36 protein-coding genes, 1 pseudogene and 1 riboswitch (1 of these 38 running past the window's edge) are annotated in these 47,569 nt (G+C 49.5%); of the genes and pseudogenes, 16 read left to right on the forward strand and 21 right to left on the reverse strand.

All coding sequences use genetic code 11. The annotated features are described in order from the left end of the window. From DP091_RS08755 to DP091_RS08795, 9 genes are all read left to right on the forward strand, one after another. Positions 1-1,713, forward strand: partial view of a family 16 glycosylhydrolase gene (locus DP091_RS08755; RefSeq protein ID WP_113057961.1) — the 3' portion only. 921 nt of this gene lie to the left of the window's left edge; the window shows 1,713 of its 2,634 coding nt (coding positions 922-2,634); its start codon lies off the left edge, out of view; it ends in the stop codon at positions 1,711-1,713. A 568-nt stretch (positions 1,714-2,281) separates the two neighbouring features. Next, positions 2,282-3,733: an AcpB/EbpR/MafR family transcriptional regulator gene (locus tag DP091_RS08760; RefSeq protein WP_113057962.1), complete on the forward strand. Its 1,452-nt coding sequence runs from the start codon at positions 2,282-2,284 to the stop codon at positions 3,731-3,733. 136 nt (positions 3,734-3,869) lie between these two features. After that, entirely contained in the window at positions 3,870-4,580 is a 711-nt protein-coding gene (gene deoD, locus DP091_RS08765) for a purine-nucleoside phosphorylase (RefSeq protein WP_113057963.1), read from the forward strand. Positions 4,581-4,654: 74 nt separating this feature from the next. Continuing rightward, positions 4,655-5,254, forward strand: a complete 600-nt coding sequence (locus tag DP091_RS08770; protein WP_015738050.1) for an ECF transporter S component — start codon at positions 4,655-4,657, stop codon at positions 5,252-5,254. A 44-nt stretch (positions 5,255-5,298) separates the two neighbouring features. After that, the gene (locus DP091_RS08775) at positions 5,299-6,048 is read left to right on the forward strand and encodes an energy-coupling factor transporter transmembrane component T (protein WP_113057964.1); all 750 of its coding nucleotides are present in this window, start codon (positions 5,299-5,301) and stop codon (positions 6,046-6,048) included. Beyond that, complete coding sequence (locus DP091_RS08780) at positions 6,045-6,905, forward strand: energy-coupling factor ABC transporter ATP-binding protein (protein WP_113057965.1); 861 nt, start codon at positions 6,045-6,047, stop codon at positions 6,903-6,905. The genes DP091_RS08775 and DP091_RS08780 overlap by 4 nt, the downstream gene beginning before the upstream one ends. Continuing rightward, positions 6,902-7,708, forward strand: a complete 807-nt coding sequence (locus DP091_RS08785; protein WP_113057966.1) for an energy-coupling factor ABC transporter ATP-binding protein — start codon at positions 6,902-6,904, stop codon at positions 7,706-7,708. Before DP091_RS08780 ends, DP091_RS08785 begins: the two co-directional genes overlap by 4 nt. 21 nt (positions 7,709-7,729) lie before the next feature. Beyond that, on the forward strand, positions 7,730-8,677 hold the full coding sequence (locus DP091_RS08790) for a nucleoside hydrolase (protein WP_113057967.1): 948 nt from the start codon (positions 7,730-7,732) through the stop codon (positions 8,675-8,677). Between the two features lie 25 nt (positions 8,678-8,702). Then, complete coding sequence (locus DP091_RS08795) at positions 8,703-9,638, forward strand: nucleoside hydrolase (RefSeq protein WP_113057968.1); 936 nt, start codon at positions 8,703-8,705, stop codon at positions 9,636-9,638. 41 nt (positions 9,639-9,679) lie between these two features. Here the strand turns inward: DP091_RS08795 and DP091_RS08800 are convergent, their stop codons facing one another. Then, positions 9,680-10,279 carry a uracil-DNA glycosylase gene (locus DP091_RS08800; RefSeq protein ID WP_113057969.1) on the reverse strand — a complete coding sequence of 200 codons (600 nt, stop codon included), beginning with the start codon at positions 10,277-10,279 and terminating at the stop codon, positions 9,680-9,682. A gap of 282 nt (positions 10,280-10,561) precedes the next feature. Here DP091_RS08800 and DP091_RS08805 point away from each other — a divergent pair, with 282 nt between their 5' ends. The 4 genes from DP091_RS08805 to DP091_RS08820 are packed head-to-tail and all read left to right on the forward strand — an operon-like array spanning position 10,562 to position 13,868. Then, on the forward strand, positions 10,562-11,479 hold the full coding sequence (locus tag DP091_RS08805) for an ATP-binding cassette domain-containing protein (RefSeq protein ID WP_113057970.1): 918 nt from the start codon (positions 10,562-10,564) through the stop codon (positions 11,477-11,479). Next, on the forward strand, positions 11,472-12,251 hold the full coding sequence (locus DP091_RS08810) for an ABC transporter permease (protein ID WP_113057971.1): 780 nt from the start codon (positions 11,472-11,474) through the stop codon (positions 12,249-12,251). The genes DP091_RS08805 and DP091_RS08810 overlap by 8 nt, the downstream gene beginning before the upstream one ends. 10 nt (positions 12,252-12,261) lie before the next feature. After that, complete coding sequence (locus DP091_RS08815; protein WP_113057972.1) at positions 12,262-12,939, forward strand: response regulator transcription factor; 678 nt, start codon at positions 12,262-12,264, stop codon at positions 12,937-12,939. Positions 12,940-12,959: 20 nt separating this feature from the next. Then, positions 12,960-13,868: a sensor histidine kinase gene (locus DP091_RS08820; RefSeq protein ID WP_113057973.1), complete on the forward strand. Its 909-nt coding sequence runs from the start codon at positions 12,960-12,962 to the stop codon at positions 13,866-13,868. 1 nt (position 13,869) lies between these two features. On the opposite strand, the gene DP091_RS08825 is transcribed toward DP091_RS08820, so the two are convergent. The 13 genes and pseudogenes from DP091_RS08825 to DP091_RS08885 all read right to left on the reverse strand — a co-directional run bounded on the left by DP091_RS08825 (position 13,870) and on the right by DP091_RS08885 (position 29,728). Next, entirely contained in the window at positions 13,870-14,646 is a 777-nt protein-coding gene (locus tag DP091_RS08825) for an AAC(3) family N-acetyltransferase (protein WP_113057974.1), read from the reverse strand. 157 nt (positions 14,647-14,803) lie between these two features. Continuing rightward, the gene (locus DP091_RS08830) at positions 14,804-17,659 is read right to left on the reverse strand and encodes an isopeptide-forming domain-containing fimbrial protein (protein ID WP_181469755.1); all 2,856 of its coding nucleotides are present in this window, start codon (positions 17,657-17,659) and stop codon (positions 14,804-14,806) included. 1,133 nt (positions 17,660-18,792) lie between these two features. Further along, a riboswitch (cyclic di-GMP riboswitch) is annotated at positions 18,793-18,884 on the reverse strand. 329 nt (positions 18,885-19,213) lie between these two features. Beyond that, entirely contained in the window at positions 19,214-20,515 is a 1,302-nt protein-coding gene (locus DP091_RS08835; RefSeq protein ID WP_113057976.1) for a glycosyltransferase family 2 protein, read from the reverse strand. Then, entirely contained in the window at positions 20,508-20,651 is a 144-nt protein-coding gene (locus tag DP091_RS31295) for a hypothetical protein (RefSeq protein ID WP_181469756.1), read from the reverse strand. Before DP091_RS31295 ends, DP091_RS08835 begins: the two co-directional genes overlap by 8 nt. 43 nt (positions 20,652-20,694) lie before the next feature. Then, positions 20,695-21,570 carry a GGDEF domain-containing protein gene (locus DP091_RS08840; RefSeq protein WP_113057977.1) on the reverse strand — a complete coding sequence of 292 codons (876 nt, stop codon included), beginning with the start codon at positions 21,568-21,570 and terminating at the stop codon, positions 20,695-20,697. After that, the gene (locus tag DP091_RS08845) at positions 21,560-22,657 is read right to left on the reverse strand and encodes a glycosyl hydrolase (RefSeq protein WP_258394449.1); all 1,098 of its coding nucleotides are present in this window, start codon (positions 22,655-22,657) and stop codon (positions 21,560-21,562) included. The genes DP091_RS08840 and DP091_RS08845 overlap by 11 nt, the downstream gene beginning before the upstream one ends. A gap of 217 nt (positions 22,658-22,874) precedes the next feature. After that, positions 22,875-23,780 (reverse strand): methyl-accepting chemotaxis protein, encoded by a 906-nt coding sequence (locus DP091_RS08850; RefSeq protein WP_113057979.1) that lies wholly within the window; start codon positions 23,778-23,780, stop codon positions 22,875-22,877. A 321-nt stretch (positions 23,781-24,101) separates the two neighbouring features. Further along, positions 24,102-25,598, reverse strand: a complete 1,497-nt coding sequence (locus DP091_RS08855) for a serine hydrolase domain-containing protein (RefSeq protein WP_113057980.1) — start codon at positions 25,596-25,598, stop codon at positions 24,102-24,104. 51 nt (positions 25,599-25,649) lie between these two features. Then, complete coding sequence (locus DP091_RS08860) at positions 25,650-26,756, reverse strand: HAMP domain-containing sensor histidine kinase (RefSeq protein WP_113057981.1); 1,107 nt, start codon at positions 26,754-26,756, stop codon at positions 25,650-25,652. Continuing rightward, positions 26,744-27,415 (reverse strand): response regulator transcription factor, encoded by a 672-nt coding sequence (locus tag DP091_RS08865; RefSeq protein ID WP_113057982.1) that lies wholly within the window; start codon positions 27,413-27,415, stop codon positions 26,744-26,746. Before DP091_RS08865 ends, DP091_RS08860 begins: the two co-directional genes overlap by 13 nt. Positions 27,416-27,554: 139 nt before the next feature. Next, positions 27,555-28,007 carry an SRPBCC domain-containing protein gene (locus DP091_RS08870; RefSeq protein WP_113057983.1) on the reverse strand — a complete coding sequence of 151 codons (453 nt, stop codon included), beginning with the start codon at positions 28,005-28,007 and terminating at the stop codon, positions 27,555-27,557. Continuing rightward, positions 28,004-28,117: pseudogene (locus DP091_RS31760) on the reverse strand (polyketide cyclase); the annotation flags it as partial. The gene DP091_RS08870 and the pseudogene DP091_RS31760, both read right to left, overlap by 4 nt. A gap of 690 nt (positions 28,118-28,807) precedes the next feature. Beyond that, entirely contained in the window at positions 28,808-29,728 is a 921-nt protein-coding gene (locus DP091_RS08885) for an alpha/beta hydrolase family protein (protein ID WP_113057985.1), read from the reverse strand. Positions 29,729-29,887: 159 nt separating this feature from the next. Here DP091_RS08885 and DP091_RS08890 point away from each other — a divergent pair, with 159 nt between their 5' ends. The 3 genes from DP091_RS08890 to DP091_RS08900 all read left to right on the forward strand — a co-directional run bounded on the left by DP091_RS08890 (position 29,888) and on the right by DP091_RS08900 (position 32,492). After that, positions 29,888-30,358 (forward strand): MarR family winged helix-turn-helix transcriptional regulator, encoded by a 471-nt coding sequence (locus DP091_RS08890; RefSeq protein ID WP_113057986.1) that lies wholly within the window; start codon positions 29,888-29,890, stop codon positions 30,356-30,358. Positions 30,359-30,617: 259 nt separating this feature from the next. Further along, positions 30,618-31,436 carry a helix-turn-helix transcriptional regulator gene (locus DP091_RS08895; protein ID WP_113057987.1) on the forward strand — a complete coding sequence of 273 codons (819 nt, stop codon included), beginning with the start codon at positions 30,618-30,620 and terminating at the stop codon, positions 31,434-31,436. 102 nt (positions 31,437-31,538) lie between these two features. Beyond that, positions 31,539-32,492: an aldo/keto reductase gene (locus DP091_RS08900; protein ID WP_113058005.1), complete on the forward strand. Its 954-nt coding sequence runs from the start codon at positions 31,539-31,541 to the stop codon at positions 32,490-32,492. A 348-nt stretch (positions 32,493-32,840) separates the two neighbouring features. Here DP091_RS08900 and srtB read toward each other — a convergent pair whose 3' ends face one another. The 7 genes from srtB to DP091_RS08940 form a co-directional block, all read right to left on the reverse strand. After that, positions 32,841-33,620 carry a class B sortase gene (gene srtB, locus DP091_RS08910; protein WP_113057989.1) on the reverse strand — a complete coding sequence of 260 codons (780 nt, stop codon included), beginning with the start codon at positions 33,618-33,620 and terminating at the stop codon, positions 32,841-32,843. Between the two features lie 21 nt (positions 33,621-33,641). Further along, entirely contained in the window at positions 33,642-40,067 is a 6,426-nt protein-coding gene (locus DP091_RS32250) for a DUF7601 domain-containing protein (RefSeq protein ID WP_113058006.1), read from the reverse strand. Between the two features lie 541 nt (positions 40,068-40,608). Beyond that, positions 40,609-42,903: a preprotein translocase subunit SecA gene (locus DP091_RS08920; RefSeq protein WP_113057990.1), complete on the reverse strand. Its 2,295-nt coding sequence runs from the start codon at positions 42,901-42,903 to the stop codon at positions 40,609-40,611. Between the two features lie 25 nt (positions 42,904-42,928). Next, positions 42,929-43,645 carry an ABC transporter permease subunit gene (locus DP091_RS08925; protein ID WP_113057991.1) on the reverse strand — a complete coding sequence of 239 codons (717 nt, stop codon included), beginning with the start codon at positions 43,643-43,645 and terminating at the stop codon, positions 42,929-42,931. Continuing rightward, entirely contained in the window at positions 43,642-44,487 is an 846-nt protein-coding gene (locus DP091_RS08930) for an ABC transporter ATP-binding protein (protein ID WP_113057992.1), read from the reverse strand. Before DP091_RS08930 ends, DP091_RS08925 begins: the two co-directional genes overlap by 4 nt. A 138-nt stretch (positions 44,488-44,625) precedes the next feature. Next, on the reverse strand, positions 44,626-45,444 hold the full coding sequence (locus DP091_RS08935; protein ID WP_258394445.1) for a LytTR family transcriptional regulator DNA-binding domain-containing protein: 819 nt from the start codon (positions 45,442-45,444) through the stop codon (positions 44,626-44,628). Positions 45,445-45,747: 303 nt separating this feature from the next. Next, a partial coding sequence (locus DP091_RS08940; protein WP_181469758.1) for an S-layer homology domain-containing protein occupies positions 45,748-47,569 on the reverse strand: 1,822 nt, incomplete at its 5' end.

Consider the following 47,569-nt stretch of genomic DNA (forward strand, 5'->3'; position numbering starts at 1 on the left):
ATCGGCACCGAGCTTGGCAATTTCGTATACCAGATTAACATCAACGGGCAATGGGTGGATCTTGACCATTCGAGCCAGAGCGGATTTGTATATGCCGCTAATGGCTACAATAACATGTCCGATGCCAACCAGTGGGGATATTGGGCCGACCATATTTATGGCCTATGGTTCCAGCCGATCCAGGAGGATATGCAAATCCGTATCGGCTATCCGCTAAATGGGCAGGCAGGTGGCAGTGTGGGCAGCAATTTTGTCAACTATACCTTGATCGGCAACCCGGATGCTCCGCGCCCGGATGTAACCGACCAGGAGGATATTCCGATTGGAACGCCAAGCGACTCTGCCATCGAGGGCATGAATCTCATCTGGCAGGATGAGTTTAACGGGACGACGCTCGATAACAGCAAATGGAATTATGAAACAGGGTATTATCTTAATGATGATCCGAATACCTGGGGTTGGGGCAACTCGGAGCTGCAGCACTATACCAATCGTGCGCAAAATGTTTTTGTACAGGACGGAAAGCTTAATATCAAGGCCTTGAACGAGCCAAAATCCTTTCCGCAGGATCCAAATCGATATGCACAATACTCCTCCGGGAAGATAAACACCAAGGATCATTTTTCCCTCAAATACGGTAGAGTCGACTTCCGTGCCAAGCTGCCTACCGGCAACGGCATCTGGCCTGCGCTCTGGATGCTTCCGCAGGATCATGTGTACGGAACATGGGCAGCCTCCGGCGAAATCGATGTGATGGAAGCAAGGGGACGCTTGCCTGGAGCGACGAGCGGCGCCGTACACTTTGGGGGTCAATGGCCGACGAACCGGCATCTTTCCGGTGAGTATCACTTCCCTGAAGGGCAAACTTTTGCCAATGACTATCATGTCTATTCGGTCGTCTGGGAAGAGGACAATATTAAATGGTATGTGGATGGCAAGTTCTTCTTTAAGGTAACCCGCGATCAATGGTATTCCGCAGCCGCGCCGAACAATCCGAACGCCCCATTCGATCAGCCGTTCTACCTCATTATGAACCTGGCGATCGGCGGTACCTTTGACGGCGGTCGGACCCCGGATCCGTCCGATATCCCTGCAACGATGCAGGTGGACTATGTCCGTGTTTATAAAGAAGGGCAAGGCGGTGGCCTGAATCCAGGAAACGTGTCCGTTACCGGCGTAACGGTGAATCCGACCACGGCACAGGTGGAAGTCGGGCAGAGTGTTCAACTAAACGCCAGCGTGGCGCCGTCCAATGCAACGAATAAGCAGGTCACGTGGTCGGTTGCGAGCAGCGGCATTGCATCCGTGAGTGCAAGCGGTCTCGTGACCGGGCTCGCTCCGGGCACGACAACCGTCACGGCGACAACCGCTGACGGCAATAAAACGACCAGCGCCTCGATTACCGTTGTACCGGCACCATCCACCGTGATCGTCATCGGTGATGAGGCGAAGGGCCTGAAGAAGATCGGCGATGACCTGCTGTTCTATGTCAATGGCGCGACCTTTGCCGATTTACATTATAAGATCAATAACGGCGGGCAATTAAACGTAGCCATGGCCCCAACGGGGAATGGCAACTATTCCTACCCTGTCAACAACTTGAAGCATGGGGATACCGTCGAGTACTTCTTTACCTATAACCCGGGGCAAGGAGCACTGGACACCCCTTGGCTGACGTATGTTCATGGGGTAACGCAAGGAACGCCGGAGTAAACCCGGTACGATTTGACAGACATGTCGCTGTCGGTAAACCGGTCCCTGCTCCGGGTTGCAATCGCACGCTTCCAATTAAATCAGGGCAAACAGAAAGGCCGTCGACATCATCGACGGCCTTTTTCAGATCAGCTACCGTTGGTTCTCGGTTAGCCGATGCACTTATTTTTTTTGCATATAGCTCAATATTACGAATGTACACTCTCTTTACTCACCTGACTGGAACGCAAGATGTTCATAGCGTATCTAGCTGTAGACTGTGGGAACAACACTTCCCTGAATCATTTGGTCAACAATCGTTTTACGCCATCATGCGTTACGTTTCTGATATACCGATTGATTAAAACCCCAAAGCCCATTACGATTACTTATAAGGATACTTGGCCCGAGGCATAGCTATCCTCAAAATAGAAAAAGCACATGGACTGTAAGCCGCGTGAAACGGGATGCCTTCCGAACGTTTTGTGCGGCTGTTTATAAATACGAACATTCCGTCCCATACTTAGGTTTATCAACAGGTGAGACGAATGTCGCTAACCGACTCGTTAGTAAGGGGGAACGCAGACACATGGAAAAGGAATTCATACTGACGCACAAGCTGTTGACCCTGCTCGATTCCGAGTATCGTTGGTTCACCCTTGCCGAGATTGAAGAGCAGCTTGGGGTATCGGACAAAACGATCCGTAAAATTATCGATGAAACCAAGCAGGAGCTCCCTCCTTCCATTCATTTCGAGATTTCGCGTGGAAAAGGCGTCATTCTCCATTATGATAAACGGAATGTCGCGATTGGCGAGGTCATCTCTTCCATGTACAGACAGAGAACCTTCTACCAGCTGCTCGATGTGCTATTCGCCGAGGGAGGGCGCTACTCGCTGGAAGAGCTGGCCGACAAGCTGTATATGAGTTCGTCCTCGCTGAAAAAGCTGATCATCCGGCTGAACAATCATGAATTGAAGCCATACCATTTGCGCATTGCGTATTCCATGCCAGAGGTCAAAGGCAGTGAAATCAGTATCCGTTATTTTTACTGGAAAATGTTTTACGATGCCTATGAATTCTCCGGCTGGCCATTTGCCGACATCGACCAAGCCCAGATCCATGAGTACATCACGGCAATCGAGTCGGAGAATGACATCGTGTATTTCCTTAACGCTAAGCGCAGCTTGTCGTTTCTGGCGGCAATCATGATTACCCGAGTGCTGCAGGGCAAATACGCGGATGTTCAGAGCGGGTCATATGACTGGGAGAACCGCATGCTTCACGCCTCTGTTGCCGCATTGGCCAGAGCGCTGGAGCAGCGATACGCCATTCATTTGCCGCTGGACGAAATCCGGTTTCTGCAGGCCATGTTCAGCCTGGGCCAATACAATTATTATGATGAAGCGAAAGTCAGCGCGATGATATCGAGGGAGAAAGCAAATCTCGTGCAAATCGGGGATGAAAAATATCAAATCATCAATCATTTCCTCATGCTGGCGCTTGCCGCGTTCCCTGCGATCGATATGAACGACCGGTTCATCTGGGAAATCGGGGATTTCTTCGAGAAGCTCCGGCTGGAAAATGCGCTTCCCGATCTAATCGCCATCTCGGCAAGCAGCCTGACGGAATATGTCCAAAGGGATTGCCGCCCCATGTATCAAAGCGTAAAGAGCTGCATGCAGGAATGGAGCCAGCGTTACCCCGGCATGCGGTATAACGACTATCATCTGACGAAGCTGACGCTGTTGATCAGCTCCAGTTTGCGCTATAACAGCAAAAAGGCTTTCCTGCTGATCGGCGAGGAATTCTCCATCCGCCATTACGTCGCCAAGCTCATCAAGAACGAAATCGGTGACGAGCTGATCATCAACACCTCCATTATGGAGGGGCTTACCGATGAAATGATTCAGAAACACCGCATCGACTTTGTCATCAGCACGTTTCCCGTTGAGCTAAATACAGTGCCCGTGGTCATTATCTCAACGATACCGACCAAACGGGATATGGAAAATATCCGCAAGGAATTAATGCAACCATGAGACCTCATGGTTGCATTTTTCCGTTAAGCTCCGTAACTTTCTGGTCTTGGTTATCCCTCCGATTCTGACTATGATGAAGGCAGATCAAGAATAAAGCGCTTTCTTAAAAGGGAGGCCAGTAAGCAGGAGGAGCAAGATGAGCATACATTTGGGAGCACAACAGGGAGAAATCGCGGAACGCGTGCTGCTGCCCGGCGATCCGCTGCGGGCGAAGTTTGTGGCAGAGCACTTTTTGGAGGAGGTATATTGTTACAACGAAGTGAGAGGCATGTACGGCTACACCGGCCTTTATAAAGGCGTTTCCGTTTCTGTCCAAGGTACGGGAATGGGCAACCCGACCATGAGCATATATGCCACTGAGCTGATTCAGGATTACGGGGTCAAAAAGCTGATCCGCATCGGTACTTGCGGCGCCATGCAAAAAGAGCTTCAGGTCCGCGACATCGTTCTGGCCCAAGCCGTATCCTCGGACAGCAATCTGATGGAAAAAATATTTCATGGCTGCAATTACGCGCCAACCGCCGATTACGGCATGTTAAGCAAAGCCCACCAACTGGCTCAGGAGAAACGGGTCAATGTCTTTGTCGGCAATATCTATAATTCCGATGAATTCTACAGGGAAACATTAGACCGTCTTCATAAATTCATGGATTTCGGCGTGCTCGCGGTCGAGATGGAAAGCGCCGCCCTGTACACGCTGGCTGCGAAATACGGCGTCAGGGCCCTGTCCATATTGACGGTAGGCAGTCATCTGCTGACCAATGAACGCTCGTCCCATCTAGACAGCGAGAAGTCCTTCCACGACATGGTCGAGGTCGCGCTTCATACCATTTTAGCGGACGAATAGTCTGCCGCAGGATTTGCTTGCATAACAAAAACGCTCGGATATTTTAACAAACTTTGCTCTAGGGGGAAAAATCAATGGGAATCAAACGCGGATTTAAATATGATTTTTCGTTGTTGGCCATTTTGTTGATCCCGATCGGGATCGCCATCAATTTTGTCGGGGCGCAAATCATTCTGCTGCTCAAGCTGCCGATATACCTGAACACCATCGGGACGATTCTGACGGCCATGATTGCCGGTCCTTGGGTCGGTATGATTACGGGGGCCAGCACCAATCTTGTTGTCGGCATAACGAACCCTGTCTCGTTCGCATTTACGCCTGTACAAATGGCCGTCGGTCTGGTGGTCGGACTCCTCTCCATGAGAGGCATGTATACGAAGCTGTGGAAAGTGATCTTGTCTTCATTCGCTGTCGTACTGACCGTTCTGATCGTGGCTTCTCCGATCCAGGTGTTGATGTTCGGCGGAGCGACCGGAAACTCTTCGGATGCCGTGGTTGCTACATTCCTGGCCTCCGGTCAGCAGATTTGGACAGCGGTATTCTCAACTAAAATCCTGGTGGAAAGCGTCGACAAAATCATCAGCAACGTCATTGCCTTTGTCATCGTGATGAAGATGTCCCCAAGATACTTGTCCAAGCTCAATTACGGTGCCGCTTTTATCAAAAAGAAATGACGTATAGTCCATAATGGATACGCTTTCACGGAGGAGGGGTTTTTGTGAATAACGAACGGTCCCTGTTAAGCCGTCTTTATCCAACAACCAAGTTTATGATTACCATCGCTTTATGTTTGGCCGCATTTATCGTGCCCGGCTACGGGTTCAGCTACGCTATTCTGCCGATTTGCATGGTGCTGGCCTACTTCGCCGGCAGCTTTAAGGAGTTTTCCAATCTGGCGATCAAGGCACTGCTGATGATTGTTGTGTTCATCTTTATCCTGCAGAGCTTCTTCTACCCTGGCAAAGACATTCTGTGGAGCTGGAGCATCTTCTCCATCAAGCGGGAGGGACTGGAGTTCGCCCTGTTCCTGACATCCAAAATCGTGGCGGTGGCCTCGGCCTTCATTCTGTTCTTCCGCATCACCAGGGTCAAGGATTTAGTCCATTCCCTGGAACAGATCGGCCTGCCGTCCAAAGTAACTTATGTCATCTTGTCGACCTTGCAGCTCATTCCGGAGATGAAAAAGCTGACCCATGTCATCATGGATGCCCAAAAAACACGAGGCGTTGAAACCGAAGGCAAGCTGCTTGTCCGCATGAAGGCCTTCCTGCCCACCCTTAGTCCACTCATCCTCGGATCCGTGGCCAGCACGGAGGAGCGGGTACTAACTCTGGAGTCGAGAGCCTTCTCCGCCAATGTCAAAAAGAGCAGCATCTACAAACTGGAGAAAACAAAGCATGACCGGCTGGTTCGAATGCTGCTGGTCGTCCTGCTTGCTATCTTAATCGTCTGGAGAGTTGCGCTATGAGTATCATTACGATCAAGAATCTATCCTACCAATATCCGATCAGTGAGTCCGATGCACTCAAGAACGTGAACGTAACGATCGAAAGAGGCAAGCTGTATGCGCTGATCGGGGCCAACGGAGGCGGAAAAACGACCCTGTGCAACGTCATCCGCGGGTTTATCCCCCACTTCTATAAGGGAGATCTGCGCGGCGAGGTGCTGATCGAAGGCAAGGATATCCGCGAATGGGAAATGGGCGAGCTCTCCCGAAAAATCGGCTATGTGTTCCAGAATCCTTTTACACAGATCAGCGGCGTGAAGGATAACGTCTTTGAAGAAATTGCCTTTGGCCTGGAAAACCTGGGCATGGAGCCCGGACTCATCCGGGAGAAGGTGGATCAGGTCATCAAGATGCTGGAGATCGATTATTTGCGGGACAAAAACCCGTTCGAGCTCTCCGGCGGTCAGAAGCAGCGGGTTGCGCTCGCTTCCATCATCGTCATGGAGCCAGATGTGCTCGTTATTGACGAGCCGACCTCGCAGCTTGATCCGAAGGGAACGGAAGATGTGTTCAAGATTATCGAGCTGATGAAGAAGAAGGGAAAAACCATTATTCTCGTCGAGCACAAAATTGAGTTGATTGCCGAATATGCCGACGATGTCATCCTGCTGAACGAGGGTGAAGTGGCCATGCAAGGCAGCTCGAAGGAGATTCTTACCGATGAACGCGCACTCGCATTCGGAGCTGCACTTCCCCAATATTCGCTGTTCGGCCTGGACATGCGCAAACGGGGAATGGATCTTGGCAGCATCCCGTTAACCGAAAAAGAAGCCATGGATGCCGTGAACATATGGAAGAAGAAGGGGGTTAACGCATGAGCTTTCTGACTTTGACGAACGTTTCCTATGCCTACCCAAACGGCTACAAAGCGGTGGACGGCGTTAACATGTCGTTCCGAAAGGGCGAATCCGTTGCCATTGTCGGTCAGAACGGGGCGGGTAAAACGACCACCGTCAAGATGATGAACGGGCTGCTCAAGCCTTCCGAGGGGGATGTCGTCATTGACGGCTGGAATACTCGGGATTATACCACTGCGCAAATATCGCGGAAGGTCGGCTACGTGTTCCAGAACCCGGACGACCAGATCTTTCATAACGACGTGTACAGCGAGATTGAATTCGGTCCCCGCAAGCTGGGCCTACCGGAAGAACAGGTCAAAGCAAACGTCATGAAAGCGGCGGAGCTGGCAGGCGTCGTCCCGTTTCTTAAGGACAATCCGTACAACCTGCCCTACTCCATGCGTAAATTCGTAACGATTGCCTCCGTTATTGCCATGGATTCCAGCGTCATCATTCTGGATGAGCCGACGGCAGGCCAGGATCTTCCGGCTATGGCGCGGCTCGCCCATCTGATCGAGACATTAAACCAGGAAGGTAAAACCATCATTACGATCACGCATGATATGGAATTTGTCGTGAACAACTTCCAGCGGGTCATCGTCATGGCGAACCGTCAGGTCATAGCGGATGACGACAAACGAGCCATCTTCTGGAATCTGGATGTGCTGGAGCAGGCGATGCTGAAGCAGCCGCATATCAGCAGGCTCAGCCACTCCCTGGATATCGGCCATAACATCCTGGCAATACCGGAGCTTGCGGACGAGCTTGCCAAGCATAAGTGAGGGAATAAGGGAGTGACAACGATGGAGCAGGTTAAACACATCCTCTTGGATGTGGATACCGGCGTGGATGATGCCCTGGCGCTCATCTTTGCCGTCAAGTCCAATAAGCTGCATATAGAAGGCATTACAACGGTATTCGGCAACGTAGATGTGAAGCAGGCGACGGAAAATACGCTCCGAGTGCTGCAATTGGCGCAGCCCGGCTACGAAATTCCCGTTGCCATGGGAGCGGATGCCCCTTTATTTCGCCCTCGCCGGGAGAACGTCACCGCCATCCATGGAGCCAACGGCCTGGCCGGATATGAACTGCCAAAGGCACGCCAATCGCCGGTGAACGAGAGGGCATCCGACTTCATCGTGCGGAAGGTGCGGGAACAGGCGCATGACATTACGCTTGTCTTCACCGGCAGGTTAACCAATTTAGCGGTGGCGCTCGCCAAGGACCCGTCGATCGCGCAGAAAGCCAAGCTGGTGCTGATGGGAGGCGCCATCAAGGTGCCGGGCAATACAACGCCCGTATCCGAAGCCAACATCCACGGCGACCCCGAAGCGGCGCATCGGGTGTTCGAGTCCGGAATTCCGATTACGATGGTAGGCCTGGACGTGACCGGAAAGGCGAAGTTCGGCGAGGCTCATTATCAACAGCTCATGAGCGGCTTCACGGAGGAACAGGCGGAGTTAAAAGCTTTCATGCATCACATCTTCACCTTCAGCTTTGAGGCAAGCGACCGCTTGAACGAAGGCAGATACCGGCTGATGCATGATCCGCTGGCGCTGGCTGTCGTCGAGGATGCTTCCCTGGTGGAGACGGAGGATTATTACGTCTATATCGAGACAAAAGGACAGATTTCCTCCGGTGCAACGCTGGTAGACTTCAGACGTCCGCAGTCACGGACCAATGCCTCCGTCTGCATGCAGGTCCGTGAAGAGGCATTTCTGCAGCATTATATTCGAACGGTGCTGTCATAACCGTCAAGAGGAAGGAGCATGATTGATGCATCGAATCGTATTGGATGTGGATACGGGCGTTGACGACGCGTTAGCAATTGCCTACGCTGTCCGGTCTTCGGCTCTCGATATCCTTGGAATAACGACTTGCTTCGGAAACGTACCGGTGGAGCATGCGACCCGGAATACGCTCCATGTATTGGAGCGGCTTGGCGCAGCCGGGATTCCTGTCGCCATGGGGGAAGCCGCCCCCTTGTTCCATCCCTCGATGAAGTCGTATCCCGTCCAGTTTCATGGCGAGAATGGACTCGGCAACTTGGCATTCCCCGATCCGGCAGCTAAGCCGGTCTCCACGTCTGCCGCGGCCTTTATGGTGGATCAGATCCGGCGATATCCGAAGCAGGTAACGCTGATCTGCGTCGGCCCGTTGACCAATCTGGCCGCAGCCATTCTGCAGGCGCCGGAGATATCGTCGCTGGTACGTCAGATTATCGTGATGGGCGGAGCCGTGGGCGTCGCGGGCAATCGCGGGATGCATGCGGAAGCGAATGTATACTCCGATCCGGAAGCGGCCCAGCTCGTCTTCCAATCGGGAGCTCCGATTACGCTGGTCGGGCTGGACGTGACTATGCAGACCGAGCTCAGTCTGAAGGATATTCAGCGTTGGAGAGACCTGGATTCGGATCTGACCCGCTTCTTGGCCGACATGACTTCCTACTATATAGGAGGCTACCGGGAAGCCTATGGCGATCGGACAGGCTGTGCCCTGCATGATCCACTCGCGGTAGCCGTGGCGATCGACCCGAGCCTGATCGAGGTTCAGCCGATGGTACTCCAGGTCGATCTGGAAGGCATCCACTCCTATGGCAGAACCGTTGCCGATCTGCGTCCGCGTTGTACCGACCAGCCGAATGTTAATGTATGTATCGGCGTCGACGCCAAGCGGTTTCAGGAGCATTTTATGGCGACCTTGATGAAATAAGCTAAGCATAAGGAGTGAACGCCAAGTGCGTTCGCTCCTCTTTAGGTTTCCCTCCCTGCTCTCTCCTCCCACTTCTCCCTTAACCCTTTCAAGTCCTCGACAAAGAACCTTAGCAAGTTGGGCCTTCTTCTTACCGCCAGCGGATGATAGGTAAAGCTAATGGGGATGCCCTGGAACTCATTCCAGCTCCCCCGCAGCTCCTTGACGGTGGCGTTCTCCATCTCGGGGAATAATCCTTCGACTACGACATTCCCGAAGCCAAATAGTACGAACGGCTGCTTCTGAAGGAGCTGCGCTTGCAGATGCGGCAGGCATGCCGCTCGGGTTGCAGGCTTATCGTAAGCACGGGTTGGCCGGCGTTTCAGCAAATAGGTGACGTAAACCGAGTTTATATCCATGCCTGCTTCCCTCATGCCGAGTTGGAGGGTTTCCCGGGTCCCGCACAAGAACGGATTTCCTTCCCGGTCCTCCCTGGCTCCCGGGTTATCCAGGATCATCATCAGCGTGCCTTGCGGATTACCTTCCCCCCAGATGACGCGATTCCGCTGTTTGCACAATTCGCAGCGTTCACAATGCTGCATATCTTCGGGCGCTTGCTCTTCTGGCAAGATGACGCAGGGATGATTCATTTCCGTAGACATGTAATTCCTTCCTTTCTGTCGCACGCCATGATTCCATTATGCCCACCTGTCACCTAATGTAAAAAATCCCCTCGCGTATATCCGATCAACCGTATTGTGTTAGAGCCACATTCCCCCATCTCACTTATTCCCTTTCCGATGAATGGCCCTGTTATGACCCCTGTTCGCCCTCGTACGGGCATGCCCGCGTCCATTCTTTACACTTTCTTTATACTTTTCTGGTCCAAATATTTATACCTGCTGCTTATCCTAAACTCATCAACATCGAAAGGATGATCACGGATGTCGGATACCATTCTGAAAGCAGCAAACATATCCAAAATATACGGCAAACACAAAGCCCTTGATAAAGTATCAATCGAGATTAAGCGCGGGATGATCTACGGCTTGATCGGGGAGAATGGTGCGGGAAAATCAACGTTTATGCGCATCATCATGGGACTCATCACCATTAACGAGGGCAGCATTGAACTGTTTGGAGCAACAGGCAATCAGGGATTGCAGCGTGCACGAAGAAAAATGGGGCAATCCATTGAAACGCCGGCACTTTATCCGGAATTAACGGCTCGGGAGAATCTGCAAGTCCAAGCGGCAAACGGCGGCGTAAGCGAGCGCGAGATCGACGATTTGCTTCGCTTGATGAACCTGGGGAATACCGGCAAGAAGAGAGCCAAGAACTTCTCCTTAGGCATGCGCCAACGGCTGGCGATTGCTTCCACCCTGATTACAAACCCCGAATTCTTGATTCTGGACGAGCCGACGAACGGTCTCGATCCGTCCGGAATGGTTGAAATGCGCGAAATCATTCAGCGGTTGGTGACCGAACGCGGGATGACCGTCTTGCTATCCAGTCATTTGCTGGATGAGCTTTCACAGGTGGCTACGCATTACGGGATATTGCATGACGGAAAGCTTATCCGTGAATTTTCACGAGAGGAGCTGGCAAACGAAACTCGCCAATACATTGAACTGGAGACAACGGAAGTCCATTCCGCCGTCGTGGTGTTGGACGATCTAGGGATCCGGGACTATGAAGTCATCAACGGAACCGAAATTAATATCTACGAACGCCTCGATGACGTTGCCGCCATCAACCGCTCGCTGGTTTTGGCTGACGTGAACGTTTTGCGGATCGGAACAACCCGACAAAAACTCGAGGATTATTTCTTGCAATTAACAGGAGGTGCCCCCCATGCTTAATCTGCTAACCGCCGAAAAAATCAAATTGCGCCGAAGCAAAAAACTATGGATCGTCCTGGGCATTTTATCTTTGCTTCCGATCTTCCAGGTCGCAAATAGCCTAACGGCCGTGCATTATGGCAACGAGCTCGTCCAGCCCGTTGATACCGTCATTAATGGAGCGACAGGCATTCTGATGATCGAGAAGAATGGATTAACGATATTACTCGTCATTGGCGCTTTTATTAGTTTCTTGATTGGGGAAGAATTTCAGAATGGGACGATTCGAAATGCGCTTTCTTTAGGACGCAGCCGCACGCATTATTATTTATCAAAATTGGTGGTAGCCGCGCTCCTCTCGCTCGTTGGTGTCATCATATTGACCGCGCTTGGCATGGTCAGCTTTTCCATCGCATTTGGTTTCGGCGAAGTTGCCGGAATTAACCATTACTTCAGCTATGCGATCCAAGCGTTTCTCACGCTGTACGCATTAATTCTGTCTAACGTATCGATCTATATGATGATTAGCTTCTTAACCAAAAATAGCGGCATCTCGCTGATTTGGACTTTTATCTATACGATTGCGACTGGCTTTGGCGCACCCATTTTCCTGCAAACCGAGCATTTCAAGCAGCTCACCTACTGGTTTTCGGTATCCTTCTTGTTCTATTCCGATTTCGCCAAATCGGCGGATATCGGCAAGTTCCCTGAGATGATATTGGTCAGTCTCATCACGATCGTGTTATCATCAGCTATAGGAATTCTTCGGTTTAGACGAACTGACATAAAGTAGGTCGATATGTATGCCAGTGATATTAATCATTGAAGACGATACAGCCATTCATTCACTCATCAAGGAAGCCTTGGAGCTGCATGGTTTTCAAACGCAAAGCGCCTATTCCGGAACGGAGGGGAAGTTGCTGTTCGAGCACCATCAGGTTGATCTGGATCTGGTTCTCCTGGATTTGATGCTGCCGGGGATGGATGGAGAAGAACTTCTGGAGCACATTCGGCAAAATTCAAATACGCCCGTAATTGTGATCTCCGCAAAAAATGACCAGCATTCGAAATTGGAGCTGTTGACGCACGGGGCCGATGATTACATCACGAAGCCTTTTGATGTGAAGGAACTGCTTGCACGAATTTACATCCAATTGCGCCATGCAGCCAAAGCTTCAGCCGGCCCTATGGATGAAATCCGTTACAAGAATATCAGCGTAAACTTAGACACGCGTGAAGTGACAATCAACGAACAGGCGGTTCATCTTACCGGACGAGAGTACGCCATACTTCTGTTATTCTTAGAGCACCCGCAAAAAGTATTCAGCCGCGCCAACATCTACGAAAGTGTGTGGAACGAGCCATTTTGGGGCAGCGATAAAACGATTAACATGCATATCAGCAATTTACGGAACAAGCTGAATCGAGATGACACGAATTACATTAAGACCGTATGGGGCATCGGTTTCAAATTCGATTAAGAGGAAGGGACGTGAATGGGATGTGGGGATGGATCTTTGTCTTCCTGGCCTTTGCGTTTCTTCTTTATATTTACTTCTTCAAGCGGGAACTGCGGAAATTAAAACATGCGGTCCAAGAGATTCCAACGAACGCCAGCTATGGCTCCAGACTATATGTAGATTTTCGCCAAAAGGCAATCATGGAGCTGGTCGATGAATTGAATCAGATGATCGATGCATTTGAAGAAAAAAATCGTGAGGCTAAGCGGATGGAAGAGAATGTGAAGCTATCCATCGCAGGGCTCTCTCATGATTTACGGACGCCCCTCACATCCATCCACGGCTATGTTCAGCTTTTCCATGCAGCCACAGATGAGACAAAGAAGGCGCAATATCTTAAGATTATCGAACATTCTGTACGGCGTCTGATAGAAATGACCGACCACTTTTACGACCTGGCACGCATTGAAATGAATCAAAAGGAAATAGCATGGTCTTCGCTCTCTCTCTCCAACCTGGTTGAAGAAATCTTCTTGTCCTTCTATGAACAATTTGAGGAAAAGCAGATTAATCTCCAATTTCCCGAACCAACCCTTGACCGTCATATCATTGCAGACCCGTTATTGATGACGCGCGTCATCCAAAATATTGTTCAAAATATCCTTCGTTATGCCAACAGTCAAGCTGTGATCCGTTACCGGGATGAGGGCAACGATCTAATACTTAGCGTTACAAACGATATCAAACCCGACAGCAAAGTTGCCATTGAGAAGGTATTTACGCGTTTCTATACCGAGGTCGTCAGCAGAACGAACACGGAATCCAGCGGGATCGGCCTTTATCTGTCTAAACAGTTAGTTGAGAAAATGAACGGGAAAATGGATGCAGCGTTGCAGGACGGCTGGTTTATTCTTAACATCCGTCTTCCCATCCATCGAAGTCAAATCTGATCTAAACCTTATTCATTGTATGGTCCAAGGGATAATTGTCCGAGAACAAATCCGGATTGTCCTTAAGCATTTCCGTAATGACATCCGCCACCACGGCCGTATCGCATACCCGGACAACGGCATCGCCAAGATGCCCCTTATGCATCGCACCCCGACTTTCCAGGACCTCATCGACCTTCCAAAAATGCTCCGACCACGACAACCCGCAATGTCTTCGGGAAGGCACCGGGATTTCCGTTCCATCCGGTAAAACCGTGTACAGATTCTCATGATCATCCGTTAACCTGCCTGGAATGTCCACCCACTCTTCGACTCCATGAATAAAGGTGTTGCGTTTTAAATCGACCCCAACTAACAAGATGGTCGCCCTTCGGTCGAGCAGTTTCCCCCAGGAAGAACCTCTAGCGCATGGCGTATCGAAACGATGATCGTCGTTTGCGAACGCTTTGGCATCCTGACCCAATGCCGCCACGGAATGAGTAGGGTGCAGCGAACGCACCACACCAGGCCGTTTGCGGAAAAGCTCGGGCAAGATCCCGACACAAGAAGGTGACTGATCCACGTAAAATTTCGGATTATCCGCATTGATATAAGACCACGTATGAGTGGGTAACACCAGCAGCCCCTCCTTCATATAGGCTGTCAACGCATCCAGAACCGTGTCTGCGCCACCCTCGACCGGCCCCATACTCTTCATCGAAGAGTGGACCAACAGTGTCCCTTTGCCGTCAATGCCCAGATGTTCTAATTGCTTCTTTAAGCTCTCCATTGTGTGCATGTTTCTTCCCCTCCTTCGGCCCATTATATCAAAGCTGGCCTCAGATGGGATAAGGTTCAGCCACAAGATGCGGTTCTTCGCCCCCTCATTGTTATTAAAATAACAACAGAACAGCCTCTAAGTGTACGCTTAGAGGCTGTTGTTCGAACTTATATCTTTATGCTTTTTTTCTTCTTAGCAGGAACAGTCCTGCAAACAGCATGATGCACCCTGCAAGCAAATAGCTGTACATATTCGTAGCTGTATCCGGCAACTTATTGCCTGTGCCCTTGCTGTCTCCGGATTCTGCAGACGCCGATTCATTTGAACTACCGGATGGACCCGGTTTATCAGATTCACCTAATACATCCGTTTCATCGGACCCACTTAACCCTCCGGGTTGACTGGAGTCCGGGGACCCAACATCCGACTCTTCCTCTTCCGTATTGTTCGGCTTATCCGAAGAAGAGCCATCATTCGTATCTCCTGGGTTACCTGGATTACTTCCACTTTCAACACCAATGATAATGTCTTCATATGGATGATAAGGCTCCACCAAGTTATCTCCCGTTACTTCACCTACGTTGCGGATCGTCTGCCCGGCTTGTCCTGCTGCCACTTCGGCACGGAACACAATCGTATGCCATGCGGTATCTGTAATGTTGCCGAACTGTCCGCTGACGATGCCATCCACGTACGAGCCTTTATCGGTATCCTGAGCATCTGTTACCGATTCACCGTCCACCTTCAAGCTGCCTGTTACGTACTTCAGTTCACTCGGCAGCTCATCCGAGATCTTCAGATTCTTCACAGTATTCGGGGTGGTGTTGCGTGTACGGATCGTGTACTCGATCACATCCCCGACTTGAATCGTACCGCCGTTCAGATCCTTCACTTCTTTTCCGGATTCCAAGACAGGAGCCGGATCCACAGACGTCGGATCGTTAATCGTGATCTCTTCACTTGGGCGGCTCGGAACATTCAGGTTGCTTCCGCTCACTTCACCCACGTTCTCGATAACGCCCTCGTGTTCTCCCTTGATAATCTTCGCCTGGAACTCCAGCGTATACCAAGCTGTATCCGTTACGGTTCCGAAGCTTCCTTTAACCGTACCGTTCTCGTATTCGCCTTTGTCGCCATCGGCGTTATCCGTTACCGAAACACCGTTTACTTTCAATGTACCTGCTACATACTCCAGTTCTGCAGGCAGCTTGTCCGAAATTACCATGCTCGTTATTTGGCTGCCGGAAACCGTGTTTCGGGCCCGGATCGTATACTCGATCGTATCCACGACCTCGATGTTCCCACCATTCAGGTCCTTTGCAGTCTTTTCAGATTCAACGACCGGAGAGCGCGGCGTTACATCACCTGAACCGCCTCCACCGCCGTTACCCTGATCGACTGGAGGGGTAACTGGTGGATCTACCGGATCGACTGGAGGATCCGTTGGATCCGCCGGATCTGTTGGATCTGTTGGATCTACTGGATCCGTTGGATCTACTGGATCTGTTGGATCTACTGGATCTGGATCGACTGGCGGTTCTGGCTCAACGACAATTTTCTCTGTCGGCTCGCCTGGCTGAACAATATTGTCACCTTCTACTAGCGCGGTATTTTGGATCGTCTGACCGCCTTGTCCCGGTTGAATAACGGCCTGGAACTCCAGCGTATGCCAGTCTGTGCCCTTAACATTGCCAAATGAGCCATATACTTCGCCCGTTACAGAATAACCAGCATCGTTGTCGTTCTCATCGGTAACCGTTACACCTTCCACTTTTAAGCTGTTCGGCACGTATTTCAGGCCTGCCGGCAGTGTATCCGTAATCGTCAGATTTTCCAGATACGTATCGTTGACCACACCTCTTACTCGAATCGTATAGTTGATGGTGTCCCCGACTTCATACGTTGCCTTGCTTACCGTGTTCACGGCAAACTTCTCGGTTTCAATCTGCGGATTCCTTGGGTAGACTTCCACTTCTACTCGAGGCCTGTCCGGCGTAGTGATATTGTCACCTCCAGCAGTCGCAATATTGATAATATCCTTACCCGCTTGTCCAGGCTGTACGACCGCTTTGAATTGGATCGTATGCCTCTCCGTATCGGTCACATCTCCAAATTGCCCCGTCACTTTTCCATTGGCATAATGGCCTTCGTCGTCCCCTTCCGCATCTGTTACAAATACTCCGTCCACAGTCAGACTGCCCGCGGCATACTCCAGCTCCGCTGGAACCACATCAGAGATGGTGAGATTGTGGACCACACTGTCTGCGATTGTATTCTGAGTCTGAATGGTATACATAAGCGTATCTCCGATTTCAGCATGCTGCGCGTCCAAGTTGCCTGGTGCTTTTTCCGCAATGGTTACCGTTTTGTTGGACGCTAGCAATGGATTCTTATTAACGGTGAAATCGGTATCTGCCGTAACCGGATCTAAGCCATCACTTTTTACAGTTGCAACATTGTTAATCGTATTGCCCGCTTGATTATCCAGAATTCTAGCTTCAAACGTAACCGTACGGTCGTCCGTATCCGATACATGTCCGAAATTCACCGAAACTTTTCGGTTGCTATATTCAGGAACTGCTTGGTGACTAGCGCGCAGCGTTCCTTCCACAAGCTCTAAACCTGTTGGGATATCGTCCTCGATGGTTACGTTCTTCGCTACGGTTCCGTCAACTGTGTTCTTAGCGACAATCGAATACTCAACCGTGTCACCAACTTCATGGTAAGTCTTATTTGCTTTATTTTTTACACTTTTGCTAACGACTAACTCAGGGGGAATGACCTCTAAGGCTACTCCCCAAAAATGCGGGCTGTATCCGTCCGTGCTACCCGCAGAATTTACAGGTTCTGCAGTGAATACTTGGTCTAAACGATCAATCCCTGCCGGGAAATAAGACGAGCTGGTAAAATCATAATTAAAAATATCCGTGTTAGCTGGGGTCCGGTTTGGATTTCTTGCACTAATATTTTGTCCGTTTTTAGTAATGCTTCCGTTCCAAAAGTTATTCTCCGCCCTAGCACTATCACTCATGAAAGAATTATTAACGATTTGGTTATTTTTATATGCAATAATTCGATATTGGTCATTGTTTATATTTTGATTTCCACCATATACACTGGCAACCATACTTCCTTTTAAACTGCCGGTTTGCTTTGTTAGAAAAGGCTGGTCTGACAAAGTAGTAGGGTTGTTGGTTCTAGAACCAAAATAATAATTTAACTTTGTCATCATTGGTGGCAGACTTTCATTTTTTTCAACAAATACGATATCCCAGTTTGCTAAGGCATCTTGGCCCCAAGGAATGGACAATGGGTTTTGCAATATCAGGTTTTTCCCCCAGTAGTGCCCGGGACCTTCTTGTTTGACAAAATCCGTAATATCATACACGCCATTAACGGCCTTATCAAAAAAGATTTTCCCACCTCTTGGCCCCTGGATGTAAGTTCCTGGCTGTCCGCCTGTTGATATCTGTATATTGTTAGGGATAACATACAGAAAAGCCGCTTCCATATCTCCATTAGGTACGTATTCCATTGAAGTACTGCTAAAGGTCGACGAATCATTATCCGCATCAATATATCTGCCTTTTATTTTGGGGTCTTGCGAAACGTCATAGCCATTAACGTTACTTCCGCCAACAGCTTGAAGATGGTAGAACCCGATTTTATCGAAAACGGTAATTACATTTTGTCCATTAAAAGAGTATACCGGGACCTGACTTGAATATATGTCTCCTGCAGCCGCTTTGACAATACGAGACATGGAAGGCAGTACGCCACTCGAAATGAGAAGGGCTACCATGAGGCATGTTAGTATGTAATGAATCCTCTTTCTCGATTTTCTTAAACTCAAGTTTTTTTCCTCCTCTATCCCTTGGTCTCTATTGGCGAAACCAAGGAGAATCCTCCAGCCATGATAATGAAACATCAAAAATTAAAGCACAGGACACTAACACATTTGCTATTTTCTTCTCCAAAAATATGCATTCCCCCTTGTAAGGAATATTACAGCTTCGATATGTATACAAGAGCTTTACAGATCTTGTGCTTTAGGGGAGTATCTGAGTTCGTAACACCTACTACTCTTTAATACTTTGAAAAACACAAAAAAGCCCTCGTCACAAATTTACACACATTGAAAAATGGACGGAGGCTTCCGTCGTATTCGGCAGCTGGCTGGCATTGTGTTTATGCTCCACACATTAGCCCCTATAGCTTTGCGTCGCCACCTTTCGGTGGGTTTGCTATTGTCGTACGATGTATTATTTTATCGATAAAATGTTCAAATTCAGTGTACTTTTTATTCCTATTTGTGTCTATAATCCTTACGGCCTGAACATATACCCCTTTAAAGTCAAAACGGTATGAGAACTGAGTCACTTTATGATCCGAATTTTTCCCGAAATGGAAGCCAATCAGTTATAAAGAACCTTATACCATTCTGGGGAAATTAGGACTAAAGGTTCAACTGATAGGTTCTCGCCTTGAATGAAATCGAACCGATGTAACCATATCAAAAGGGCCCCCTGGCTTTCGAGGCCACGTTATCTTCGCCGATGCACTACCAAGCACGGATCCTTTCCCTTTATCCAAATCGCTGCGTTTTGTACCACTTGGCTTTTCTCCCTGTCACTTTGTCTACGACAAACGAATAGAGCGCGCGCAGGGAAATGAGCAGAAATAGCTGAGCATACGTGAAATACGATAGGCAGGACAGAATGAAATTTTGGGTTGTGCTTTGCCCGACATCGGTTGCCAGCGCCAGATTGATCTGCAGCACAAATAGGTAATACATCAATCCCCAGGCCACCATCAGGTAGACGTATACATCATCGGCAAACTGGAACGGTGACACCACATCCGGATTGAACAGCGCAATCACCCAGTAGGCCAAGTTGACAACGATGATGATATCCGACACGATAATGGATAATAAAAACCAGAAATAACTCGCCGCGTAGTACAGCACTTGCAGCTTGATCCGCCAGCTTGACCGATTAAACAAATGATGGATGTTCTCGATCACGACCGAAAAATTCCCCTTGGCCCATCGTTCCCGCTGCTTCAAGTACACGCTGAGCTGCTCCGGCTCCTGCTGATAAGCTTCCGCCTGGGGAGCCAGGGCGATCAGCTGCCCCCTTGTCATGATCTCGAACGAGATGGCCGTATCCTCTGTAATGGCCTCCGTATCCCAGCCGCCGATCTCGCGCATCAGCTCCGTTTTCACAATAAAATTCGTTCCCGGAATCGTCCCCAGCTTAAACAGCTCCCACAATCCGGTATGATAGATTCGCTGCGCGGTCACCAGCTCGAGATTAATGCATTTGGAGAGGAAATTCTGCCCGCGGTTTCTGGCCTTGTTCCGTCCAAATACCGCTCCGTAGGTTTCAGGGTCTTCCATTGCCTTTTCGATCAAGAAGTACAAGGCGTTCCGCTCCGGTGCCGCATCCGCGTCAAAGATACAAATCCACTCGTTCTTCGCATACTCCAGCGCATCATTAAGCGCTCCCGACTTGCCGCCCGTTCCTGTACGTTCAAAGATCATAAAGTCCCGGTCGCGATACGCTTCCTTGCTTCTCAAAGCCTTCAATTTACCGGCAGTCTCATCACTGCAGTTATCGGCAATGACAATGAGCTGCACCTTATCCTTCGGGTAATTGAGCCGCAAAATATTTTCCGCCGTTGCCGCGATCACCAATTCTTCATTGTGCGCAGGCACCATGACGGTTACCTTAGGGAAATGCTCCATCTCATCCACATCAGGAATGGTCCATTCCCTGCGGCTCTGCCTGAAAATAAACCGGACCGCTCCCCCCATAATCAGGATCGACTCCAACACGGCAGCCCAAATGCTAACAATACAAAACATTAATAATAAGTCAGCCACGAATCTTCCTCCGGTCGTATTTTCGATGTACGCGAACTCGAAGGGCCATCGTTGCAATGAACAGCCCCAGCACCGCAAGGGTAAACATCAGGCTGACGATTTTGCAAAGCGGAATAAACCATTCGCTGTAAGACATTTCTTCCTCCTCCTGCCGCTTAACTAAATATATTGACCATGATTTATATATACTCTCCGATCAAATCGGTCTCCGTATTGCGTTCGAGTGCGGCAATGACGGCATCCGCATCTTCATATTTGCTGAACTGCTCCTTAGCAAACACCAGCGCTCCTGTACGGATTACCAGCTTCAGCTCCCCGCCTTTCCGGTCCTGGAACGGCATGTCCATCAGCGCGTGCTTGATCCGGTCCGTCAGTGCCTTTAGATACTCCTGGTTCGTCATGGGAAGCAGCACGACAAATCGTCCCTCGTCAAGGCCAAACTTGTAATCCTCGTAACGAATATGATTCCGTATCCCTTCCGATAAGGAAGCGAGCAGCTGAGCGTAGCCTTGGGAACCGAGGGATTCCCGCACCATCGGCAGAAATTCGATTTTAAACATGGCCAGGCAGAAGTTATACGTATCCGAATAACGATTGGCCAAGTTGGACTGCTTGATCAACGTTTCTTTAAAGGCTTCCTTATTGCCCAGCGAGGTTGCCAAGTCCAATTCCGGGTTCCTTCGCTGCAGCTCCTCAAGCCGCTCCATCAGCCGTTTATTGCGAATCAATCCGGATTTGATGAATGTGGCCGCGGCCACGTTGGCCGGCAGCAGCCATAGCCAGGAGATGGACAGCACATCGACCTCGGCATACGTCGTAAGCCATACAAAATAAGCAACGATATAAACAAAAATACTAACGACCGAGACCCCGGGAGGGACCAAGAAACCGAGTAGCAGAGCCGCAAGGCATCCGATACTGAATCCCAGTTCAAGCAGCGTAAAAGATGAGTCTCTAAAGACATTAATATAGAGCAACAGCTCCTGCAGGAGCGCTAAACCGATCAGCAGTACGTATCCCCAGACCATGCGCTGGATCAATTTTTTATTTTCCATGTCCACCTCGTTGAAAAGCAAATTCGCCTAATAAAGGAAGCAAGTTATCAAAAATATGCGTATCTTTCCCGAATACATATCCTCCGGGATAATGGGCGTCCTTTCCCTTGAAGGTTTGCATCCGCTTGTACAGTTTTGCTGCAAATGGCCTGTCTCCCCTTTGAAGCGCAAAGTTGATCGCAAGGCCATATACCGACGGAGACTCGTAATTTACCGCGGCCTTTCGGTCGGCCCGTGTATACTGTCCAGCCAATTTCCCCGCCTGCTCGAACTCCTCCTTCAGGAAATGGTGCAGCGGCGCTTGGTCCCTTCCCGTTTCCCCGGCATACATCGCAATCAGCAGCTGATCAATTAAATTCACCTTGGCTTCATAGGTATACTCCCTGGTCACTACATTAAAGGACTTGGGATAGAACACACCGTCGTCCGGCATGTTCCGAAGCAGGGAATGATATCGAATGTACGTGTCCTCATCCAGTAGTCCTTCGTTCTGGAGCCCTTTGAGTGCCGGGAGATCCACATAGGCCAGACTCAGCGTATCGGGCATTTCCAGCCTGGTGAAATCGTAGAAATCCACCAGATACCCGTTGTTTTGGGACCTGTTTAGCAAGGTTTCAGAAAGCTCCCCCGCCGTCTCCTTCCATTCGGAATGGCCCTTCCATATCCGGGCACCTTCCAGCAGAGCCCCGATAATCCGTAAATCGTCGCCAAGCGCGTTCGTGCTGACTTGGGCCTTACCTTCGGGATTAAGTTTCCACGCAATATAATGGCGATCCGCGATAAAATAGCGGGTTAATATGTCATAACTCCTCTCAAACTCGGCAAGATCACGGCTTTCCAGCGCTGCCTGCATCCAAAACCCAAGAGATTCGGAGAGCGCCTCTCGTCCTGCTGCCAAATCAGGATTGACCGACTGGGCATCCTGTAAATAGGTGGCCAGCGTGCCATTCGGGTTGGTCATGTTCATCGTAATAAAACGTTTCGTTGATATATCCCCCTTAGCTTGGATCAAATATCCCCCGATTCCCAAGGCGGTGCTTAACAATATAGCAAGCCCTATCCACAAGGCTTTGTGTCCACTTCGCATGTTCAAACCGCCCAACCTCCATTCACTCAGGAGTAAACTCTTATGTCAAAAAGCATCTGCACCTAGGGTTCTAACCCCCTCGCGAATTGTATCATTCCATTCTGTACAAAAACTGTACAGGTTAGGAGGTTTTAAGAGAGCACTACAAAGACCGAGCCTCCAGGCTCGGTCTTTCTACCCATTTGATATATTTAGATCACCGTCATTGGAGTGTATGTTAAATGTTTTCAGTAACACTTCGTGCTTGATCGTCCAGTTTTTGAGCAAGGGCAACAATGCTGTCGAAGTCTTCCATAGTCACACGTATCTGTTGCTGCCCCCCCACGATTGATGACTGAATACGGCTAATTCCGTTTGAAATCTCGGATATTTCCTTGGTGATCCCGCTAATGGTGCCCTGCACTTGGATGATGGACTCCGATACCTCGCTCGACAGCTTGCGTACCTCTGTTGCTACAACCTCAAATCCTCTGCCATGCGGACCCGCATGGGCTGCCTCGATGGCTGCATTTAGGGAGAGCAAGTTAGTTTGAGATGCAATGTCACGAATGGTCTGCACAATTCCCTGGATTGATCTGGCCTGCTCCTGCAAGCCCTTAAGTGTAAGCGTATTATCCTCAGAAACCTCAGCAATCCGGTCTACACTAAGCAGAAGCTCCCGGCTCCTGCTGATGCCGACTTCTGCCCGCTGGCTTAAGATTTGAGAGGTCATCTCCAATTCCTTAACCACTGTGGTGAGGCTGAATTGGCGTTCCGTAATATCTGTTGCGATCTTGGAAACACCGATGATCTCGGACTCCTGCTCGTCATATACCGGGATGTAGGTTGCCTCCAGCCATACCGTTTCACCGCGGGCATTTTTCCGTTCAACCTTATCCTGAAAGCTTTGCCCGGACCATAGCGCTCTCCAGAACTGATCGTAGTCCGGTGAATTAGCAAAGGAGTCAAAGCAAAAGTCTCGATGATGCATTTTCTGTACTTCCTCAACCGAATATCCCATCGTCTTGGCGAATACCTCGTTTACATAAGCCACCTTTCGATCCGTATCAAAACGGATCATAGCCAGATTCCGTTCCATCGCTCTGACGACTAACTCGTCCGTTACCGTTTGTTTTATCATCATTAAAGTTTCGACCTCCACCATGACATAAAGCGGGCGCATTCGTGTAATTTAATATACTTCTTTGCTGCTCAAATCCTTGAATGAATCCTTAGTAACGGGCACTCACCGACTCGCCCTAATACATCAATTTAACAACTTTATCTATACAAAAAATATACACGCTGATAGCGGACAAATTTGCTAAGAGGAAAATAAGAAAGGAGCATGCCTCGACAGCTCCTTTCCAAACATCTGTCTCCTAGTTACGCCGGATTGTCCCGAGTCTAGCTACTTTTCATCTGAATTTGGGGAATCGGATTGGATAGTTGCTTACGTATAGGGTTATCTTGAGGGGGTTTCTGGATAAGGTGAAGTGGTTATTCCCTTCATCTTCTTGGCCTGGTAATACAACCTGAAACGGCAGACCATAACCGTTATATTCACAAGCGATAATACAACAAGCCATATGATCAGCGATGACATGGCAGTCCATAGTCCATACCAAGGCAATACTCGCCCGGCGCCAATAAATGTAGCTAACGGCGACAGAAACAGAAGAATCAAGATAGGCAGCAGTCCTCCGGCTAATGAAACAATCAATTTCCCGGTTGTCATGGCCTTTTTGCTTCGATGGATCCGATAGAGCCTATATATCCCCCAAGCAATCGTCGCAAGCACCAGCAGAATCATAACCACCTCCATGTTTTTGCTGTTGACAATCGTCGATTCGGTCTTTTCTCCCTTCATAATCTTTGCGATTCCGTCGACAAAAGCCGAATAATCGACAAAGGCGTTTAAACCGGAGTCAAACATCATCGCAATGCCCAGCCGCTGATCCAAATAGATCGTCTCTTCCGCCTTATACGTCCAGAAAATGCCACTATGGGAAATTGTCCGGCCCCCTTGCTCATCCTCTTCCGCAAGCCACCCCATTCCATACGGACCGTTCTGTCCGGCCGTATGGTACTGCCCCATCAGCTCTGGCGTAAGAAGCCTGCCATTATATTGGGCGAGCATCCACTTGGCCATATCTTCAGCAGTCGAGACGATTCCGGCAGGACCGTCAACGAACCAAGATGGTTCAGGATGGCTTACAGGATGGCCGAGCAATATATAATGTCCCCGCGGAATGGCGGAATTCTCATTGATCTGCCGCGTGTTGCTCACATTAAAGGTATCTCTCATTCCCAGAGGCTCAAAGATATGATCCTCCAAGTAATCGGAGAAGTTCTGCCCGCTCATTGTTTCGACTAATAAAGCCAAGTATTGATAATTCGGGTTGTGGTAGCTATAGGCTGCTCCAGGATCATTCGCTAGCTGAACCGTGTTCAACGACTCGTTAACCTGTCGGAGCGATTGATATGGGGACGAACGGGTCATGTCGGGATTCACCTTGTCATTCAGACCGCTTGTCTGGTTGAGCAAATCGCGAACGGTAATATCGCGAACGCGCTCGTCCTTAGGTGCAAGGTCGGGAAAATAAGATGCGTACGTCGCATCAAGCTCGATTAGTCCCTTGTCCGCCAACTGAAGGACAGCCAGTGCCGTAAAAGATTTGCTTAACGAAGCAATAGGAAAGGGGGTGCGGTCGTTTATATCACGGCCCTCTGAACCAGCGCTGTATCCTTGCGTATAGAACACCTCTTCGTTATGAACGATGGCAAGAGCCGCACCCTGAATATGATTGGCGCTCATCGTTTTTTTGACGTACTGATCGATTTCCTGCCGGACTTCGGCTTTGCTTCGGACTTCAACGGCGGAAGCGGGTCTGGCCAGGATGCCCATCATTAGCAGGAAACAACTCAAGACTAGCCACATTTTCTTCTCTACGGTTCTCATACTAGCACTCCTTAATTCATGTTAAGGAAAATGCTAATCGATCTTTTTCAACTATTTATCAACTCCGTACAAAAAACTTGCCGTTACGTTCCCACCGCCATGGAGGCCGTTGGCTACCTGCAGACTACCCTCATGCTTTTCGCAAAGAACTTTGCAAATGTAAAGCCCCAGTCCGTGATGTTCATTGGCATCCCATACCTCTCCGCGATAAAAAGGAAGTACGGCCTTGCGGAGCGCCCCTTCGGAAAAACCTGCGCCATCATCCGCGACGGTTATAGAAAAGAAGCCCTTGCCGACGTTATAATGAACGCTTACGTGACTAGAGGCATAACGCGCTGCATTTACGATCAAATTCTCAAAAACCTGCATCGCCAAATGGACATCGACCGTTATTTCGTTCACTTCCGCGGCAATGGATGAACCGAAAGTCTTACCATTCCGTTTGGTAACTTGGCGCGCGCTGTCATTCAGCAAGGAGATAAGTTCATCCTTTTCAATCATACGGCTCTGTACCGGCATATCCTCCAGCTTCTGAATAGAATTCATCGCCTCCGTGTAGCTTTCAAGACGGACGATATGCGCCTGCATCGTTTGAATCGTGTCCAAGAGTTTCTCCTCGGATATCTTGCGCTCCGGCAAGTAGGCGGTGATAAACTCGGAGTACCCTTTCAGAACGGATAGGGGCGTTCTCAGATCATGGGCAAAAATAGCGTTCAGTTGTTTCCGTTCCTCGACCGATCGCCAGAGCGTTTGATGGTTCTTCTCCAACTGACCGCGCATATTCTCAAATACACGGCATAATTCCCCCATCTCATCCCGGCTGTCGTAAGAAATATGAAACCCCAAATCGTTCGCCGAAATTTTCTCCGATGCCTGCATCAGGATTTCAAGTGGTTTTTTCAGTTTCCACCGATAAAACAGGCTGCCCATCAGGACGATGCCGACGGCAACCGTTAACAGGACAACCGCAACGAGGGAAGGCAGCAACCAATCGTTCACGGAAGAATAGCCGGCAAACCGCAACCGTATACTTTCCGCCCATCTAAACTCCAATGTGATGACGACTAGAACGGCGATGAGCGTAAGGCAGCATAATAGGATGAACGATTGCAGCAAGGTTAACCGCTTCAGGCTCAGCCAGTTTATCATTTTCGCCATTTGTAACCCACTCCCCACACAGTTTCAATCCTGTCGCCGCAGCCATGCTCTTTTAATTTGATACGAATTCGCCTGATATGTTCCGCTATTACGGCGCTGTCGCCTTCGCCGTCCAGTCCCCACACTTTTTCAAAAATACGCTCTTTGTCAAACACCATTCCGGGATGCATGGACAATAGCTCTATAATATCGAACTCTTTTTTGGCCAAGGGAATTTGTACATCGTGGATGTAAAGCGCCCGAGCCGAATAATCAATGGCCAAATCTTCGCTAAATCTTACGGACGTTTTCGTTTGGCTTCGCATCTCCCTGCGCAAATGCGCCTCTACCCTCGCGCCCAGCTCATGAAGACTAAACGGTTTGGCAATATAGTCGTCCCCTCCGGCCTGAAATCCCGATATTTTATCCGCATCCTCGCCGCGGGCGGTTAGAAACAGGATCGGACAGGACACAAAATGCCGGATTTTCCTGCATAATTCCAGACCATCAAGCTCCGGCATACTAATATCCAGCAACACAAGATCCGGTTGATTCTCTATTTGCCGCAGCGCCTCGCTGCCATCCTTCGCCGTCATCACGAAATAACCGTTTATTTCAAAGTAATCCGTGAGCAGTTTGCGAAGATCGGCTTCATCATCTACGATCAGTATCTTTTTCATCTTGCCCTCTCCGCCTCCAATATCAACTTCTCTAGACCCAGCATAACAAAAATCGCCGTCCGATTCCCAGCAGGGATCGTGAACGGCGACTTTTTAGAGAAATTACTTAAGTAGCAGTCTTTTTGGGTAAATGCAGATATCACTTTACAAAGCTATCGACCAATTCCGCTAGCACCTTGCCAAGTCGGTCAAGCTGCTGTTCATTAGCTTCTATGCAGATGGGCTTCGCTTTTTCAAACTCCTCTTTTTTCTTGAAACGTTGACGGAAGGTGACCCTGGTCCGGCCATCGATATCATCGAAGGCACCCGTTACCCGAAACTCGTGAAAGTTCAGATGATCAATCACGACCCGCTCCGTCGGCACGAACTCAACAAAGACATTATGGTTAGGATAATCCACGCCATCCGGTCCGTGCATGGTGAACTTCCACGTGCCTCCCGGCCTCATATCGCACTCGTGAAACGTATTCTTGAAGCCTTTCGGCCCCCACCACTTGGCTAATAAATCTGGGGTTGTCCATGCCCGAAACACAAGCTCCTGTGGGACATCGTACTCGCGCGAAGCCATAAGTTCATTCTCACCTATTGTCATGTTCTTACCTCCCCTTCTACTATCTTGCCCAGTGTGTCCAACATGTTGTTTGTACCGTGCTCTCGTATTTCTGGCGAATCATGTTCGTTAAAGAATACACCTTGGCCTGTGGCCGGATACCGTTTGTCCCTACAGAGAGAACAACCCGATTTGATCATAAAACCCGAGGGTTCGTACGGTAAGCCCCGTCAGTTTGGCAAGGCACCCGACCTTCCAATGTCTTTTCTGAACCATCTCCACTCTTTGTCGCTAGCTATGTACCGGTAGGTCTATTGTAAAACATTACGTTACGTAAGGTTCAAGTGAAACCGGGGCGCTCCGCCAGTATTTTTTACGCTCTAACTTTTGAGCACAAGCTATTGGTCCAAGCTTATGGCAGCGACATGAAACGCTATTACCAGGCTCGCAGCGAAAGCACCCGCGATAACGGCTGGTCACGCAAGCACATCGACTTCCTAAAGATGGAACCCCCTCTCGGTGGCATGACTAAGTACATGCGCAGAATGCTACCTGAGAGTCAGAGGCATGGGCATTGTGGGGAGCCATTTCGCATTACTCATGATCCAGGTTCAGCTTATTGCGCCTATCAGCAAAAAATTGCGAAAGGAGCTGCCGCGGCAGCTCCTCCGTTATTTCGTTAAACATATTAAGCTAATCTATATAGTAACGATTTCTTATCTAACATTTTCTTTGCGCATGTCCTTCTGTCCTTCAATGACCGTATACGCCACCGTCGTTCCTCTTCATCCACGGCTGCTATAAGAGCGAGTAGGCCTGACGGGTCGGTGCGATCGAGGCCCTTATTTGGACTCGATGCGCCCCAGCGGGATATCACTCTCTTCTATAGCCGCGCGAGCGGCTGGCCAGCTGGAGTCGTCGAGGTCGAGCTCATTTCGAAGATAGGCCAACGTGATCTGCTGGATCAAGGCGACTCGTTCGGGGCTCTCGTCCGTCGTCTCCGCAGCGCTGTAACCGGGGATCCCGCCAAGCGAGTGCTCGGCTCCGAAGAGGGTGAGCAGGCTCTTGCTGCCCGGGCTCAGGAAGTACGGGTCGGTGAACCAGTCCGGTCCCCGAGTGGACAGTTGGGACTGGTCATGATCTCCCGCTACCACAAGGGTCGGCGTGCTCATCTCGGCGAAGCTCGGGTTCATGAAGGGGAAGTGCTCTGCCGCGAACGGACTCAAATCAGCACCACCCTTGCCAGTTGTGGCAAGCAGCACGCCCGCCTTGATTCGTGAGTCGGACATATCCTCTCCCGGCTCGCCATGGGTATCGAGGACTCGCGCGCCGAGCAGCATGCTCACCGTCTGGCCCCCCCAGGAGTGTCCGGCTGCCGCAATACGGCTTCGATCGAGGCGTCCACTGAGACCGGGAACGGAAGCTTCAAGTTGATCAAGCTGGTCGAGGATGCGCTTCATGTCCTCGACTCGGAAACGCCAGATCCGTGGCGTACGGGGATCTTCAGGAGGAAGATTCAGCGTCCTCGAATCGAGATGGGTAGGTTGAATGACCACGAAGCCATGAGCAGCCCAGTAGTCGGCCAACGGGCCGTAGCCATCCAACGACCAGCCAAAGCCGTGCGAGAAAACGAGAATAGGCAATTCACTCCCCGTCGCGGGCGCAGACACTCGCACTTGCAGATCCTCACCACGGTCCGGCGCTGATAGGACTACCGGCTTCACCGAAACGACTGGAGTAGGCACACTAACTTTAATTTTCATAATAAATGTTCCTTTCTTGAAAAAAGATTAGCCAAACCGTTACGGGGAGAAAGCGGTCAAGCTGGTTCCTGAAATAAATCGGCAGTATAGGTTGACACGTCAACCTTTGTCAACTGTATCATATTGTAGTTGACACGTCAACCATGCTATGATGTTCCTATGAACAAGAACGAGCTAAACCAAGAGGAAATGCGAATATGGCATATGTGGAAAGGCTCCTTTCAGAGCATCTTCGGTCGCGTAATAAAAGAGATGTCCGAGCAGACTGGACTGTCAGAGGGTGATTATGGGGTGTTGGATCGGTTAGTCCTTTTGGGGAACGGCAACCTTCGCCAACAGGAATTGGCCGACTCGATGGACTGGGACAAGAGTCGACTGTCACACCATTTGACGCGGATGGAAAAACGCGGACTTGTGATGAGGAAGCCGTTAGACACGGACCGCGGTGTTCAAGTCATCATTACTTCCGTTGGAGAAGCGGCATTGAATGATGCCCGTCCCATAGTTTCCAAGGCAATACGCAAATATTTCCTTGATCATTTAACCGATCAAGACATTGAGTCGATTACCAGGCTTGCGGAAAGTACAATAACAGGGTCTTCCTCGTCTGGTAAACCCCCTACGCCGTGACCCGTTTTTTGAAGTCATTCCTTCAGTGGATAAGTCAATCGTACTCAATAAACAGAACTCTTCAGACGCGGAGAGTTCTTTCTTTTTTATCCATATACTTCGACTTGGCGACAGTTAAGCTATTATTCCCCATTATTTTTGCCGCACCTTCATCAACCACAACGGGAGTTTATATATAGTAAAATGTTATCGTAGTTCTACAACGATTATTTGTTATCAAATGAAGCTCAATACCCAACATTCAGGTGGTGATCGATCTATGACTGTTACTAACAGCAAAGCAAAGGCAATGGGAGCGTTTCTCAAATCACGCAGAGAACGACTTTCGCCGGAGGACGCGGGCCTGGAGTTCGCCATCGGACAACGGAAGACGCCCGGACTGCGGCGCGAGGAAGTCTCCTTACTAGCGGGCGTGAGCGTCACCTACTATACGTGGCTGGAGCAAGGGCGGGATTTAACCCCGTCCAAAGATGTGATCGACAGCATCGCCCAAGCACTCCGATTATCTCCAGCCGAGAAGAGTCATTTATACCAGCTCTGGAACCCGCATGCATTCGAGACGCCTTTTGCGGGCCCAGCCGTCGTAGATCCGCATATGCAGAAGATTATAGATCAATTGACGTACCCCTCTCACATCACCAATGAGAGAAGCGAAGTGCTCGCTTGGAACAAGGCAGCTCAGGAGACGTTCACCGACTTTGCTTCCATTCCTGTTCAAGATCGTTATTTCATGCGTTTGTTGTTCGAAGATACGGAAATGCGCAATCGCATCGTGAATATAGAAGAATTTTCGAGTTATTCGGTGGGCGTGTTCCGAACTTATTACGATAAACACCGGGATGACCCTTGGTTTGAGACGGCAGTAGAGGAGCTTACTCAGAACAGCCCCGAATTCGATCGATTGTGGGGACAATACGATGTTCACCTCAAAAAGGTCAACCGGATTGTTTTGCAGTCCCCCGTTACCCATCAACCTGTTGCTTATGATATCCATTCCTTGGTGAATTTGTCTGACCGCCCGGATATCCACATCTGCATTTACACCCCGGCTACTGAGGATCCGGGTTCTGACCGTTAATATTTTTACTAGTAAAAACGTTGTGTGGTTGCCTCGGTAAGGATCGATTAGAATGGGCTCATATTCGAATAATCCTAACGCCAGAAATGAGGGGTACCTATGCTGCAGCAAAGAAAACTAGGAAAAGAAGGGCTTGAAGTGTCGGCCATCAGCCTTGGAACCATGATGATGCCTGACAACGACGAATCCGTGCGTACGATTCAGGGAGCATTGGATATGGGCGTGACGATGTTTGATACAGCCGATCTTTATGGGACGGAATATACGCTCGGGCGGTTTGGGGGAAATGAGAAGCTTGTCGGACGTGCACTTAAAGGTCGGCGCGATGAGGCCGTTATTGCCACCAAATTCGGAATCACGCATGGACAAGGTCCGAAAGGGGATCCCGCCTACATCAAGAAATCCGTTGATGCCAGCCTCTACAGTTTGGGACTGGATTACATTGATCTCTATTATCAGCATCGCCCCGACCCCAATACCCCTATCGAGGAAACAGTCGGCACGATGTCTGACCTCGTAAAGCAAGGGAAGATTCGATACATCGGATTGTCGGAGGCGCCAGTCGATATTATCCGACGGGCCCATGCGGTACATCCCTTAACCGCAGTCGAAACCGAATATTCCCTATGGAGCAGGGAAGTGGAGGACGAAGTTCTCCCGGTTCTTAAGGAGCTGCGTATCGGTCTAGTCCCTTACAGCCCGCTTGGCCGCGGCTTCCTAACCGGCCAGATCAAGAAATTTGAGGATTTGCCGGAAGACGACTATCGGCGCTATTACCCGCGATTCCAAGGCGAGAACTTCGCCAAGAACGTTGAGGTCGTCTCCCTGATCGAGAAAATGGCCTCTCAAAAAGGCTGCACCCCCGCCCAATTGAGTCTAGCCTGGCTCCTGGCACAAGACGAGCAAATCGTTCCGATTCCGGGAACAAAACGGTTGGACCGCGTGCAAGAGAATCTTGGAGCGCTGCAAGTGACGCTGTCAGCTGACGATCTGGCGGAGATTGAACGTATATCCCCCAAGGGCGTGGCCGCAGGCGGCCGATTCGGCGCCTTCTGACAAGCATCCGCCCTTTCTGCGACCTTCTAAGGCAAGATTTAAGGCCATCCTATACGGGATGGCCTTTTTGGACCTTGCGTGACTCCGTGAGCAAAACGCCTGCAGCTCTGCCAGATCCAACTACCGACGTCCACCAGAACACGCAAGCAACGAGCTCCTCACCTTCGCAAGGAAGTACGAGTCCGATCACCGCCGTTTGAAAAAGAACCTGCGGTAGATGCGGTTCAGCGAAACGGGTCCATCGGCGAAAAATAAGAGCCCTAAACTGGATCAAATTAAGCCTAAAAAAATCGCGTCCTCCAAAGGAGAACGCGATATAAAACAGCTTCACTCTGTATTTCAACATCGTCATGAACGCTTTCGGGCGACCACCGCTAACCGGCCGTTTTCGGTCGAGTACTCGCACGTGGACAGTACAATAAGTTTATCGCCATACCGGGCTGTTACGCCTGTGTCATAAAGAGCGAGTTTTTTGATGTTCTGAACATACGAATCGAACTCGGCCGGCGTACTTACATTCTCAATCTGGTAGTATTTAAAGACGTCGTCCGATTTGCGATAAACTTTTGACAGAATAACGGCTACAATCTCATACTCTTCCTTTTCGTAAAGCGTGCTGAACTGGAACGTTGCATGCTCTCTATAAAAGCTTTCGTTCTTGTACTTCATTAAATCTTTAAACATCCAGCCGCTTTTCATGTGATGCCCATGAATCAGCACAATGTCCGAACCGTTGGTCCGGCTATGCGCGTCCAAAAAAGGGAGGCCGCCTTTGTTTTCCTTTTTATCGAAATCATGATTGAGATAGTACTCCGCATCCTGTGGATTCTGCATGACCGGGTACTCAATTCGGGTGCCGTCCATCTTCAGCCAGCCGACGATGTCCGAGTTTCTCTCGTAAAGCTCTCGAAATTCGGGAAGCATGACCGGCTCATTCGCCTTATTGAACAAAACGGAGGGGGATGCAGCCCCTCCGCCTTTGTTCGATCCTTCCTCCCAAGCTGTTGCCAGCTCTTCGATTTTCTGTTTCTCAGCATAATCCCGCAGGGAAATTCTCGCAATATTGACGAGAGAAAATACCAACACAAGGAAGGAAACGGCGATAAGAATTTTTTTGATTTTGCTCATTTCCTCTTACCGCCTTTCCGATCATTGGATGTGCTTTTTCTTCTTGTTACCGAGTAGACAGAACCCGATCGTCATCAAGGACATCAGCGCCAAAGCCATATAGAAGATTGGCGATACGCTGTTGTCTCCGGTTTCCGGAGCATCGTCCAGTTCGTTATTTCCATTGCCCGCACCCTTATCGGCTAAGTCGCTGACATCAGGCACGTTGTCGATGTTGTTATTCTCATTGTTGACGTTGCCAGGCTCGGAGCCAGGTTGATCAGGAACAGGGCCTGGGTTCTCTGGCTCTGGAGCTGGGTTGACAGGGCCTGGATTCTCCGGCTCTGGAGCTGGGCTGACAGGACCTGGGTTCTCCGGCTCTGGAGTAGGGTTAACAGGGCCTGGATTCTCCGGCTCTGGAGCTGGGTTGACAGGGCCTGGGTTCTCCGGCTCTGGAGCTGGGTTGACAGGGCCTGGGTTCTCCGGCTCTGGTGCCGGGTTGACAGGGCCTGGATTCCCCGGCTCTGGTGCCGGGTTGACAGGGCCTGGTCCGCCGCCGGTGTTGATCGGCTTCATCGGCACGTCGTATTTCACAATGTCGAAATCGACAGAGATCGTATCACTTCTGTGCGTCTCGTATCCGTCCTTCGTTACGATCAGATAATAATCCGCTTCAGGAAACACCATGTACGCGTAGAAGCCATTTGCGTCGCTATCTTGCTCTGGGCTCTTGTTGTCGTGCGGCGCAAAATTCGGAACCGGAGGAAGCGTTACCTTCGTATCCGGAGTACGTCCTTTATCTCGATTCCGCTGCGTATCCGCATAATACAGGGTAACTATGGCTCCTTCAATTTTCTTGCCTGTGACGGCATCACCTGTCGTTTCATCATAAACCGTACCGTAAGGGTCGACCAATTCCTCGGAGATATTCAGCTCTCCGTTAGCCTTCACGTCCAGCTGCGTCACTTTGAAGAACAGTTCCTCACCAGTTTCAGCTTGATAGCGAACTTCCATCGTGTACTGCTGCGCCCTCAGCTCTTCGTCTTCTATGGAGAAGGTGCCGTTCGAAGCCAGTTGGAACGCCTTAGGACGACCGTTCTCCTGAATATATTTGCCGTCCTTGTCCTTCAAGTAGATGCGCATCTGACTGGTAAGCGAAGGATTGAATAGTTCTGTTGTTCCGTCCAGCTGCTTGAACAGAACGATCCCTACAGCCGTAATATCCGCTGGCACGGTCTCGCCTTTCACACTGCTGTCCACATTTGCTTTTTGCGTGAATTCGATAGGCACATCTTTTCCGCCTACCGTGTACACCTTCGTATACGTGATCGTATAGTCGGTGTCCGCCTCGGCAGGGACGGAATATTCACCCTTCTCATTCGTCCAAATCTTCTGCTGTTCATTGGTCTTCTTGTTCGTCACGATGATTTCCGCGTTCGGAATGACTTCTCCTGTGTTGTTGTCACGCAGCACGCCTTCCAGATACGGGCGAATATTGACAAAATGTGCTTCAGCCTTTGTTTTCTCCGGAATGGTGCCTGTGTGTTCGAAGCTTTCTGGATTTGTCACATAGCCTTCCTGCGTATAATCATTCTGGGTCACCGTATACTTGAGATACGTCGGAAGATCTTCGATAACGAGTGTCTGACCGTCGGTAAGCTCGAAGGTATCTCCGCTCGTGATCGTTCCTGTGCTGCCGTCCGACTTCTCATAAGCGTAGGATTTGTCCGCTCCCTCGCCTGTGAAAGTGAGCGTGTACTTGAACGGCTTGGCCTTGTCGTTGTCTTTGCCTTCAACTTTGTTGCTGATGATCAGACCGCCTTCGATAACTCGCACGTTCGTGAACGGGGCAACTTCATCTTTGTCCACCATGACCCCGGTATAATACAGTTCTTTAGGCATGGTCACGTATTCGTCAGTCGTGTAGTCTTTCTGCGTCACTGTGTATTTCAGATCCTTAGGCAGACCTACAATTTCCAGCTTCTCTCCATCCGTAAGTGTGAAGGATTGGCCAGACTTGATCGTGCCCGTGCTGCCGTCCGATTTCTCGTAAGCGTATCTTCCATCCTTGCCTGTATCCTCAAAGAGGACGGTATACTCGAAAGCCTTCGTCTTGTCACCACCGTTGCCCATGACCATGTTGCTGATCGTCAACTTGTTCACGGTCCGTTCATTGACGAAATCCGCCTCGCGATCGACGCGCGCCATAACTCCCTCGTCAGACAGTGTAGGGGTGGTCGCGTAGCCATCGTTTTTATAATCGTCCTGGGCGATCGTATACTTCAAATTCTCCGGCAGATCCTTAATTTTAAAGGTCTCGCCATCCTTGAGCATGAAAGTATCGCTGGACTTGATCTTGCCTGTCGTGCCGTCTGAATGCTCATAATCGTAGGCATGACCTTTTCCTGCACCGTCGAAGGTCACCGTGTATTTAAACGGCTTGTCCGGTTCTGCGCCGTCCCCCGTGACGGTATTGCTTACGGTCAGATTGTTAACGTAACGCTTGTTGACGAAATCCGCCTTATGGTCGCCTTTATTTACGATTGTACCGGATAACTCTCTCGTCTCCGGCATGGTCGTGTAACCGTCAACGGTCGTATAATCTGCCTCGGTTACGGCATAGGCCAGGTCCGCAGGCAATGCGGGGAGCATCACAGTTTGCCCGTGCTTGAGGGTAATCTTGTCTCCGCTGTTGATCTTGCCATACGTATTATCTGGCTTCTTATAGGTGTACTCTCCGTCCTTGCCTTCGCCGGTGAAAGTAACGGTGTACTCGAACTCTTTATTCTGATCGCTCCCGTTTCCTTCCACCTTGTTGGTAATGGTCAGCTTGCCTTGAGCCGGCGTAGGCACGATCAGTGGGTTGTTCGATTCCACTTTCTGTCCGTCAACAAGGACAGGCTTGCCCGGCGCATCGATGACTCGTACCCGGTATACCGTAGTCGTAGGCAAGTAAGTGAGAGGATCGATATACGTCTGTTTGAGCAGATAATCCCCCGGCACCTGAATAATGAAATTCGTCTTGCCGTCCGTGCCCGTCGTTTTTTCTTCCATCTCATTGTTGTTCATATCCTTAGCCGGAGTACCATCAGGATTATATAGCTTGAACTTTACATCCTTCAGCAGTGTTGTACCGTCGGGACCAACCTTTTTGAGGAAGAGCAGGCCGTTTTCGTTCGCACTTCCCGCTACATCGTTCGCGTCCAGTGTAATACTGCTCTGGGCTCCGATCGGCGGAAGGGTATCATCGCCCATCAGCTTGATGGAATTCCCGGCCGTTCCTGGCTGCATACCCTGGGATTCGGTCTGGTAAACGATCTGATACAACTTGTTCGGGTCGGCAAAATCAAACCTAAGCGTCGATCCCCCAGTTCCCGGGTCTGTGCCCGCGGTGACCTTCACCTCACTATTCGGATCCGCAAGATTCAGCGGCCCTCCGTCACGCTCCAGACTGCCGTCCGGCTTCATCTTACCAGGATAAACAGCGATGTCGGAAGGTTCAAGAGATAAACCGCCTTCTGCATTTTGGCGCAGTTTTAGTCCCTTACCAAGGGTGTCCAGCAAATAGACGCCTTGCTTCATCTCAAACGGAGGCGTATAGTTCACCGTCCATTCCTGCACGCCGGAAACCGGCTTTTTCACCGTCTTGCTTAGAGACTGCATAGGCACAATAATTCTGTGCTTTTCAGTAGCGCTATACGGATTGTCTCCCCATTTCATGGAGAACTCGGCCTGATTCTCACCGGCATTATTGTTGCCTAGGTTGTAATTCGCAAGCGCGGCATTGGTTGGACGCGCCTTCACCAGAATGACGTAAGGACTCTCCAGCTTAGAGAAGGTGAAGGTGCCTACATTATCATTCTTCGTAAAGCTAACCACATGCTTGGGATCGTTCGGCTGAATGATCCCGCTTGCTTGTGCGTATCTGCCATAACCGCCAGCACTTTGTCCTGAGCCCGCATTATAGCCCGTAGTACCTTTATAAAGCCGATAAGCCTCGCCTGGAGCATAATCGACAAACTCCCAGCCCTCAGGCAGTGTATCCACAAGCTTGATGTCACTGGCTACGCGTGCTCCATCATCTTTGGCCATCTCATCCGTATTAAATCCTGGCATGTTCACTGCCAGCCGGAAAGTAACTGTTCGATCCTTGCGATCGTAGCCTGCCAGGATGTATTTATCATCACGGGAGTTGTCCAAATACCAATTCGGATCATTGACGACAATTGGCCGCGTCCACGTGCTGCCGCTATAGTTGTTATAGTTTCGGTTCCAATCGGCGGCTATATTTCCTAGCGGATTGCCGTTCTCATCGACCGAACTCGCGTACAGCATCTCCTTGTTCAGCATCCGCACCGGGTTCTTGACGGTGGCTTCTTTGTGGTTTATATAATCGTCACCATCGAAGAAGAAGGCCAGGTTGCTCCATCCCCCTGCGAAATCCTGACGAAAGAGATTATCCGGGTTGGTCGTAACGGATTCGAAAGTAACGCTCCCCAACACATCTCCTTTATACCCGGTCACTCTGATAAGGTCCGCTACCCGTTCGCCGTTCACCGTCAAGGGGATCACATCACCGATCAGCCCATTACTCACAGTCAACGTCTTGTCGCGGTATTTTTGCCAGAGATGCTTATCGCTGATTTGACTCTTGATCGCATCCAGAATGGCCGGCGTTACCTCAGGATTGGCATCCAGATTATCCAATACATCGAGCGAACCGCCGTGAACCAGCAAATCATAGACGACTGGAGCATCCAGATCATACTGCAGCGTCAAGTTGATCGTCCACTTGGCGCCTCCGACGTTATACAGCGCGTAGGCTGTAGCATTGTTTGTTGCAACGCCTTTCGTGAAAGCATGTGCGCCGATTTTAACCTGTGCGATGTCCACAACGGCAGCAGGAGCGGTCCAGCCGGTCGCATCGTTGTTCTGGATGGCAGTCCCTTCATCCATCACATCCAATTCCCAGTTTGCGCGCGCTTTGTAGTCGAAGGTTGACTTGCTGCTGTCTGTCACCCTGGTCACAACCGTCATATAGAGCGGGCCGTCCAGATTCCCGCCGATGGCGGATCCGATCTCATACTCCCCTGCGGCGTTACGGGTAATTGGGGTATCCGTACCGCTGTCTCCATTCTTATAGGTTGCGGACACAAACTCCGTCCCAGCGGGCAGGTTGTCTGTAATCTTAACATTCTGCAAGCCGGATTTAGACAGCACGCTGTTATTGTTGATTCTCTGGTTGACCACAACCGTCCACGTGATAAGCGTATCGTTTCCGCTCTTAGCAGGCTTGCCGGTCACCGCAATCCAGTTAGGGCGTATGGCAATCCGATGGGTGTTCGATGAAGCCTTTTCATCGGCAGTGTCACCCAAGAGCTTTGCGGCATTATCAATGCGGTACCATCCATATTGATCAAAATTGCCGTTCTTTTCATTGTAATAAGCATTCCTAGGAATCCACGTTTTGAAGGTAATCGTCGCCGTGCTTTTAACGTCATCGGCAGTGGATACGCCTGGGAACTTGTAGGAAAGTGTACGATCGGCAGCATAAACAGGATCTGCCGCTTTTCCATCCACTGTGAAGGACCCAGGCATATATACGCCTACATTCACAAGCGCATCTGAGAAGGTCAGCCCATCCAGCGGCATGGCGATGGTCTTATCGTCCTTGTCGGTAGCAGTCACTACCGCTCGCCACGTAATGGTGCCCTCTTGAAAAGAGGGACTGTTAATACCACTGTCATAGCCGCCGTTGCTTAAGGAGCTTACGGCAATGGTATACTCCGGTACCAAATCCGAGTTTTTAAACTTATAGCCATTTCCGAAAATGGCCGTATCCCTGCCTCCTCCGGGCGCCTGATCTGCTGCCTTGGCAGTAGCGGAAAAGCCGATTTTGACGTCGCGTCGACTCCCGTCATATACCCCTGCTCCATCAAACGTAATCTTGATGGAATCGGCAAAAAACTGGACGGTAGCAATCTTCAGCCCGCCCTGATTGATAGGTATAGGACCCGCAGGCGTCAAATTCACATCAGGGAAGTAGGTCGCCTTATCCAGAACGGCATAATCCCCCTGCTGAATTACGCTTTCGGGCGGAGCATTGAGATCGTCGCCCTTGGTCGGCACGGCGATATTATCCAGCTCAAGGGTAAAGTTCTCCCGACCGTTAATCTCGCCCCCCGGCTGAATCACAGCCGCAGGGTCACCTTGCTTCACCGTGAGGTTAAACGTCGGATTGGCGTTTGCTAGTACTGCCGTTTTGTCCGTCGGGTCTGCCGCCATTGCTGCGGGAGCGTACACTGCCTTAGTTGCCGACGGCGGTTCGCCTGGCTCGTCGTACACCGCCTCCGATACCGACGGCGATTCGGCCGCGTTCGGCGAGCCGGATTCCCCATCCGCATATGCAGCAGCAGGGAACACCACTGTCTGCAAGACAAGCAAAACTGCCAGGCAGAAAGATAGCATAGTTTTACCTAAACTGCGTTTTTGTTTCAATATAGAAATCTCCTTCACCCCTGAAAAATTTTTGGCTGCGGCCAGAACTTTTCCCCCTTCCCTTTGGCCATCGTCGCCATATAACGTAAAATGACAAAATGCGACAAATTATATGGCGTGCCCGCCCATTATACTGTAGAGATCTATACAATTTCTATACAATTTTTGGGCTATAAGCCCATGTTTGATGTAAGTCTTAAACACAGTAAGCGCATCATGGGTTCCTCTCTTCTTCATTTCTCATACATTCCCCCTGATGTCTGCTTCCGCACTTGGTATTGATGGCAGAATAAATAATTTTTCCAACTATGCGCCGATATCCGTTACGGAGTTACTGCAGTTCCATCAAAGTGAAATTTCGTAGGTCTCCAGTTGGCGGTTTTTCGCCTTTTCTTAATCTTAAATGCCTGGCTCATCTCTTTATTAATCTGCTTTATGATCTCAACCTAACAGCTGTCCAGAGACATTTTCAGCACAAGATGAATCGAGCGCTCGCCCGTATTCGTCCCGATCAAAATTCTGACCACCCGAATACCGGCCTCAACATCTTGCGAATCCAATAAGCGATGATCGTCCCTGGGTTCCATGAACCGGGATTCTGCAAGTACTCCATGTATTGATCATTCATAATATAAGTCCAAGTGGAGGTAGGGCTCTTCAGCCCGAACTCTTCCCACTTCGCCGGATCATTCGAGCCTCCCAGCTTTTCGAACATATTGTCTGAAGCTCTATTTATTTTAGCCGGAATTTGCTCGAAGGCCTGGATGATTTGCGCATGAAATTCGTCGATCGGATTGCGGTTAGCAAGTTTCGTCAAATGGATGCTTTCGCGAATGTAAGAAACGTAAGCCAGATGCTCAGCCCAGAACTTGTCGATATAATAAAGCCGTACCCGCTGCTCCGAAGGGCTCAACGGCGTCTCGCCTTTCAAAATTCCGAGCCGTTCCGCGTATAGAATACGTCGCTGTTCCTCCACCATATCCGAATAACCGTTCAGTTCCTGGCGGATATGGAAGTTCTGGCCCATCATAACGCGCTGAATATGCGTAATTTTGCTGTAGAGCACCGACTGTCCAAGCGCTTCATCCTGCCTAAGATCGCGATAGATGGGCGGAATTGCTTTATCGATACCAAACTGAAGGATCAAATCGTCCTCCAAGCTCACAAAAAATATGGAAGCCCCTGGGTCGCCTTGGCGTCCAGAACGCCCGCGCAACTGGTTGTCGATCCGCACGCTTTCGTGCATATGCGTACCAATCACGTACAACCCGCCCAGCTTGGCGACAACTTCTGCCTGCATGGGGTTACCGCCGCCAAGCTGGATATCGACGCCTCGTCCCGCCATATTGGTAGACACCGTCACAGCGCCCATTTCTCCCGCTTTGGCGATGATCTCTGCTTCTTTTGCGTCGTTCTTCGCATTCAGAACTTGGCAAGGTACGTCGGCAGCCGCTAGCGCCTCCGCGAGCATTTCAGACTCCCCGACGCTTGACGTACCAATGAGAATCGGACGTCCCGCCCTATGGACGGTCGATATTTCTTGTACAAGCGCCGTAAGTTTAGCTTCTTTATGGGTATAAATCCGGTGCGGATGATCGATCCGTATGTTTGTCCGGTTCGGTGGAATTTGCACGACTTGCAGTGCATAAATATTTTCGAATTCCATTGCGGAAACGTGCGCGGTGGCCGTCATTCCGCTAATCTTCGGATATAGGCTAAGGAAGTGTTGAAGGGTGATCGTACCGAGAATTTTCCCGCCGGCTAAGGACTGCAACCCTTCTTTGGCCGCAAGAGCGGCTTGAAGCCCATCCGGCAAATGTCTGTTCTCCGACACGCGGCCGGTATATTCGTCAATTAACTCGATTTTACCGTCCCGGACGATGTAATCGACGTCTTTTTTCAATAACGACTCCGCATGCAACGCGCAATTTAACGACGATAACAAATCGCTATTATGGCTTTCGTACAAATTGCCGCATCCCAGCAGCGATTCCGCTTTCGCTGAGCCCGCTTCATTCAAATAGACATTCCGCTTGAACTCGTCGAAATCGTAATGCTCGTCTTGCTCAAGCTGCCTAGCCACTTCTGCGAAACGAATGCCATCGCTGCCGGAAGAACCCGGCTCGCCGGCGATGACCAGCGGCACCCGAGCTTCGTCGAGAAGCAGTGAGTCCGCTTCGTCGACGATGACGTAGTGAAAGGGACGATGCGCGGTATCGGCTCTGTCCAGTGCGATCGTGTCGCGCAAAAAATCGAATCCCGCTTCTTTGGCCGTTACATAGGTTATATCCGCGGCGTACGCTTCTCGTTTCTCGGACAGGCTCATGCCCGCTTGAACCGATTTTACCGTTAACCCGAGGAAACGATAGATTGGGCCCATCCACTCCGCATCTCGATGTGCCAAATAATCGTTAAAAGTCAGCACATGAACGCCTTCGCCTGTTAGCGCATTTAGATAAGCTGGCATAACAGCAGAAAGCGTTTTTCCTTCGCCGGTATGCTGCTCGATCAAGAATCCCTCGTGCAGAGCGATGGCAGCCATGATCTGGACAGCGTAAGGCTGTAGTCCGAGCGTTCTCCTCGCTGCCTCGCCGACTAGCACATAGGCATCGACAAGCAGCTCGTCCAAAGGCGTCCCCAATTTTGCTTCTTTTTGCAGCCGGTCGGATTCCGCTTGAAGCTGCCCATCGTCCCAGGCTTCCAAACTCCGTTTCCTGATGAGCTCCGCTTGGTCGCGATAGACTTTTAGCTTATTCTGGGTAACGCGATCTTTGAATTTTTGCATTAACTTGGCGGCTAGATTCATCGGAATTTGATCCCTCCTAGGTTTCCTACTCATCCTTTAACCGTCGTTGGTACAAAACAACTGACGCAATCGTGAATACAACCGTCCATACCAAAATAATGAGGAGGGGCTTTAATAAATCTCCCGTTATAAAATCTGTATTGCGTGTACCTAGCAAATGCAAAAGTTGAATGCTTGGTGTATACTCCAGCGCTTTGAAAATCGGAAAATCATTCACCAGCAACATTCCCCCATATGGTACCGCAGTAAATACGATTAGCACAGGGATTATAGAGAAAGATGCTTCAAGCACCGTCTTGGAGAATAAACCAGAAATCGTCCCGGCCGCTGTGTATAGAATAATTGAAAGAAGGATTGCAGCCACAAACGCCCATATACTAACTGGCTCATAGCCAAATAGATACGTAGCAACGGCCAGAATAACAACAGACATGACAAAGACTAAACTACTTTTACCGATTAAAACATCCATAGTCGTGGCCGGAGTCATCATTAATGATCGTAAAGTGTTACGCTCCTTTTCTTCCGCAATCAAGCAAGCTTGTGCAAAACTCGGCAGCATTACAAACGAAGTATTTAGAATCAAACCGAAAGTTGCAGTCGTCAAATCCCGAGGGGCACCTCGAAGACCCAATGCCATAATAATTGGAAAAATCAACAAAAGGGAGACGGCATAATTTCGTGAAAACTCCTTATAATCCTTCACAAATATAGCTCGCGCACGTTTCAATGAGATACTCATAGTAACTCACTTCCTGTCATTTTAATAAAGATATCACCTAGACTTGGCTCTTTTGTTTCTAATCGACCAATCAACCCTTGTTTCATCCAATCGGCGACTTGATCAGCCGTTCCATCATTAATCGGGAGCTCGTAGGCATACCCGTTGATTAACTCAACACAAACTACGTTTTCTCGATGCTGTTTTTTTAGTTCCTTTGGTGAGCCGATGGTTTGGATTTGCCCCCGATACAAAATCGCTACACGATTACATATCAACTCTGCCTCGGCCATATCATGCGTAGTTAAGAAGATCGTTGTTCCTTTCTCATTTAAGTAGCGCAAACCTTTATGAATATGTGCTGAGTTTACTGGGTCTAAAGCCGAAGTAGGTTCATCTAAAAATAATAGTTCTGGCTCATGGACGACCGCGCATGCCAACATGACACGCTGACGCATCCCTTTGGATAAGAGATTGACTTTCTTTTTGCGCTCTCCACTTAAGTTTACAAACTGCAGCACCTTATCGATCGAAGATCCGGGGAGATCATATAATTGGCGATATAGCTCCAAGTTTTCCTCAATCGATAATCTCTCATATAAACCACTATTATCCGTCAAAATGCCAAAGCGCATCTTCTGGGCAGACTGCTGCATCCTCTCCGCCGGCTCGTTAAATACGTTTGCCTGTCCGCTTGTCGGATTTAATTGCGCCGTTAAAATCTTGATTAATGTCGTTTTTCCTGAACCACTCGGACCTAAGAAACCAAAAACTTCACCTTTCGGAATGGAAAAGGACACGTCTGCTAACGCATCCTTATTTCCAAATCTTTTTCGAATATGTTCGACCTGGATAACAGCCATTCACACCACATCCTTAAGTTGTTCGCTTAAGTATATAGGGATCTCATATCTCCAGCCATCAAGATCCGCCGAAATGTAGCTGTTATCGCCTGAATTGTACCGCTTAATGCTTGAATAGTTCGACAATTTCCCCGGAAATTAAATGTTGAGAAGCGCTTTTAACTCTTGCAACTTTGAACGAGATAACGGGACTACGGCATCTTGACCCGTATTTAAACGCAAGCTGTAGCTATTCTTCGTCCATGTGATAATCTCTCTTACTTTTTGCAGATTAACGATGTAGGATCGATGACATCTAAAAAATCCGAAATTTAACAATCTCTGCTCGAGCTCGGTTAGCGTCAAAGCACAGACATAATTTTCTCCAGCTACATGCACAAGGATCGAACCATCCATACTTTCTATGTAATCGACTTCAGGTGGATCAAATAAAATCACCTTGTCATTTTTTTTCGTATAAATCTTCTGCAAGGTGATATTGCCCCGATCTTGTTCCTGCGCTTCCTGCTTATCATCTTCCGAGTCCCGAATATCCAATGGATGAAATCCGAGCTCGTTCAATCGATAAATGGCGTCACAGGAAATCATGGCATCCTCTAAATTCGAAGTTAAAATTAAAACCTGCTTCTCTTTCGTCAGGTCATCCAAAATTCGTTTAAAATGACGCCGATCTTCTTCTTCCAAGTAAAAGTAAGGTTCCTCCAATACAATCGTAGGCTGATGCGCAAAAAAGACACGCAGCAATGTCACGTACATCCTTTTCGATGAGCTTAAATCCTTGATTTTTACCTTCCGCTCTTCTTTTAAAGCAAAATAATCCATTAACAGAGCGACGCGGTCCTTCCTCTCCGTTACACGGATTAGAAAAGCGATCAGCTCTTCCACCGTTAAACGAGCATACTCGTTTTGCCCAGCTCGAAACAAATAATATTGAAAATAACGCGTCAATTGATTCAATAAAAGCTGCTTTCGCTTCAAGTCCGTTATAATGCCGATCGATTGGTTCGATGTCATATTTAATTCGATCTTCGGTAGAAGTAATTTCCCATCATCATAGATTGGTTGAAATTGCATGCCGCCCTCCCGGTCAGTACCGTAATAGGATATATATAACAATTATAATATTGGGGTGCTTTTTTGTCATAGTTATCAACCATGCATAGGCAACCACCTGAAGGTCCAATATGCATCATTAAAAATAAATGAAAAAACAACCATTGACGACTCCACGTCATCAATGGTTGTTTATACGTTACTCCATTATTTATCGATCAGGTTGGTCACTTTCAGCATTCTTGCGATCAGTGCGGTTACCTCGGCACGTGTCATTTGCGCTTTCGGACTAAGAGCTTCCGGTCCGTTGCCTTGAATAATTCCCGCATGGATCAATTGGGTTACATCTGCCTTTGCCCAAGGCGCTACATTGGCCCCATCCGTATATTGTGCCAGCGTAGTAGCAATCTGCTCCTGATTTGGCACATCTTCGGATTGAATCAAACGATATGCACGAGCAATCATAGCAAAACCTTGCTCTCTCGTAATTTGCAGACCGCCTTTGAAATTGCTGTCATTATAACCACGAACGATATCAAATTCATTCGCAATGGATACAGCGTCCCTATACCATATTGAGGCCGGTACATCAGAGAATTTAGCCTGCGATGCATCCTGACGCATTAAGCCTAGGCCCAACACGACAATCTCAGCAAATTCCGAGCGCGTGACATAACGATTCGGCGAGAATGTATTATTGCCGTTGCCTTTCAGACTCAGTCTTGCGGCAATGTTGTTGACATCCTGTTTGCCCCAATGCGATTTTACATCCTCGAAATCCTGAGGATTCCAAATAACAGAATAGGTACCACTGCTGCGAAGATCATTGATGAGTGCGAAGTATCGGTTATTGACCTTTGTTACGACCGACGGTACATGGAATACGGTGCCGTCCGGGTTGACGATGACGCCTGTCGTAATCCGGTTCGGATCTACGCCTTCCGGAATTGCGATGTATTTTGGCGCATAGCCGTTCAATAATCCCGTTCTATCCGTTTTTCCGTCATGCATAAAGGCCAAATCGAGGTCGACCGGATGCACAAGCAGTTCATAACCGTTTTGAGCTGACTTTTCGCGTGCAAGCTTAGCCAACTCATCGCCAGAACGTTTGATCTTGATGTTTGCCGCAATGTCGCTGATCGGCGCGTTGCCGAACTGCTTGCTGATCGCGTTCACATCGAGCTGTCCTGCAGGAACCGGATAAATCGCCAGCACATCTTCAATTTCCAGGCTGGAGCCGGTATCGGCAAGCTTCTTCAGATCTTCAACCGTCAATCCTTGAACTTCGACATTCCCGTTACCCGGTACGCTGATGCCGAATTTATGTTCTTTGCCATCCGCAAGAATGCCGGACAGTTTGTGCTTATCGATCGTAACCGTCGCTTGACCACCGTTTACCGTGCCCGAAGCGAACGATACATTCGAACCGTTAATGGTTATTACGATGTTCCCCGGTTTCACCGTGTTGTCCGTTGTTGGTGGAGTAGTTGGATTAACTGTGTCCGAGTTACCGCCACCATTATTGCTACCACCATTGTTGCCACCGCCGGAGTTGTCATTACCGGACGCTCTCTCACGAACGATGATATAGGTATACTCGTTAATCAGCTTACCGGCTTTGTCATAGACGCCGACTGTGATCGCGTTCTCACCCTCGATAAGCGGAAGCTTATTCCACTTGTCGGCAGAATACTCTAGACCATTCACGATGATTTTCACCTGAGTATCGTCCGGATATTTCGCCACTGGATTCAGGCTGATGCCATATACATCATTCGCAACAGTTCCGTAATAGTTTTTGTTCTGGTTCGGGTCGAACGGTGGAGTTAACTCGATTTCTCGATTGCCCCCATTTGTTAGACCAAGAAGGTTAAGATCATCCAGTTCCCCACCCAGCCTCACAAGGTCCTTCTCTGCTTGTTTTAGAGCTGCCAACGCTTTGTCGACTTCATCTTGCGTTGCTGTTGGATCGTCCAGTACATCTTTTGCCGCATTCATGGCTTCTTGAAGGGCCTTCCAGCTTGCTTCG

Origin of the sequence: Paenibacillus sp. MDMC362, from assembly GCF_003269305.1 — a bacterium.
Classification (GTDB): domain Bacteria; phylum Bacillota; class Bacilli; order Paenibacillales; family Paenibacillaceae; genus Paenibacillus_AQ.

Bases quoted from the DNA above. Each gene is read 5' to 3' on its own strand.
- DP091_RS08760 (WP_113057962.1), top strand. From the start codon at position 2,282: ATGGAAAAGGAATTCATACTGACGCACAAGCTGTTGACCCTGCTCGAT.
- deoD (WP_113057963.1), top strand. From the start codon at position 3,870: ATGAGCATACATTTGGGAGCACAACAGGGAGAAATCGCGGAACGCGTG.
- DP091_RS08770 (WP_015738050.1), top strand. From the start codon at position 4,655: ATGGGAATCAAACGCGGATTTAAATATGATTTTTCGTTGTTGGCCATT.
- DP091_RS08780 (WP_113057965.1), top strand. From the start codon at position 6,045: ATGAGTATCATTACGATCAAGAATCTATCCTACCAATATCCGATCAGT.
- DP091_RS08785 (WP_113057966.1), top strand. From the start codon at position 6,902: ATGAGCTTTCTGACTTTGACGAACGTTTCCTATGCCTACCCAAACGGC.
- DP091_RS08790 (WP_113057967.1), top strand. From the start codon at position 7,730: ATGGAGCAGGTTAAACACATCCTCTTGGATGTGGATACCGGCGTGGAT.
- DP091_RS08795 (WP_113057968.1), top strand. From the start codon at position 8,703: ATGCATCGAATCGTATTGGATGTGGATACGGGCGTTGACGACGCGTTA.
- DP091_RS08800 (WP_113057969.1), bottom strand. From the start codon at position 10,279: ATGTCTACGGAAATGAATCATCCCTGCGTCATCTTGCCAGAAGAGCAA.
- DP091_RS08805 (WP_113057970.1), top strand. From the start codon at position 10,562: ATGTCGGATACCATTCTGAAAGCAGCAAACATATCCAAAATATACGGC.
- DP091_RS08810 (WP_113057971.1), top strand. From the start codon at position 11,472: ATGCTTAATCTGCTAACCGCCGAAAAAATCAAATTGCGCCGAAGCAAA.
- DP091_RS08815 (WP_113057972.1), top strand. From the start codon at position 12,262: ATGCCAGTGATATTAATCATTGAAGACGATACAGCCATTCATTCACTC.
- DP091_RS08820 (WP_113057973.1), top strand. From the start codon at position 12,960: ATGTGGGGATGGATCTTTGTCTTCCTGGCCTTTGCGTTTCTTCTTTAT.
- DP091_RS08825 (WP_113057974.1), bottom strand. From the start codon at position 14,646: ATGCACACAATGGAGAGCTTAAAGAAGCAATTAGAACATCTGGGCATT.
- DP091_RS08830 (WP_181469755.1), bottom strand. From the start codon at position 17,659: ATGAGTGATAGTGCTAGGGCGGAGAATAACTTTTGGAACGGAAGCATT.
- DP091_RS31295 (WP_181469756.1), bottom strand. From the start codon at position 20,651: ATGTCTTACAGCGAATGGTTTATTCCGCTTTGCAAAATCGTCAGCCTG.
- DP091_RS08840 (WP_113057977.1), bottom strand. From the start codon at position 21,570: ATGGAAAATAAAAAATTGATCCAGCGCATGGTCTGGGGATACGTACTG.
- DP091_RS08845 (WP_258394449.1), bottom strand. From the start codon at position 22,657: ATGCGAAGTGGACACAAAGCCTTGTGGATAGGGCTTGCTATATTGTTA.
- DP091_RS08850 (WP_113057979.1), bottom strand. From the start codon at position 23,780: ATGATGATAAAACAAACGGTAACGGACGAGTTAGTCGTCAGAGCGATG.
- DP091_RS08855 (WP_113057980.1), bottom strand. From the start codon at position 25,598: ATGAGAACCGTAGAGAAGAAAATGTGGCTAGTCTTGAGTTGTTTCCTG.
- DP091_RS08860 (WP_113057981.1), bottom strand. From the start codon at position 26,756: ATGGCGAAAATGATAAACTGGCTGAGCCTGAAGCGGTTAACCTTGCTG.
- DP091_RS08865 (WP_113057982.1), bottom strand. From the start codon at position 27,415: ATGAAAAAGATACTGATCGTAGATGATGAAGCCGATCTTCGCAAACTG.
- DP091_RS08870 (WP_113057983.1), bottom strand. From the start codon at position 28,007: ATGACAATAGGTGAGAATGAACTTATGGCTTCGCGCGAGTACGATGTC.
- DP091_RS08885 (WP_113057985.1), bottom strand. From the start codon at position 29,728: ATGAAAATTAAAGTTAGTGTGCCTACTCCAGTCGTTTCGGTGAAGCCG.
- DP091_RS08890 (WP_113057986.1), top strand. From the start codon at position 29,888: ATGAACAAGAACGAGCTAAACCAAGAGGAAATGCGAATATGGCATATG.
- DP091_RS08895 (WP_113057987.1), top strand. From the start codon at position 30,618: ATGACTGTTACTAACAGCAAAGCAAAGGCAATGGGAGCGTTTCTCAAA.
- srtB (WP_113057989.1), bottom strand. From the start codon at position 33,620: ATGAGCAAAATCAAAAAAATTCTTATCGCCGTTTCCTTCCTTGTGTTG.
- DP091_RS32250 (WP_113058006.1), bottom strand. From the start codon at position 40,067: ATGCTATCTTTCTGCCTGGCAGTTTTGCTTGTCTTGCAGACAGTGGTG.
- DP091_RS08920 (WP_113057990.1), bottom strand. From the start codon at position 42,903: ATGAATCTAGCCGCCAAGTTAATGCAAAAATTCAAAGATCGCGTTACC.
- DP091_RS08925 (WP_113057991.1), bottom strand. From the start codon at position 43,645: ATGAGTATCTCATTGAAACGTGCGCGAGCTATATTTGTGAAGGATTAT.
- DP091_RS08930 (WP_113057992.1), bottom strand. From the start codon at position 44,487: ATGGCTGTTATCCAGGTCGAACATATTCGAAAAAGATTTGGAAATAAG.